Below are 54987 nucleotides of genomic sequence, written 5' to 3' on the forward strand. Positions count from 1 at the left end.
TAAACGGATAGTCCGCCACTTTTGGCTTAGCCGCCGATACGGCGCGGATAAAGGTCGATTTGCCGGCGTTCGGCAGGCCCAGCATGCCGACGTCGGCCAGCAGCATCAGCTCCAGCTGTAAATCGCGCTTCTCGCCCGGCGTACCCATGGTTTTCTGACGCGGCGTACGGTTTACCGAAGACTTAAAGCGGGTGTTGCCCAGCCCGTGCCAGCCGCCTTTGGCGACCATCAGCTTTTGCTCGTGGCGCGTCATATCGCCCAGCGTTTCGCCGGTACCCTGATCGATCACGCGCGTGCCGACCGGCACCTTGACGATGATGTCCTGACCGCGCTTGCCGGTACAGTCCCGGCTCTGGCCGTTCTGACCGCGCTCAGCGCGGAAAGATTTTTCAAAGCGGTAGTCAATCAGGGTATTCAGGTTTTCGTCGGCAACCAGGTAAACGTCACCGCCGTCACCGCCGTCGCCGCCGTCCGGACCGCCTTTAGGAATATATTTCTCACGGCGGAAGCTGACGCAGCCATTGCCGCCATCGCCGGCAACCACCAGGATTGTCGCTTCATCAACAAACTTCATTTTATTTCTCCGTCACACAATCGTCCGCGCTCCTGAGAGAGCAGCGGACGGGTCCGCCAGGGTCTGTCTGCGCTGACCGGCGGCGGATAAATCAGGACTGATTTGCATCAGGCGTACATAAAGTGTACAGCAATACAGAACGACAGGTCGCAGAATGTAAAAAGCCCCGCAATGGCTGCGGGGCTTTTATTCGTGCGTTCAGACAGTCGCTGTCTGCGTCACGACAACCTTACTCAGCAACGATGCTGATGTATTTACGGTTGTTCGGACCTTTCACTTCGAATTTTACTTTGCCGTCTGCGGTAGCGAACAGAGTGTGGTCACGACCACAACCTACGTTGTTACCGGCGTGGAATTTAGTGCCACGCTGACGAACGATGATGCTACCTGCCAGAACAGATTCGCCACCGAAACGTTTTACACCCAGACGTTTTGCATTGGAGTCACGACCGTTACGAGTCGAGCCACCAGCCTTTTTATGTGCCATTTGTCAGATCTCCTCTTAAGCGCTGATGCCAGTAATTTTCACATCAGTGAACCACTGACGGTGGCCAGCCTGCTTACGGTAGTGCTTACGACGACGAAACTTAACGATTTTAACTTTCTCGCCACGACCGTGAGCAACGATTTCAGCCTTGATCACGCCGCCTGAAACCAGTGGCGCGCCGATTTTCACGTCTTCGCCATTTGCGATCATCAGCACCTGGTCAAACTCAATGGTTTCACCGGTTGCGATGTCCAGCTTTTCCAGGCGAACGGTCTGACCTTCGCTTACTCGGTGTTGTTTACCACCACTTTGGAAAACCGCGTACATATAAAACTCCGCTTCTGCGCATGCCTTTCGTTCATCAGGCGGCGCGATAAATATTCACAATAGGGCGCGAATTCTACGCAAAACTCCAGCAGAAGACAAGTGCACTTTGCACTCTCTTGCAGAAAAAAAACACAGGCCGATCGCAAACGTTTCTCATCCGGAAAATTCAAGTACAATCAGTAACAGATTACCTGAACTCAGGCTGGTTAAAGCACGTACCATGAGCCGTTGAAACGAGTCAAAGCTGAACAGACGAATGAACTTAGAACAAATTAATGAATTAACCGCGCAGGATATGGCGGCCGTCAACCAGACCATCCTCGACCAGCTGAATTCCGAGGTCTCGCTGATTAATCAGCTGGGCTATTACATCATCAGCGGCGGCGGTAAGCGCATCCGTCCGATGATCGCCGTGCTCTCAGCACGCGCGCTGGGCTATCAGGGCGAACTGCACGTCACTAACGCGGCGCTGATCGAATTTATCCACACCGCGACGCTGCTGCATGACGACGTGGTGGATGAATCCGATATGCGTCGCGGCAAAGCCACCGCGAACGCGGCGTTCGGCAATGCGGCCAGCGTGCTGGTCGGCGATTTTATCTATACGCGCGCCTTCCAGATGATGACCAGCATGGGTTCGCTGCGTATCCTGGCGCTGATGTCCGAAGCGGTGAACGTGATCGCCGAAGGCGAAGTATTGCAGCTGATGAACGTCAACGACCCTGATATCACCGAAGAGAGCTATATGCGCGTGATTTACAGCAAAACCGCGCGTTTGTTCGAGGCGGCGTCGCAGGCATCCGCCATTCTCGCCGAGGCGACTCCGGCGCAGGAACAAGCGATGCAGGATTACGGACGCTTCCTCGGCACAGCTTTCCAGTTAATCGACGATCTGCTCGACTACAGCGCCGACGGCGCTACGCTGGGTAAAAATACCGGCGACGATCTGAGCGAGGGCAAACCGACGCTGCCGCTGCTGCATGCGATGCATAACGGCACGCCGGAACAGACGAAAATGATCCGCGAGGCGATCGAACAGGGCAACGGCCGTCATCTTCTCGAACCGGTGCTGGCCGCGATGCACCAGTGCGGCTCGCTGGAGTGGACGCGCAAGCGCGCCGAACAGGAAGCGGATAAAGCGATTGAGGCGCTCAGCGCACTGCCGGAATCCCCCTGGCGCAGCGCGCTTGAATCGCTGGCGCATATGTCTGTACAGCGCGATTTCTGATATCCCCCGGAGCTGCCTGCGCAGCTCCGCTCTCTGATTTTCCTCTCCGCTTCGCCTTTTTCAGCAATACCTTCTGTCTGTTGCCGCGCTTTTGCGTGGTGACGCGCACTTCTCGGGACTGGTCCAAAAATTACTGGAAAGAAATGGAACGTTTCTGTTATAAAATTTCTATAAATTTCCAGATAAGAGAAACCGATAACGCCCCTGGCTATACAGGGAACAGACATGCAAGGAACAAGGAGAATGCGATATGCAAAAAAGGAATAAAGACTGGCATCCAGCCGATGTGATAGCCGCGCTGCGCAGACGCGGTACAACGCTGGCGGCATTATCACGCCAGGCAGGATTAAGTTCATCCACGCTGGCGAATGCCCTGTCGCGTCCATGGCCAAAAGGCGAATGGCTGATTGCCGACGCGATTAACGTCCATCCCGCTGAGATCTGGCCAAGCCGCTACTACGATCCGAAGACTCATCTGCTGCTGGATCGTAAAAAGCGTATTCGATCCCCTTCAGGGCATGAGAAGTGCAAGCAGGATCCCACCAGCACCTGAAGATCCTTCAGGCACAAAAAAACCAGCCGCGCGAACGTGGCTGGTTTCAGTAACGATAAAAGTCGCGATTACTCGCCGCTTACGCGCTCAATCTGAGCGCCCATCGCCTTCAGCTTGTCTTCGATGTGCTCATAGCCGCGATCGATATGGTAGATGCGATCCACCAGCGTCGTGCCTTCAGCGATGCAGCCCGCCAGCACCAGACTCGCCGATGCGCGCAGGTCGGTCGCCATTACCTGTGCGCCGGAGAGTTTTTCCACGCCGTGACAGATAGCGGTGTTGCTCTCGATCTCCGCGTGCGCGCCCATACGAATCAGCTCAGGAATATGCATAAAGCGGTTTTCGAAAATCGTTTCGGTGATCACGCCCGTCCCTTCCGCGACCAGGTTAAGCAGGGTGAACTGCGCCTGCATATCCGTCGGGAAGCCAGGGTGCGGCGCGGTACGCACGTTTACCGCTTTAGGGCGTTTGCCGTGCATGTCCAGGCTGATCCAGTCGTCGCCGGTTTCAATGTCGGCGCCCGCGTCGCGCAGTTTCGCCAGCACCGCGTCCAGCGTGTCCGGCTGGGTGTTGCGACACAGCACTTTACCGCCTGAGATCGCCGCCGCTACCAGGAAGGTGCCGGTTTCGATACGATCCGGCAGCACGCGGTAGACGCCGCCGCCCAGACGCTCAACGCCTTCAATGGTGATCTTATCGGTGCCTGCGCCGCTGATCTTCGCGCCCAGCGTAATCAGGAAGTTGGCGGTATCGACAATTTCCGGCTCGCGCGCTGCGTTCTCAATGATGGTGACGCCGGTCGCCAGCGTCGCGGCGCTCATGATGGTGACCGTCGCGCCGACGCTCACCTTATCCATCACGATATGCGCGCCTTTCAGACGGCCATTGACAGAGGCTTTAACGTAGCCCTCTTCCAGCTTGATTTCCGCGCCCAGCTGCTCCAGACCCGTAATATGCAGATCGACCGGACGCGCGCCAATCGCGCAGCCGCCCGGCAGAGAAACCTGTCCCTGGCCAAAGCGCGCCACCAGCGGGCCCAGCGCCCAGATAGATGCGCGCATGGTTTTCACCAGCTCATACGGTGCGCAGTAAATATCGACTTTGCTGGCGTCAACGTGGACGGAACCGTTGCGCTCAACCTTCGCACCCAGCTGGCTCAGCAGCTTCATAGTGGTATCGATATCGCGCAGCTTCGGCACGTTCTGGATCTCGACCGGCTCTTCAGCCAGCAACGCAGCAAACAGAATCGGCAGCGCGGCATTTTTCGCCCCGGAAATGGTCACTTCACCACTCAGACGGGTGGGGCCTTGCACACGAAATTTGTCCATTAACACGGCTCTCAATTAACTAAAGACGGGTAGAGCTCGCCAGCGGCGAGCGCCCATGATGCAGGCTCAGAAACCGTTGAGTTTACGGTCACGCGCCCATTCAGCAGGGGTATAGGTTTTAATGGAGACGGCATGAATGCGGTTGTCGGCAATGTATTCCATCAGCGGCGCGTAAACGGCCTGCTGTTTCTTCACACGGCTCAGTTCGCCAAACATTTCACCTACGGCAATCACCTGAAAGTGGCTACCGTCGTTGCTCATCACATGCACTTCTTCCAGCGGCAGCGCTTTCATCAGCACAGCCTGAATTTCACTGTTTTCCATTGCTCATTACTTAAGTTGAAAATAATAAAGGGTAACATCTTAGAGGAAAGCGGCGGACTCTTAAACATGCAAAAGCCCCTGCGAAAAACAGGGGCTTAACAGAGCAGAAAAGCGATCAGCTGCTTTTTTCCGCAGAAACAATAATCTGCTGAAGATTGTAGAGAGTAATCAGCGACTGCAATTTTTCGCTGATGCCGCTAAAACGCGGCGTAATGCCCTGCGCACGCGCAATTTCCCGCAGATGAACCAGCAAAGCCAGACCGGCTGAATCGACGCGCGCCAGTCCCGAGACGTCAATAATCTCCGCTTTGTCGATCAGCGTGTCGCGCTGCTGCCACAGCGCCAGCAGCGTATCGCGGTTCAGTTCGCCGTACAGCGACAGCGTGCTGGCGTCACGCTGCCAGCGTAATGACTCATGCATCGTTACTGTTTATCCAGCGTAATCGGCTGCGCCGCGTAGGTTTTAAGCTGCGCGGTCAGGCCGTCGATGCCTTTGGTGCGCAGCAGGTCGCTCCACTCGTTCTGTTTGGTGGTGATCATGCTGACCCCTTCCGCCACCATATCGTAGGCCTGCCAGTTTCCGGTCTGGCTGTTCTTACGCCACTGGAAATCCAGACGTACCGGCGGGCGACCGTTGGGATCGAGAATGGTCACGCGAATCGCGATGATATTGGCATTGCCCAGCGGCTGCTCCGGCTGGATCTGATAAGTCTGGCCGTGGTAGAGCGCCAGCGCCTGGCCATAAGCCTGCGCCAGATAATCGCCGAACGCGTTGAAATAGGCTTCACGCTGCGCCGGCGTCGCTTCCCGGTAGTAGCGGCCCAGCACTAACGCGCCGGCATACTTAATCTGAACGTAAGGCAGCAGCTCCTGGCGCACCACGTCGCGCAGGTAGTTTGGGTTCTGCTTGATTTTCGGCTGCTCGTTTTTCAGGCGGGTGAAGGTTTTCGCCGCCGCTTCGTTCATCAGCTTATAGGGGTTGGTTTGATCGGCTGCATTCGCCGCAGCCAGCGGCGCGATGACCAGCATGGCAACCATCAGTAAACGCTTAAACATTAATTTTTACCTCTTAAGGTTGGGCCGGGGCCGCAGGCGCGCTGTCGGCGCTCTGCGGATCCTTGTTATTCGTGCCATTTTTATTGTCGCCGCCGCTCTTATACAGGAACTGACCAATCAGGTCTTCCAGCACGATAGCCGACTTGGTATCGCGGAGCGTATCGCCGTCTTTTAACATCGCCGAGCCCAGTTCGGGATCGTCGAAACCTAAATTCAATGCTAAAAACTGCTCGCCGAGTAAGCCTTGCGTGCGGATCGCCAGCGAGCTGGTGTCAGAGATCTTATTGGCGTACTCGTCGCTGATCGCCATAGTGACGCGCGGCAGCAGGGTTTTAGGTTCCAGGGAGATGTCGGTAACGCGGCCAATCACCACGCCGCCGATTTTGACCGGCGAGCTTACTTTCAGCCCGCCGATATTATCGAAGGTAGCATAGAGCTGCCAGGTCGGCTGCGTGCCGAGCGACTTAAGATCCGCTACGCGCAGGCAGAGAAACAGCATCGCCACCAGCGCCAGAAGCATAAACACGCCAACCCAAATTTCGCTTTTTTTGCTTTGCATTGCATTAGTTCCCAAACATCAGTGCTGTCAGCACAAAATCCAGACCGAGCACCGCCAGTGAGGCGTGCACCACGGTGCGCGTCGTCGCGCGGCTAATCCCTTCAGAGGTCGGAATCGCGTCGTAACCGTTAAACAGCGCGATCCAGGTGACCGTCACGGCAAAAACGGCGCTTTTGATAATGCAGTTGATTACGTCAGTGCGAAAATCGACCGCGTTTTGCATCGCCGACCAGAAAAAGCCGGGATCGATGCCCTTCCAGCTCACGCCTACCAGCGCGCCGCCTGCAATACCGACGGCGGTGAAGATCAGCGTCAGCAGCGGCATACTGATAAAGCCCGCCCAGAAGCGCGGCGAAACGACGCGACGCAGCGGATCCACCGCCATCATCTCCATGCTGGAGAGCTGCTCGGTCGCCTTCATCAGGCCAATCTCCGCCGTCAGCGCCGATCCGGCGCGGCCGGCGAACAGCAGCGCGGTGACCACCGGCCCCAGCTCGCGCAGCAGCGACAGCGCCACCAGCATGCCGAGACTGGTTTCCGCGCTGTAGGTTGTCAGCACCAGATAGCCTTGCAGCCCCAGCACCATGCCGATAAACAGCCCGGAAACCACGATGATCAGCAGCGACAAAACGCCGACGCTATAGAGCTGCCTGATTAGCAGCGGCGCGTGTTTACGAAAGGCAGGTTTGCCCACCAGCGCGTGAAACAGCATTAAGCCTGCCCGGCCAAAGGTGGAACAGGTATTAATTCCCCGACGTCCCAATGACGCCAGCGCCTTTAACAACATTGGCTTACATTCTCCCTGAGCCGATTAAATCGGCAAGATAGTCTCCGGCGGCAAACCGGAACGGGACAGGTCCGTCCGCAATCCCATCCAGAAACTGACGCACGCGCGGATCGGGGTTTTCCCGCAGCTCCGGCGTGCTGCCCTGAGCGATGATTTTCTGCCCGGCCACGATATAGGCCCTGTCGGCGATGCTGAGTACCTCAGGCACGTCGTGCGATACCACAATGCAGGTCAGACCCAGCGAGTGGTTCAGCTCGTCGATCAGCTTTACCAGCACGCCCATGGTAATGGGATCCTGGCCGACGAAAGGTTCGTCGAACATAATCAGCTCCGGCTCAAGCGCGATAGCGCGGGCCAGCGCCGCACGCCGCGCCATACCACCGGAAAGCTCTGCCGGTTTTAGCTGCGCCGCGCCGCGTAATCCCACCGCCTCCAGCTTCATCATCACCGTACTGTGCAGCAGCGGCGCAGGAAGCTGAGTATGCTCGCGCAGCGGCCAGGCCACGTTTTCATAGACGGTCAGATCGGTGAACAGCGCGCCGGACTGGAACAGCATGCTCATCTTTTTACGGGTTTCATAGAGTTTCGCGCGGGACAGCCGAGGAATGTTTTCGCCGCGAAACCAGATCTCGCCCCGATCGGGCTGTAACTGGCCGCCAATCAGGCGCAGCAGCGTAGTTTTACCTATGCCCGACGGTCCCATAATGGCCGTGACTTTTCCCTTTGGCACCGTCAACGAAATATCGTCAAAAATTGGACGATCGCCGCGTGAAAAACTGACGCCACGAACCTCAACCAGGTTCGTTTCCTGTTGGTCCATTATTACCTCTTCTGTGGAGCGGGCGTTATAAAGCGTACGATGGTAGCCTGTAACACGCCAGCACACGATAGCTTTACAGAAACTTACCGCCTTCATTTGGCTAAAGCGGGCATAAAATTTACTTTTGCCGCTCAGACGGTCAAAATCAGCGCCTGTTTATGATGACAGAACCTGAAACCTGCCGCACAAGACGTGCCGGCAACGCATTTCATCCAAGGATTTTCCATGTTCGTAGCCTCTGCCCTGCTGATCATCGGTTTGATTTTACTGGCTTATGGTGCCGATCGCCTGGTGTTTAGCGCCGCGATCCTGTGTCGATCCTTTGGTATCCCGCCGCTGATTATCGGCATGACGGTCGTCAGCATCGGCACGTCGCTGCCGGAGATGATCCTCTCTTTTTCGGCGGCGCAGCATGGTCAGATGGATCTCGCCGTAGGCACCGCGCTGGGTTCCAACATTACCAATATTCTACTGATACTCGGTGCCGCGGCGCTGCTGCACCCCCTGAACATATACTCCAATCTGGTACGACGCGAGCTACCGCTGATGCTGCTGGTCTCGCTACTCAGCGGTCTGATGCTGTTCGATAACTACCTGAGCCGCCTTGACGGTCTCGGCCTGATCGCTATCGCCATCGTCTATTTGCTGGTGGCGATCCGCTTTGCCCGCCGCGCCGAACGCGACAATAGCGACACCCTGACGCGCGAACAGCTTGCAGAACTGCCGCGTGAAGAGAGCGGCAATACGGTAGCCTTTCTCTGGCTGGCGGTCGCGCTGATTATTTTGCCGATGGCGACGCGCATGGTGATCGACAACGCTACCGCCTTTGCCGATTACTTCGGCGTCAGCGAACTGGTGATGGGCGGGACGCTCATTGCGGTAGGCACCAGTCTGCCGGAGCTGGCGACGGTGCTGGCGGGCGCGCTGAAGGGCGAAGATGATATCGCTATCGGCAATTTAATCGGCGCCAATATTTATAATATCGCCATCGTGCTGGGCTTACCGGCGCTGATAAACCCCGGCAGCGTCGATGAACACGCTTTTGCGCGCGATTACTGGGTGATGCTGGGAGTCAGCGTGCTGTTCGCCCTGCTCTGCCTGCAGCGCAGCCGCCGCATCGGCCGCGTTGCGGGTGCGTTCTTACTCTGTGGTTTCATCGTCTGGGGCGCGCTTTTGTGGATTCAGCCCGCTTTCATCGACGGATAACAAAGGACCGATTTGCCATGTCAACTCAGCTTTCAATTGCGAATTTCGACTTTCAGACGGCGGGAAAAGCGGTACTGCGCATTGAGCGTGAAGGTCTGGAGCAGCTGGACCAGTATATTAACGACGACTTCACGCGCGCCTGTGAGATGATCTATCGCTGCCAGGGCAAAGTCGTCGTTATGGGCATGGGCAAATCGGGCCATATCGGCAAAAAGATGGCCGCTACCTTCGCCAGTACCGGCACGCCCGCTTTTTTCGTGCATCCCGGCGAAGCCAGCCACGGCGATCTCGGCATGGTCGGCCACAGTGATATTGTGCTCGCCATCTCCAACAGCGGCGAGTCCAATGAGATTCTGGCGCTGATCCCGGTGCTGAAGCGGCAGCATGTGAAGCTTATCTGCCTTACCAGCCGCCCCGACAGCGCGATGGGCCGCGTCGCGGACGTGCACCTGTGCGTGAAAGTGCCGCAGGAAGCCTGCCCGCTCGGACTCGCGCCTACCAGCAGCACCACTGCGACGCTGGTAATGGGCGACGCGCTGGCGGTCGCGCTGCTGGAAGCGCGCGGCTTTACCGCAGAAGATTTCGCGCTGTCGCATCCGGGCGGCGCGCTGGGACGCAAGCTGCTGCTGCACGTCAGCGACATTATGCACAGCGGCGACGAGATCCCGCACGTCACGCGCGACGCATCGCTGCGCGACGCGCTGCTGGAGATCACGCGTAAAAATTTAGGGCTGACGGTAATTGTCGACGATCTGATGAAGATCGAAGGCATCTTTACCGACGGCGACCTGCGCCGCATCTTCGATATGGGCATCGACTTCCAGAAGGCCACTATTTCGGAAGTGATGACGCGCGGCGGCATTCGGGTTCGTCCCAATATGCTGGCGGTAGAAGCGCTGAACCTGATGCAAAACAAAAACATTACCGCACTGCTGGTGGCCGATGACGATCGTCTGCTCGGTGTGGTACATATGCATGACATGCTGCGCGCCGGCGTAGTCTGAACAGGAAATGAGAATGTCGGTAAATACTTCCCTGGTGGAAACCTGCTACGGCCCGGTCAGCGCGGAGGTGATGGCGCGCGCCAGCCAGATCCGGCTGCTGATTTGCGACGTCGACGGCGTGATGTCGGACGGCGTGATCTATATGGGTAATAATGGCGAAGAGCTGAAGGCCTTTAACGTGCGCGACGGCTACGGCGTCCGCTGTTTGCTAACCTCTGATATAGAGGTGGCGATTATTACCGGGCGCAATGCGCGCCTGATGGAGGATCGCTGCAAAACTTTAGGCATTCGTCATCTTTACCAGGGACAGTCCGATAAGCTTTTGGCCTATCGCGAACTTCTGGATAAACTGTCGCTTTCCGACGAACAGGTCGCCTATATCGGCGATGACCTTATCGACTGGCCGGTGATGGCCCGCGTAGGGCTGAGCGTGGCGGTAGCGGATGCGCATCCGGTATTGCTGCCGCGCGCCCATTACGTCACGCGCATTGCGGGCGGACGCGGCGCAGTGCGCGAACTGTGCGACCTGATTTTAATGGCGCAGAACAAATTTGAGGATGCCAAAGGGCAATCAGTATGAGTAAAAGCAGGCGTTGGATAACGCTGATTCTGGCCTTGATTGCGCTGGTGCTGATCGGCTGGAACCTGACCAGCCAGGATGACAATAGCGCGCCGGTCGCCGCCAACGATCAGGAACCGACCTATACCAGCGCGAATTCGAATACCGTGGTCTACAACCCGCAAGGGGCGCTGGCCTACAAACTGGTGTCGGAAAAAGTAACCTATTTCTCGGCGGATGAGGTGAGCTGGTTCGACAAGCCGGTCATGACCACCTACGACGAAAATAAGGTGCCAACCTGGTCTGTACGCGCCGATAAGGCCAAATTAACGAAAGATCGTATGCTGTATCTGTATGGCCATGTCGAGGTGAACACCCTGACGCAGGATTCGCAGCTTCAGCGCATCAAAACTGACAACGCGCAGGTCAACCTCGTCTCGCAGGATGTGACGTCCGACGATCAGGTGACCTTATTCGGGCGCGGTTTTAACTCTACCGGCATGAAGATGCGCGGAAATTTACGGACGAAAAACGCCGAGTTGATTGAAAAGGTCAAAACTTATTATGAAATCCAAAATGCACAACAACAGCCTTAAGTTTTTCCTGGTCGGCGCGCTGCTGGCGGCCAGTTTGCCCGCGCTGGCGGTGACCGGCGACTCGGACAAACCCGTCAACATCGATTCCGAGAATCAGGCGCTTGACCTGCAAGGCAATGTGGCGACCTTTACCGGCAACGTCATCGTGACCCAGGGAACGATCAAAATCACCGCTGACAAAGTGGTGGTGACGCGTCCCGGCGGCGACAGCAACAAAACCATCGTCGATGCCTACGGCAATCCCGCTACCTTCTATCAGATGCAGGACAGCGGCAAGCCGGTTCAGGGTCACGCCGCCAAACTGCACTATGAGCTGGCGAAAGATTTCGTTGAGCTGACCGGCAACGCCTACATTGAGCAGCAGGACAGCAATATTAAAGGCGACCGCATTACCTATCTGGTCAAAGAGCAGAAAATGCAGGCCTACAGCCAGGGCCAGAGCAAACGCGTCACCACTGTGCTGGTGCCGTCGCAGCTGCAGGACAAGAACGCTAACAGCCCGAAAAAGAGTAACTGATCGCTATGGCCACATTAATCGCAGAAAACCTGGCGAAGGCCTATAAAGGCCGTCGCGTGGTGGAAGATGTCAGCCTGCAGGTGAAATCCGGCGAGATCGTCGGCCTGCTCGGCCCTAACGGCGCGGGTAAGACCACCACCTTCTATATGGTCGTCGGCATCGTGCCGCGCGACGCTGGCCGCATCGTGATCGACCAGGACGATATCAGCATTCTGCCGCTGCACGCACGCGCGCGTCGCGGTATCGGCTATCTACCGCAGGAAGCGTCGATTTTCCGCCGCCTGAGCGTCTATGACAATCTGATGGCGGTGCTGCAAATCCGCGACGATCTTACCGAAGAGCAGCGCCAGGATCGCGCCAACGAGCTGATGGATGAGTTTCATATCGCCCATCTGCGCGACAGCATGGGTCAGGCGCTGTCGGGCGGCGAACGCCGCCGCGTAGAAATCGCCCGCGCGCTGGCCGCTAATCCTAAATTTATCCTGCTTGATGAGCCTTTTGCCGGCGTCGATCCCATTTCGGTTATCGACATCAAAAAGATTATTGAGCACCTGCGCGACAGCGGCCTCGGCGTACTGATTACCGACCATAACGTGCGTGAAACCCTGGCGGTTTGCGAACGCGCTTATATCGTCAGCCAGGGGCGTCTTATCGCCCACGGCACGCCCAATGAAATTCTTGCAGATGAGCAGGTTAAACGGGTTTATTTGGGCGAAGAGTTCAGACTCTGATAAGGTGTCGTTAATACGATGTTTGCTTAGGAAATTTCGTCCTGAATATGAAGCAAGGTTTGCAACTCAGGTTCAGCCAACAGCTGGCAATGACTCCGCAGTTGCAGCAGGCAATCCGGCTGCTGCAGCTCTCTACGCTTGAGCTGCAGCAAGAGCTGCAGCTGGCGCTGGAGAGCAATCCGTTGCTGGAACAGGCTGAAGTGCATGAAGAGATCGACAGCCGCGACTATCAGGAAGATGAGGTGCTGGACACGCGCGAGGCGCTTGAACAGAAAGAGATGCCGGACGATCTGCCGCTCGACGCCACCTGGGACGAAATGTACACCGCAGGCACGCCTTCCGGCACCGGCACTGACTATCAGGATGACGAACTGCCGATCTATCAGGGCGAGACAACCCAGTCGCTACAGGATTACCTGATGTGGCAGGTGGATCTCACCCCTTTCACCGATACCGATCGCGCTATTGCCACCTCGATCGTCGATGCTATCGACGATACCGGATACCTTACCGTTTCGCTTGACGAGATCCTCGACAGCATGGGCAATGACGAGCTGGCGCTGGATGAGGTCGAGGCGGTGCTGAAGCGTATCCAGCGCTTCGATCCGGTGGGCGTCGGCGCGCGCGATCTGCGCGACTGCCTGCTGGTGCAGCTTTCTCAGTTCGCGCCGACCACGCCGATGCTGGCCGAAGCACGCCTGATTGTCAGCAACCACCTCGATCTGCTGGCTAATCACGATTTCCGCAGCCTGATGCGCGTAACCCGTTTCAAAGAAGATGTGCTGAAAGAGGCGATGCTGCTGATCCAGTCGCTGGATCCACGCCCTGGCCAGTCGGTACAGACCGGCGAGCCGGAATATGTCATTCCCGACGTGCTGGTCCGCAAGATCGGCACGCGCTGGACGGTAGAACTGAATGCCGACAGCGTGCCGCGTCTGAAGATCAATCAACACTATGCCGCTATGGGCGGCGCCGCGCGTAACGACAGCGACAGCCAGTTTATCCGCAGCAATCTGCAAGAGGCGCGATGGCTGATTAAAAGCCTGGAAAGCCGCAACGATACGCTGCTGAAAGTGACGCGCTGCATCGTTGAGCAGCAGCAGGCTTTTTTCGAGCAGGGCGAAGAGTTTATGCGTCCGATGGTGCTGGCGGATATCGCGCAGGCCGTGGATATGCATGAATCCACTATTTCGCGCGTGACCACGCAGAAATATCTGCACAGCCCGCGCGGCATCTTTGAACTTAAATATTTTTTCTCCAGCCACGTCAATACCGAAGGCGGTGGCGAAGCCTCCTCTACGGCTATTCGCGCGCTGGTGAAAAAATTAATCTCGGCGGAGAATCCCGCTAAACCCTTGAGTGACAGTAAGCTTACCTCCATGTTATCTGAACAAGGCATCATGGTGGCGCGCCGAACCGTCGCTAAATATCGCGAGTCTTTATCTATCCCGCCCTCCAACCAGCGTAAACAGCTGGTTTGACAGAAATGAGAAGGAAGACCTATGCAGCTAAACCTCACTGGGCAAAATGTTGAAATCACCGAAGCGCTGCGTGAATTCATCAGCAGTAAATTTGCCAAACTGGAACACTATTTCGATCGTATCAATCAGGTTTATATTGTTCTGAAAGTGGAAAAGGTCACTCAGGTTGCGGAAGCGACCTTGCATGTCAACGGCGGCGAGCTGCACGCCACGGCGGAAGCGGAAGATATGTATGCGGCGCTTGACGGGCTGGTCGATAAACTCGCCCGTCAGCTAACCCGGCATAAAGACAAACTGAAAAAACACTAACCTTCACGCTTGCAGAGCGCGCGCCGCGCGCTCAGGGCGGTCTGGATGGGGCGGATTTACCGCCCCGTTTTGCCATCTGTGCAAGCGCCACGGGATACCGCGCGGCTGTTAAGCGCGGCAGGCTCGCGGCTCTGTGAACTCGCAAGTGAAACGACAATGAACAACGATCTGACACTGGAACTGAGCACCGTGCTGACGCCGGACTGTACGCGCAACGGCGTACACTGCCAGAGTAAAAAGCGCGCGCTGGAAATTATCAGCGAACTGGCAGCGAAGCAGCTTAATCTGCCGCATCAAACGCTGTTTGAAGCGATCCTGACCCGTGAACGCATGGGCAGTACCGGCATCGGCAACGGTATCGCTATTCCGCACGGCAAGCTGGAAGAGGATACGCTGCGCGCCGTAGGCGTCTTTATCAGCCTTGACCAGCCTATCGCATTCGACGCGGTGGACAACCAGCCGGTCGATCTGCTGTTTGCGCTGCTGGTACCCGCGGACCAGTGCAAAACCCACCTGCACACCCTGTCTCTGGTCGCGAAACGTCTGGCTGACAAGACCGTGTGTCGCCGCCTGCGCGCGGCGCAAAGCGATGAAGAACTCTACGCCATTATTACAGAAGCTCCAGAGGAGCAGTAACGCGCGCTGCGCTTTTACCGGCGTGCGCGCCGGTTTAAAACGGGAGAGAAGGTCATGGTGCTGATGATCGTTAGCGGTCGGTCAGGCTCAGGAAAATCGGTGGCGCTACGCGCGCTTGAAGATATGGGTTTCTACTGCGTCGATAACCTGCCCGTGGTGCTGTTGCCCGAGCTGGCGAACTCGCTGGTAGAGCGTAATATTTCGGCTGCCGTCAGCATCGACGTGCGCAACATGCCGGAGTCGCCGGAAATTTTTGAAACTGCGCTGAATAATCTGCCGGACGCCTTTTCACCGCAGCTGCTGTTTCTGGACGCCGATCGCAATACGCTGATCCGCCGCTACAGCGACACGCGCCGCCTGCATCCGCTCTCCAGTAAGAACCTGTCGCTGGAAAGCGCTATCGACGAAGAGAACGATCTGCTGGAGCCGCTGCGCTCACGGGCCGATTTAATTATCGATACATCTGAAATGTCGGTTCACGAGCTGGCGGAGATGCTGCGCACGCGGCTGCTGGGCAAGCGCGAACGCGAGCTGACGATGGTATTTGAGTCGTTTGGCTTCAAGCATGGCATCCCTATCGATGCCGACTACGTTTTCGACGTGCGCTTTCTGCCTAACCCGCACTGGGATCCCAAGCTGCGTCCGATGACCGGCCTCGATCGCCCCGTCGCGGCGTTTCTCGATCGCCATACCGAAGTGCACAATTTTATCTACCAGACGCGTAGCTACCTTGAGCTGTGGCTGCCGATGCTGGAAACCAACAACCGCAGCTATCTTACCGTCGCTATCGGCTGTACGGGCGGTAAACACCGTTCGGTTTATATCGCCGAGCAGCTGGCGGACTACTTCCGCTCACGCGGCAAAAATGTACAGTCGCGCCATCGCACGCTGGAAAAACGCAAATCATGACCGTCAAACAAACTGTAGAAATTAAAAACAGGCTGGGCATGCATGCGCGTCCGGCCATGAAGCTGTTTGAACTGGTGCAGAGCTTTGACGCTGAGGTTCTGCTGCGTAACGAGTCCGGGACCGAGGCGGAGGCCAGCAGCGTTATCGCACTGCTGATGCTCGACTCGGCAAAGGGCGGGCATATTGAAATTGAAGCCAGCGGCCCGGAAGAACAGCAGGCGCTGGCTGCCGTTATCGAACTTTTCGAGGCTGGCTTCGACGAAGATTAATCGCTAGCTAAGGTGGTTACGCAGCAGGAAGCCTTCACCGCCCAGCTGGCGCATCTGACGCATAATCCACTGCTGACGCTGGCGTATGTAGCCTGAAGGCGCATCGGCGCGAAAGCGGATGGGGTTAGGCAGCACAGCCGCCAGCAGCGCGGCTTCGGCTATCGTCAGGCGGCTGGCCGGTTTATGAAAATAACGCTGCGCCGCCGCTTCTACGCCAAAGGTTCCCTGCCCAAACTCGGCGATATTCAGATAAACCGTCAGAATGCGCCGTTTCGTCCAGACGGTTTCAATGCCCACTGTTAATCCCGCTTCCAGCCCTTTTCTCACCCAGCTGCGTCCATCCCAGAGAAAGAGATTCTTCGCCGTTTGCTGCGACAGCGTTGAAGCACCGCGCATGCGTTCGCTTTCGCTGCCCAGCGCCGTTTCAATTGCACCGACGTCAAAGCCCCAGTGCTCTGGGAATTTCTGGTCTTCTGAGGCGATGACCGCCAGCGCCATCCAGGGGGAGATCTCGTCGTGCCCCACCCAGTCGGAATGCGCGACGTAATGAAAATCGCCGCGCAGCCAGGCGCCAACCTGCCGTTCCGCCATCACCGCAGAAAAGGGTACGGGCAAAAAGGCAAACAGGGCAATCCCAGCCGCCCAGATACCGAGGATAACGACGACAGCGCCGATGCCGGCTCGTTTAATACGGCGCCAGCGGCTCCCTTTATTCTTGCTCATGCAATGTTCTCTTACCTGTTCCCTGCATTAATCAATTACCGACGTGATAAAAGTCCCGTCTTGGTCAAAATCGCTGAAGGAGCGCAATAAAATGCGTTTTTTTTATCCTTAACAGCGACATTTTACTACCAGAATCTCAAAACAGATCGAATGACATCAAGCACTTCCGTTAAAAAGGAATCGGTTCCATACGCCCTAATCGCTTATCGGTTTTCACGCTCTATACTTAATCATTTGTGATAAGGATGATTTCGAATCATTCACCTTTCTAAACTATGTTCTTTAGCGCACTGTTCTGCATTTCACCATTTGACTATGATGGTTACACAATATACAGCTTCGGACTGCTAATTTGATCTTTCTGGTGGGGTCAATGGCGTTCACTTTCCCGGCTTAACCCCTCTAAATCAGTACGACTTAAATCAAATCTGGAACTTTACAGGCGTGCTTTCCAAAACGTTTTGGATAAAGCGAGGTAAATACCCTGTTATCCCATAAATTTCATTGCCTTACATTGATAAAAAGTGTCCGTTGCCGGTCAGACGCTTTTTCTCTTGCCTGAGGCCGTGCTCCGTTCGTTCTGGCAAACAAAAACCGCACAAAAAATAGTACAATTGATCAAAATAAGCGCAATGCAACGCAGAAACTAATTCCTTACTTGACTGTGTTGCCAAATTAATGTTTTCTGTATTTAAACGCTGCTCAACATCACACATTTTAATGAATCTTTCCCTGGTCATTGATGAATTTGCTAAGGTGATGACAGACGTTAACCAATACCACGCTGCTGCACTTTAACTCCTCTAAGTATAGCAACAGCGCCTTTTTCCCTGGTGTTGGCGCAGTATTCGCGCACCCCGGTCTTCGACTGGGGTCATTTTTTTTTAAGACCCTGACTTTTCTCTTTCCGCTACCCAGTCGCGCAGCACCTGAACGTCATGACGCCACTCCTGTTTTAGCTCTTCGATCCATTCGCCTACGTTGTCCCACCATGCCGGCAGTTCCGGGCTCTGAATCTGCCTGGCCACCTGCTGTAGATGCTGTAACCCAACCGATCCCGCCGCGCCTTTGATTTTGTGTCCCTCTTCCGCAATGCCTTTCTGATCGCGCGCCATCAGATTTGAATCCAGCACCTCCAGATAGCCAGGCATCATCTGTTCAAACATCGTCAGGCTCTGCGTAATCAGGCCAGGGCCTACCAGCTCGATATATTGCTCCAGCATCGGCACATCAAGCAGCGTGCGCGTCTTGCTGTCGCTTTCGGGGCGTTCAGCCTCACTCTCTTCGCTCTGATGATCCCAGAACTTTTTAATCATGGCGGTCAGCGCCGGTACGGAGAGCGGCTTGCTGAGCACGTCATCCATACCGGCGTCCAGATACTCTTTCTTATCCTTGAGCACGTTGGCGGTCAGTGCCACCAGCGGCGGCAGGCTGGCACCAGGGTAGCGCTGATGGATAGCGCGCGAGACGTCGAGACCGGTCATATCCGGCAGCTGGATATCCAGCAGGGCGAGATCGAACTCCAGCGGGTCGAACATCTCCAGCGCGGCCTGGCCTGTCATAGCGACTTCAACGCTACAGCCCAGCTTCTCCAGCACCGAGCGCGCCACGATCACGTTCAGCTCGATATCTTCTACCAGCAAGACGTGCAGCGCCGGCAGCGGCATGCTGTCGTCTCTGTCATCATCCTCCACCTCTTCCGCCACGCGCGGCGCTTTAATCAGTACGGTAAAGCAGGAGCCCTGCCCCGGCGCGCTGCGCACGCTGATATCGCCGCCCATTGCCTGCGCCAGCCGACGCGATACCGCCAGTCCAATGCCGGTGCCGGTCGCCGGTTTGCCGCCGTGTTGATCTTTCACCTGATAGTACATGGCGAAGATCTTGTCCTGCTCCTCCTGCGGAATTCCCTGCCCGGAGTCCTCAACCTCAAAGCGCAGCGTTTCGTTCTGTTCATAGGCGACGCGCACTACGATCTCCCCATGCTGGGTGAACTTCACTGCGTTGCCGATAAGGTTCCACAGGATCTGACGCAGGCGCGTGCCGTCGGCGCAAATCTTATGCGGCAGCGGCAGGTTCGGCGCCATAACGAACTTCAGCCCCTTCGGCTGCGCCAGCAGCCCGGAGAGGTTCTCCAGATCCGCGAGGAAGCCGGTGAAGTCGAGCGGCTGGTTATCCAGCTGCACCTTGCGGCGCTCAATCTTGTCCACCTCAATGACGTCGTTGAAGATATTGCCGAGCGTAATAGCGGAAACGTGGATGGTTTTAAGGTACTTCAACTGCTCCTGATTGAGATCGGTATCAAGCAGAATACGGCTCAGACCGACAATGCCGTTAAGCGGCGTACGCAGCTCGTGGCTGATAGTTGAGATAAAGGTGGTTTTCTCCCGGCTGGCGTTCTCCAGCGCGTCCTGATAGCGCTTACGCTCGGTTATATCGCGGCCAAAGCCCATCAGCCCGCTGCGTTTGCCAACGCGATCGTAGTAAGGCACTTTGCGGATTTCAAAACAGGCTTTGCGCCCGTCAGGGTATTGCAGCCACTGTTCGTAGGTAAGCGAGACGTTATGACGGAAAACCTTCTCATCCGTCTCCAGCACCTTACTGGCGGCGTCCTCATCGTAAATATCGCGCGGCGTCAGCCCAATCAGCTGCTTTTCGCTTTTTCCGGTCAGCAGCTCCATAGCGCGGTTACAGCCGGAAAACTGCTTGTCGATGTTGCGGTAGAACACCAGATCGGGGGAAGCGTCGAGGAAAGAGCGCAGAAACGAGGATTGCTGTTCCAGCTCGATCTGCGCCTGTTCGCGGCGGGCCATCTCTTCGCGCAGCTTATCCATCACCTGCTCGCGCGCCTGCTCTGCTTTAATACGATCGTTAATTTCCTGGTTGAGCTGCGTGATGGTCTCTTTCATCTGCTGGTTCAGCTCTAAATCGCGGGTGCGCATCTCCTCCAGCTTATCCACCAGCCTCGACAGACGCTGGCGCGACTCTTCCAGCTGATCGACCACCACGGAGAGAAAGTAGACCGCCCAGGGCGTAATCAGCAGCCCGAAGAAAACCGAGCGCACGACGTCGATGCTCTCGACATGCCCGCGCAGCACCATGGTCACCGCCATCTGCACCACCATCGCCAGCACCACCAGCGCCGACGCCAGCAACAGCGAAAAACGCACCAGTCCCAGCTTAACCATTAAATCAACGTAATACTGCGCCAGCAGGCGAATCTGTTTCATACGAACTCCCTGGAAAAGAACAGGCTCATCATAGCGTAATTACCCTGCGGTTGGCGCGACGATGCGCAGGAAAGCGCGCGTTATGCCCCGTTATGGTGCATCTGACGCCACGATCGGCGACGATGCCTGCGCAGACGCTAAATCACTTGACTAATTGTGCCAACCGAATAATCTGGAGGGCCGCCTGTTTACCGGCGATTGTGATCTAAGTCTTTCATTTCTCTTTGCCGACAGCGTTCTGTTGTCCCGGCACCTCTTTATTTTTTTGAATAGAAATTCATTTTAACTGCGTGGATAATCGAACCTGCTTTGATTAATTTTACTTATGGCGACCCCGCATTTGATTCAAATATGCCGTTATAAGAAAAACAGATACATGATGTGCGGGTAATCTGCTATGTAGCAGATTCTGCTGTAAAACCCCTTCAAGCCAGCACGCTAAAGGGATATGACCGCTTCATGACAGTGAGACAGTTCACATTTCCGCCGGTCATGCCAAATGGCCAACCGACAGTTTTTTAGGGTTAAATTTCATTAAATTCAAGAAATTAACTCAATTAACCTTGATAAAAACACGACCAGGAACGCTATTTGACGTAATTCCGCTTTCCCGATAAGTTGGAAATCCGCTGGAAGCTTTCTGGACGGGTGCTCAACTCGTCATATTTATGCAGTAACAGAGATTCCCCCTGTAACAAGACCACGACGCTTGTGACAACGACGCCAACGGCCAGACAGATGGGGCGACAAAGGAGTGCAGCGCACGATGCGCGCCAGCCTGTCGCTTAGCTCTTTCTGCGCCCGTAGCCCGACCAAAGGGAATCCACAGAGCCTGGGGAGGTTCACTGAAATGTTGTATGACAAATCCCTTGAAAAGGATAACTGTGGTTTCGGCCTCATCGCCCATATAGAAGGCGAACCTAGCCACAAGGTAGTGCGTACCGCCATTCATGCGCTGGCCCGTATGCAACACCGCGGCGCGATCCTTGCCGACGGCAAGACCGGCGACGGCTGTGGTCTGTTATTACAAAAACCTGACCGCTTTTTCCGCGTAGTGGCGGAAGAGAAAGGCTGGCGCCTGGCGAAAAATTACGCCGTGGGCATGCTTTTCCTTAGCCACGATGAGGAAGAGGCTCAGGCGAGCCGCCGCATCGTGGAAGAGGAAGTGGTCCGTGAAACCCTCTCTGTGGTCGGCTGGCGCGACGTGCCCGTCAATCAGGATGTGCTGGGAGAGATTGCTCTCTCTTCTATGCCGCGCATTCAGCAACTTTTTATCAATGCGCCGGCTGGCTGGCGTCCGCGCGATATGGAGCGTCGTCTCTATATGGCTCGCCGCCGCGCGGAAAAGCGCATTGAGCAGAGCGACGATAAAGCGTTCTACATCTGTAGCTTCTCAAACCAGGTCAATATCTATAAAGGCCTGTGTATGCCGGCCGACCTGCCGCGCTTTTATCTCGATCTGGCGGATCTGCGTCTGGAGTCAGCGATTTGCCTGTTCCATCAGCGCTTCTCCACCAACACAGTGCCGCGCTGGCCGCTGGCGCAGCCATTCCGCTATATGGCGCACAACGGCGAAATCAACACCATCGCTGGCAACCGGCAGTGGGCGCGTGCGCGCGCCTACAAATTCAATACGCCGCTGATCCCCGATTTGCAGAACGCCGGGCCGTTTGTTAACGAAACCGGCTCTGACTCCAGCTCAATGGATAACATGCTGGAGCTGTTCCTGAACGGCGGCATGGATTTAGTGCGCGCTATGCGCCTGCTGGTGCCGCCCGCCTGGCAGAACAACCCGGATATGGATCCAGAGCTGCGCGCCTTCTTCGACTTTAACTCGATGCATATGGAGCCGTGGGACGGCCCGGCAGGCATCGTGATGTCCGACGGTCGCTATGCCGCCTGTAACCTTGACCGTAACGGCCTGCGCCCGGCTCGCTACGTGATCACCAAAGACAAGCTGATCACCTGCGCCTCCGAAGTCGGCATCTGGGACTACCAGCCAGACGAAGTGGTGGAGAAAGGCCGCGTCGGGCCTGGCGAACTGATGGTGATCGACACCCGTATCGGGCGCATTCTGCATTCGGCGGAAACCGATAACGATCTCAAGAGCCGCCATCCCTATAAAGAGTGGATGGAGAAAAACGTTAAGCGTCTGGTGCCGTTCGAAGATTTGCCTGACAACCAGGTCGGCAGCCGCGAGCTTAACGACCCGCTGCTGGCGACATACCAGAAGCAGTTCGGCTACAGCAGCGAAGAGCTCGACACCATTATCCGCGTGCTGGGCGAGAACGGCCAGGAAGCGGTCGGCTCAATGGGCGATGATACGCCGTTCGCCGTACTCTCCAGCCGTCCGCGCATCATTTATGACTATTTCCGCCAGCAGTTCGCGCAGGTGACTAACCCGCCGATCGATCCGCTGCGTGAAAACCATGTGATGTCGCTGGCCACCAGCATCGGCCGCGAGATGAACGTGTTCTGCGAGGCGGAAGGCCAGGCGCACCGCGTCAGCTTTAAGTCCCCTATCCTGCTGTGGTCCGATTTCAATCAGCTGACCACGATGGAAGGCGAATATTATCGGGCCGATACGCTGGATTGCACCTTCGACCCGGCGACGCAGACGCTGGAGCAGGCGATGCACGCCCTGTGCGACGAGGCAGAGCGTATGGTGCGCAACGGCACCGTACTGCTGGTGCTCTCCGATCGCGCTATCAGCGAAAACCGTCTGCCGGTTCCGGCGCCGATGATCGTCGGCGCGGTGCAGACGCGCCTGGTTGAGAAGAACCTGCGCTGCGACGCCAACATCATCGTTGAGACCGCCAGCGCGCGCGATCCGCACCACTTCGCTGTACTGCTCGGTTTCGGCGCGACCGCTATCTATCCTTACCTCGCCTATGAATCGCTGGCGAAGATGGTCGACAGCAACGTCATCGAGAAAGATTATCGCGCGGTGATGCTGAACTACCGTAACGGCATCAACAAAGGTCTCTACAAGATCATGTCCAAAATGGGCATCTCGACTATCGCCTCCTATCGCTGCTCGAAACTGTTCGAAGCGGTGGGCCTGCATGCCGATGTGTCGAGCCTCTGCTTCCAGGGCGTCGTCAGCCGCATCAGCGGCGCGAACTTCGCTGATTTCCAGCAGGACCTGATCAATCTGGCGAAGCGCGCCTGGCTACAGCGTAAACCGCTGGACCAGGGCGGCCTGCTGAAGTACGTCCACGGCGGCGAATACCATGCCTACAACCCAGATGTAGTCGCTACGCTGCAGCGCGCCGTACAGAGCGGCGAATACAGCGACTATCAGGAGTACGCGAAGCTGGTGAACGAACGTCCGGTAGCGACGCTGCGCGATCTGCTGGAGCTGCAGCCGGGCACCGAATCGATTCATATCGACGACGTCGAGCCGGCCAGCGAGCTGTTTAAACGCTTTGATACCGCAGCGATGTCAATCGGCGCGCTCAGCCCGGAGGCGCATGAGGCGCTGGCCGAAGCGATGAACTCGCTCGGCGGCTACTCTAACTCCGGCGAAGGCGGCGAAGATCCGGCGCGCTACGGCACCAATAAAGTGTCGCGCATCAAACAGGTCGCATCGGGCCGTTTCGGCGTTACGCCAGCCTATCTGGCCAATGCCGACGTGATTCAGATTAAAGTGGCGCAGGGCGCCAAGCCTGGCGAGGGCGGTCAGCTGCCGGGCGATAAAGTAACGCCTTACATCGCGAAGCTGCGCTACTCCGTACCGGGCGTTACGCTGATTTCGCCGCCGCCGCATCACGACATCTACTCGATTGAGGATCTGGCGCAGCTGATTTTCGACCTGAAGCAGGTGAACCCGAAGGCGATGATTTCAGTGAAGCTGGTCTCCGAACCAGGCGTCGGCACCATCGCTACCGGCGTGGCGAAAGCCTATGCCGACCTGATCACTATCGCAGGCTATGACGGCGGCACCGGCGCCAGCCCGTTAAGTTCGGTCAAATATGCGGGCTGTCCGTGGGAGCTTGGCCTGGTGGAAACGCAGCAGGCGCTGGTCTCCAACGGTCTGCGCCACAAGATCCGTCTGCAGGTAGACGGCGGCCTGAAGACCGGCCGCGACATTATCAAGGCGGCGATCCTCGGCGCGGAAAGCTTTGGCTTTGGCACCGGCCCGATGGTGGCGCTGGGCTGTAAATATCTGCGTATCTGTCACCTTAACAACTGTGCGACCGGTGTAGCGACCCAGGATGACAAGCTGCGTAAGAACCACTATCACGGCCTGCCCTTCAAGGTAACTAACTACTTTGAGTTCATTGCGCGTGAAACCCGCGAGCTGATGGCCAGCCTGGGCGTAAAACGCCTGACCGACCTGATTGGCCGCACCGATCTGCTGAAAGAGCTGGATGGCTTCACCGCCAAGCAGCAGAACCTGGATCTCTCGTCGCTGCTGAAAACGGCGACGCCGATGCCGGGCAAAGCGCTGCACTGCACCGAAGGCAGCAACCCGCCGTTCGACAAAGGCGAGCTGAATAAGGCGTTGCATGACCAGGCGATGCCGTTTGTGGAAGCAAGACAGAGTAAGACCTTCTTCTTCGACATCCGCAACACCGACCGCTCCGTAGGCGCGACGCTTTCTGGCGCTATCGCGGCGATCCACGGCGATCAGGGACTGGCGGCGGATCCGATCCGCGCGCACTTCTCCGGCACCGCCGGTCAGAGCTTCGGCGTGTGGAACGCAGGCGGCGTCGAACTGACGCTGACCGGCGACGCCAACGACTACGTCGGCAAAGGGATGGCTGGCGGTATGCTGGCGATTCGTCCGCCGGTCGGCTCCGCGTTCCGCAGCCACGAAGCGACCATTGCGGGCAATACCTGCCTCTATGGCGCGACGGGCGGTAAGCTGTTCGCCGCAGGCCGCGCAGGCGAGCGTTTCGCAGTGCGTAACTCTGGCGCGATTACGGTCGTTGAAGGGATTGGCGACAACGGTTGTGAATATATGACCGGGGGCATTGTCTGCGTACTGGGCCGCACCGGCGTGAACTTCGGCGCTGGCATGACGGGCGGCTTCGCCTACGTGCTGGATGAAGACGGCGAGTTCCGCAAGCGCGTCAACCCGGAGCTGGTGGAAGTGCTTAACGTCGACGAGCTGGCGATCCACGAGGAGCACCTGCGCGGCTTAATCACCGAGCATGTGCAGCACACCGGTTCCAGCCGCGGCGAGGAGATCCTTGCCAACTGGCCGCTCTGGTCGTCGCGCTTCGCCCTGGTTAAACCCAAGTCCAGTGATGTTAAAGCGTTGCTGGGTCACCGCAGTCGTTCCGCAGCCGAGCTGCGTGTGCAGGCACAGTAATAGTTCGCCCCGTCTGGCGCGTCGCGCCGGACGGGATAGCCGTAAGAGGTTACGATGAGTCAAAACGTCTATCAATTTATCGACTTGCAGCGCGTTGACCCGCCAAAGAAGCCGCTGAAAATTCGTAAAATTGAGTTTGTGGAAATCTATGAGCCCTTTTCCGAGAGCCAGGCGAAGGCGCAGGCCGATCGCTGTCTCTCCTGCGGTAACCCTTACTGCGAGTGGAAGTGTCCGGTTCACAACTACATTCCTAACTGGCTGAAGCTGGCGAACGAAGGCCGCATTATGGAAGCGGCGGATCTGTCGCATCAGACCAACAGCCTGCCGGAAGTGTGCGGACGCGTTTGTCCACAGGATCGTCTGTGCGAAGGCTCCTGCACCCTGAACGACGAGTTCGGCGCGGTCACTATCGGCAATATCGAGCGCTACATCAACGATAAAGCGATGGAGATGGGCTGGAAGCCGGATATGTCGCACGTTAAACCGACCGGCAAGCGGGTGGCGATCATCGGCGCTGGCCCGGCGGGCCTCGCCTGCGCCGACGTGCTGACGCGTAACGGCGTGAAAGCGGTGGTTTACGATCGCCATCCGGAAATCGGCGGCCTGCTGACCTTCGGCATTCCGTCGTTCAAGCTGGAAAAAGAGGTGATGATCAAACGCCGTAAGCTCTTTACCGAAATGGGCATCGAGTTCCAGCTGAATACTGAAGTGGGCCGCGACATACAGATGAGCGACCTGGTGAACGCCTATGATGCGGTTTTCCTTGGCGTCGGCACCTATCAGTCGATGCGCGGCGGACTGGAGAATGAGGATGCGCCAGGCGTCTATGATGCGCTGCCGTTCCTGATCGCCAACACCAAACATACCATGGGCTTTGCGCAGCAGGACGACCAGCCTTACGTCAATATGGAAGGCAAGCGCGTTGTGGTGCTGGGCGGCGGCGATACCGCGATGGACTGCGTACGTACCTCAATCCGTCAGGGCGCAACGCACGTGACCTGCGCCTATCGTCGTGATGAAGCGAATATGCCAGGCTCGAAACGCGAGGTGAAAAACGCGCGTGAAGAGGGTGTGGAGTTTCAGTTCAACGTGCAGCCGCTGGGCATCGAAATCAACGCCAGCGGTCGCGTCAGCGGCGTAAAAGTGGCGCGTACCGAGATGGGCCAGCCCGATGCGGCAGGACGTCGTCGCGCTGAGATCGTGGCCGGCTCGGAGCATGTGCTGCCCGCAGACGCAGTGGTAATGGCGTTCGGTTTCCGTCCGCACAAAATGGAATGGCTTGCCGATTTTAGCGTAGAGCTGGATGGCCAGGGACGCATTATCGCGCCGGAACACGCGGAGAGCGCCTTTCAAACCAGCAACCCTAAAATCTTCGCCGGCGGCGATGCGGTGCGCGGTTCAGACCTGGTGGTGACAGCAATTGCCGAAGGCCGTAAAGCCGCAGAAGGCATTATGGACTATCTGGAAGTGTAAGCTTCTACAGCGACAAAAAAGCCGGCTATCGCAGCCGGCTTTTTTTTATCTTTTATTTCACCACGCGCAGCGACGGGCGATTGCCGCGCGGCGGCGGATCGTCATCCGGCGAGTTGTCTTCTTCGGTGGCATCGTCCGGACGATCGCCATCAATTACTGACATCACAGGATCGGCCGGCGTCTCTTCCGCGTCCTGTGCGCCCAGCTCATAGGCCGGTTCCGGCTCGAACATAGTACCCGCGCCATTTTCACGCGCGTAGATTGCCAGAATAGCGGCCATCGGCACAGAAACCTGACGCGGCACGCCGCCGAAACGCGCATTGAAACGCACTTCGTCGTTGCCGAGTTCCAGATTGCCGACCGCGCGCGGCGCAATGTTCAGCACAATCTGGCCATCGCGCGCGTACTCAAGCGGCACCTGAACGCCTTGCAGATTGATGTCGACCACCAGATGCGGCGTCAGCTGGTTGTCGAGCAGCCAGTCGTAAAACGCGCGCAACAGGTAAGGACGACGGGCTGAGAGTTGCGACATTTCCATAGATTAGCCCCGGGCTTGCAGGCGCATTTCACGTTCCGCTTCCGTCAGTGAAGCGAGGAAAGAGTCACGCTCAAATACGCGATTCATATAGCCTTTCAGTTCTTTCGAACCGGCGCCAGCAAGATCGATGCCCATAGACGGCAGACGCCACAGCAGCGGTGCCAGATAGCAATCCACCAGGCTAAACTCCTCGCTCATAAAGAACGGGGTGCGGGCGAACAGCGGCGCAATCGCCAGCAGCTCTTCACGCAGCTGCTTTCGCGCGGCTTCCGCTTCCTGACCGCTGCTTTTTTCAATGGTGTGCATCAGGCTGTACCAGTCCTGCTCGACGCGGTGCATCATCAGACGGCTTTCGCCACGCGCAACCGGATAAACCGGCATCAGCGGCGGATGCGGGAAGCGCTCGTCCAGGTATTCCATAATGATGCGGGATTCATACAGCGTCAGTTCGCGATCTACCAGCGTCGGCACAGTGCGATACGGGTTGAGGTCAATCAGATCCTGCGGCAGGTTATCCATTTCGACCTGCTCGATCTCTACACTAACGCCTTTTTCAGCCAGTACGATGCGTACCTGATGGCTGAAAATGTCAGTAGGACCGGAAAACAGCGTCATTACCGAACGTTTGTTGGCAGCGACAGCCATGAAAACCTCCAAGTTTGTTCACAAAAAGTTACTGCGAATAGCCAACCACACGGCGACTCACCTGCTCAATCGTTCGCTCACAGCCTGCGCTAGTCTTGTCTCTCCGACATCCCGACGGTTGACCGACATAACACGCCGACTTATGGGCGCAAAGTGACACAGAGTTTACCAGATTTTGGGCAGCTTGTGGGCGGGGATTCGAGATTTGCGGGGAATTTGCGAGCAGCGCAGGGATTTTAGCGCTATTCAGACGCGCCGAAGGGGAAAATAAAAAACCCGCCGAAGCGGGTTTTTTGTGCCAATCGTAGCAGCCGGAGCCGCAAACAATTAACGCTTGGAGAACTGCGGACGACGGCGTGCTTTACGCAGACCGACTTTCTTACGTTCAACCTGACGTGCGTCACGGGTAACGAAGCCCGCTTTACGCAGTTCAGCACGCAGAGATTCGTCGTACTCCATCAGAGCGCGGGTGATGCCGTGACGGATCGCACCTGCCTGACCAGAAATACCACCACCTTTAACGGTGACGTACAGATCAAATTTACCAACCAGGTCCAGCAGCTCAAGCGGCTGACGAACTACCATGCGGGCAGTTTCGCGACCGAAATACTGTTCCAGAGAACGTTGGTTGATAACGATGTTGCCACTGCCCGGCTTAATGAATACGCGAGCGGTGGAGCTTTTGCGGCGACCAGTGCCGTAGTTTTGAGTTTCAGCCATTGCCTGTAATCCCGATTAAATGTCAAGAACTTGCGGTTGCTGTGCCGCATGGGTGTGCTCGTTGCCCGCGTAAACTTTCAGCTTACGGAACATTGCACGGCCCAGCGGGCCCTTCGGCAGCATGCCTTTAACCGCGATTTCAATCACACGCTCAGGACGGCGAGCAATCATCTCTTCAAAGGTCGCCTGTTTGATACCACCGATGTGGCCGGTGTGGTGATAGTAAATCTTGTCAGTACGCTTGTTGCCGGTAACGGCGACTTTGTCAGCGTTCAGAACGATGATGTAATCACCAGTATCAACGTGCGGAGTGTACTCCGCTTTATGCTTACCACGCAGACGGCGCGCCAGTTCAGTCGCCAGGCGACCCAAGGTTTTGCCAGTTGCGTCAACAACATACCAGTCACGCTGTACGGTTTCTGGTTTAGCTGTAAAAGTTTTCATCGAAAAGCTTACCCAAATTAAGTTACACGTTGGTGAAAACCCAAACGCTTAAGTAAACGGTTGAGGCTCACACGACCATTTTGACCAGCAAGCCCACCCCTTCGGATAGAGTTACCGGAGCACAACGGATTCGGGAAATAAATCCAGTTGCTGTAACGTGGGGTCGCAAGATTATAGAGAAGTCGATTACAAAAATCGAACTCTATTTGATCTTTTTATTGGGCGCGATCAGGGCAGATGCGGCAGCCGCAGATACTCTTCGCTCTGCATCTCCTGCAGGCGCGACAGGCAGCGCTGATACTCAAATTTCAGCCGCGTGCCCTGATAGATTTCAAACAGCGAGGTTTCCGCCGCGACCACCAGTTTGACGTGGCGCTCGTAGAACTCATCTACCAGCGCAAGGAAGCGTCGCGCCTGATCTTCGGTTTTATAAATCATCACCGGCACGTCATAGAGCAGCACGCTGTGAAAGCGGCGCGACAGCTCGATATAGTCATGCTGGCTGCGCCCTTCCCCGCACAGCGTCAGGAAGTCGATCGCCAGCACACCTTCACTGACGCCCAGCGTCGGCATCTGACGATGGTTAATCTCCAACACCGGCGCGTCGTCGCGCGCGCTGCCCGCCAGCGCCTTAAACATGCGTTCCATTTCGGCGTGCGTCGCCTCGTTCAGCGGCGAATTCCACAGATGCGCTGAGGTCAGGGTGCGTAGCCGGTAGTCGATGCCGGCGTCGACGTTCATCACGTCGCAGTGCTGTTTGATCTGCTCAATCGCTGGCAGAAAGCGCGCGCGCTGCAGGCCGTTGCGGTAGAGATCGTCCGGTGGAATATTCGACGTCGCCACCAGCGTGATGCCGCGCGCGAAGAGCGCCTCCATCAGCGTGCCGAGCAGCATAGCGTCGGTAATATCGGAGACGAAGAATTCATCGAAGCAGAGAATATCCGTTTCGGCTTTAAAACGGTCGGCGATCGTCAGTAAAGGATCGCTCTGTCCCTGCAGCTGGGTCAGCTCTTCATGCACGCGCAGCATAAAGCGATGGAAATGCAGGCGCAGCTTGCGGTTGCCAGGAATAGACTGAAAAAACAAATCCATGACCCAGGTTTTGCCGCGCCCTACACCACCCCACATATAGAGGCCGCGCACCGGCGCCTGCGTTTCGCTTTTCTCTTTGCCCATCAGTCGGGACAGGCGGCCAAATAATCCTTTGCCGCTCGCAGGTTGCTCAGGCTGACGCGCGATCAGCGCCCGCTGAACGGCGTCCAGTCGGGTGATCGCTTCGCGTTGTACATCATCGGGTTTAAAGTCGCCCTGCGACAGCGCCTGCTCATAGCGCGCAAGCGGAGATGAGGTTTGCATGGTTCTCTCAGAATCCCTGATAAGGTCTTATTCACAGTTCGGTTGATGAAAAAAAGGCCGCTCTACACTAAGGCATGCCGCCTCAGAGTTCCACATCCATAAGATTAACGGGTATAGTGGCTATTATTGAAATGGTGGATGCCCTACAAGCAACGGAAATTACATGGGAGTCATTATGACCTGGGAATACGGGCTAATTGGTTTAGTAATTGGCATTATTATCGGCGCGGTTGCCATGCGTTTTGGTAACAAAAAGCTGCGTGAACAGCGCAGCATGCAGTACGAACTGGAGAAGTCCAAAGCGGAGCTGGCGGATTACCGCGAAGAGCTCACTAACCACTTCGCGCAGAGCGCAGAGCTGCTGGATAATATGGCGCGCGACTATCGCCAGCTTTATCAGCATATGGCGAAAGGATCGAACGATCTGCTGCCGAACCTGCCGGGCGAAAAAAATCCTTTTGCCTATCAGCTGACTGAAGCGGAAGCGGATAACGATCAGGCGCCGGTTCAGATCCCGCGCGACTATTCTGAAGGCGCTTCCGGCCTGCTGCGTGGCGAACGCGCCGCGCGCGACTAATCTTATTGGGGCGCAATCACGTTGCGCCCCGCATTTTTGCGAACCCGACCCTGAATCAGCTGTCACATACGTTTACTCCCCCACTTTTCGCAGCGAGAGCGTTGTAGCAATGAAAAAACAAGCACGACTGTTAAGCGCATTAGCCTTGAGTATTGGGATGAGCCTTGCCGCAGCGCCTGCTGCAATGGCGACATTACCCGCGCAGATTCAGGGCCAGCCATTACCCAGCCTGGCGCCAATGCTGGAAAAAGTGTTGCCGGCGGTAGTCAGCGTCCATGTTGAAGGTACGGAAGCAGCCAGCCAGGCGCAGGATATTCCTGAGCCGTTAAAACGCTTCTTCGGTCAGGGACCGGGCGGCGATCAGGCGCAGCCTTTTGAAGGGTTGGGCTCCGGCGTGATTATCGACGCCGCTAAGGGCTATATCCTTACCAATAACCACGTGGTTAACGGCGCGGACAAAATCAGCGTGCAGCTTGGCGACGGCAGCGAATATGACGCGAAGCTGATTGGACATGACGAACAGACCGATATCGCCTTGATTCAGGTTGAAGGCGCGAAGAACCTGACTCAGGTGAAAATCGCCGACTCCGATCAGCTGAAAGTCGGCGACTTCGCCGTGGCGATCGGCAACCCGTTTGGTCTGGGTCAGACCGCCACCTCCGGCATTATCTCTGCGCTGGGCCGCAGCGGGCTTAATCTGGAAGGCCTGGAAAACTTTATCCAGACCGACGCCGCTATTAACCGCGGCAACTCCGGCGGCGCGCTGGTCAATCTTAATGGCGAGCTGATCGGCATCAACACGGCGATCCTGGCCTCAAGCGGCGGCAATATCGGCATCGGCTTCGCTATCCCCAGCGACATGGCGATGAATCTGGCGCAGCAGCTGATTAAATATGGCGAAGTGAAACGCGGCCAGCTCGGTATCAAAGGTACCGAAATGACGGCGGATATCGCCAAGGCGTTTAACGTCGATGCGCAGCGCGGCGCGTTCGTCTCCGAGGTGCTGCCACAGTCCGCCGCCCAGAAAGCGGGGATTAAGTCAGGCGATATTATCACCTCGATTAACGACAAGCCGATCACCAGCTTTGCTGAACTGCGCGTGAAGGTGGGCACCACCGCGCCGGGCGAAAAAGTGAAGCTCGGCCTGCTGCGCGACGGCAAGCCGCTCTCGGTCGAGGTAACGCTGGAGCAAAGCGCGCAGAGCACTGCGAGCGCCCAGTTAATGTCGCCTGCGCTGCAGGGCGCAATGCTGAGCGACGGCGCGACGAAAACTGGCGATAAAGGCGTGAAGATCGACAGCATTGAAAAAGGCACGCCTGCTGAGCAGGTCGGTCTGCAAAAAGATGATGTGATCGTCGGCGTTAACCGCACGCGCGTTAACAGCCTCGCTGAGATGCGCAAGGTGCTGGAAGGTAAACCGCCGGTGCTGGCGCTGAACGTGGTGCGCGGCGACGAATCTATCTACCTGCTGCTGCGTTAATCTTCTCTACAGGCGAACAACACGATCGCGTGTTTGTTCGCCTTTCTCGTGCTATTCTGCCCTGCGATCTCCCCCTGGCGTAAGTTAACACCATGTTTCCTAAACTTTTGCGTTCAGTGGTGTTGGGCCTGATAGTCGCGGGCATTTTGCTTGCGGCGCTGCCCGCACTGCGTATGGGCGGCACCAGCGCCCTTCTCGACCATGACGACAGCAACGATAAGACGCCATTCAGCTTTAATGCCGGCGTCCGCCGCGCTGTGCCCGCAGTAGTCAACGTCTACAACCGCAGCGCCCACGGCAATAACAACCGCGGCATTACCACGCTGGGTTCCGGCGTGATCATGAACGCTAAAGGCTACATCCTTACCAACAAGCACGTTATCAACAACGCCGATCAGATTATCGTCGCGCTGCAGGATGGCCGTTTCTTTGAAGCCAACCTGGTAGGTTCGGACGCAATGACCGATCTGGCGGTGCTGAAAATTACCGCCTCCAGCCTGCCGGTTATCCCGATTAACCCACACCGCGTGCCGCATATCGGCGATGTGGTGATGGCGATCGGCAACCCCTATAACCTGGGGCAAACCGTTACGCAGGGTATTATCAGCGCCACTGGCCGCGTCGGGTTGAGCTCATCGGGGCGCCAGAACTTCCTGCAAACTGACGCCTCCATCAATCAGGGCAACTCCGGCGGCGCGCTGATTAACTCGCTGGGCGAGCTAATGGGCATCAACACCCTGACCTTTGATAAAAGCAACGACGGCGAGACGCCGGAAGGCATTGGTTTCGCCATTCCTACCGCGCTGGCGAGCAAGATTATGGATAAGCTGATCCGCGACGGCCGCGTTATTCGGGGCTATATCGGCATTACCGGGCGCGAGCTGCCTGCGCTGCATAATCAGGGCAGCGGTATCGATCACGTTCAGGGCATTATCGTTAGCGTGGTGACGCCTGGCGGCCCGGCGGAGAAAGCAGGCATTCAGGTGAATGACGTGCTGCTGAGCGTCAACGGCAAACCGGCCGTTTCCGCTCAGGAGACGATGGATCAGGTCGCGGAGATCCGCCCAGGGTCGGTGATTAAAGTTGACGTATTACGCAACGATCAGAAGCTGACGCTGCCGGTCACTATTCAGGAGTTTCCTGACAGCGAGAACTGATTCTGAGCTGCCAGGAGGGTGCCGTCGCGGGTGGTATGGCCCGATCGCAAAGACGCAAAAGACGGCATCCCTGCCAGCTCGGCCCGCGCCATCCGTGGCGCGGGACGCTTTGCTCTTCGGTCCATACCACCCACTCCTTAGCTTTGGCTGCCGTTTGCCAATAGCAAAAAGCCGCTTCTAACTGCGATCCACCGGGAAAGCGATAACCTCGCTCAGCGAATCCGCCTTCAGCGCCAGCATAATCAGACGATCCACGCCGAGCGCCACGCCGGAACAGGCAGGCATGCCATGCGCCAGCGCATCCAGCAGAAAATTATCGACCGGATGCTGCGGCAGCCCACGCGCTGCGCGCCGACGGTTATCCTGCTCAAAACGCTGACGCTGCTCGCGACTATCGGTCAGTTCACGGAAACCGTTCGCCAGTTCCACGCCTTTGTAATAGACCTCAAAACGCTCCGCAACGCGGTGATCTTCAGTGCTGATCTCAGCCAGCGCCGCCTGGCTGGCTGGAAAATGGTAAACGAAGGTCGGCTTATCAATGCCAATCTTCGGCTCAACACCCAGCATAAACAGCAGCATCAGCAGGGTATCGCGATCCTCTTCGCGGTTTGCCAGCTCGCCTTCACCCAGCTTCTCCGCCGCTTCGCGCAGCTGCGCTTTATCGGCTGACAAGGGGTCGAGATTGAGATGGCGAATAAACGCCTGCTGGTAAGAGAGCGACTCAGCGCTGTCGCACTCCAGCACCTGCTGCAGCAGATCGTCAACCTCATTCATCAGGCGATACATATCGTAGTGCGGACGATACCACTCCAGCATGGTGAATTCAGGATTGTGGTGACGACCCGCCTCCTCGTTACGAAAGCAGCGCCCCATCTGATAAATGGGCCCGCTGCCCGCGGCCAGCAGACGCTTCATATGGTATTCCGGGCTGGTCATCAGCCAGAGATCGCGTCCCTGCGTCGCGCCGGGGCCAACAAAGCGCGTCTGAAAGGGCACCAGATGGATATCGGTGACGGTCGCCTGGCTCATCGCCGGCGTATCGACCTCAAGCACGCCGCGATCGGCAAAGAAACGTCGAATTTCCGCGAGGATAGCCGCACGTTTCAACAAATTGGCAATGGGTGCGCTCGGCTGCCAGCTTGCCGTTTCGCTCATGGTGATGACTCCGTATACAAATAAGGGGTGGAAGTCTACCTGCAATGCTCTCGGCAGACAATGAGCCGCCCAAACCCAGGGAAAAATCGCAGCGGCATCTATACTTAATCTGTTCAGCTAAAAAGGAATCGTGTATGTCCCCATGGAAAACCTTTATTGCAGGCCTGAGTTCAGTGCTTTCAGTAGCCTGCTCTACCACGCCGCCGAAAAACGTTACCGTTGTCGAAGGGTTCGACAGCCAGCGTTACCTCGGCACCTGGTATGAAATAGCGCGTCTCGATCACCGCTTCGAGCGCGGTCTGGAACAGGTGACCGCAACCTATAGCCCGCGCGATGACGGCGGTATCAAGGTGGTTAACCGCGGCTACAAGCCGCAGAAGCAGAAATGGCAGGAGAGCGAAGGCAAGGCGTACTTTACCGGCGATCCGCAGCGCGCCTCCCTGAAAGTCTCGTTCTTTGGACCTTTCTACGCCGGATACAACGTTATCGCACTGGATAAGGATTACCGCTATGCGCTGGTGTGCGGCCCCAACCGTCACTATCTCTGGATATTATCGCGCACGCCGCAGCTGGAAGAGGGCGTGAAGCAGAAGCTGGTGGATCAGGCGCGGCAGGCCGGTTTCCCGGTGGATGAGCTTATCTGGGTCAAACAGAAATAACCGGTACGAAGAGATCGTACCGGCTTGAAGAATTTACTGCGCAGTACGCTGAATAGCCTGGCCGCCCGCTTCTACGTCCTCGCCAACACCACGGGTGGTGTTACAGGCGGACAGCAGAGAAGAGAGCACCAGCACTGAGAAAATCGCAACAATACTTTTCTTTAACATGGCAATGTCCTTTTTGTGGTTGCAGTCAAGTACAGCGCTTTAAGCATAGACTGCTTATGGCCAAACGGACTGAAACACGCAGAAAAAAGGTTATCTACCGGGTCTATTTTGCCGCGCGCGAGATGGCGCCGCCAAGGTGGGAAACATCTTCGCCGAAGCCATGAAAAGTATTACAGGCGCTGAGCGCGGAACAGGCCAGCAGCACAAGAGTGAAAAGCGTTAGCTGTTTTTTCATTCTTCTTTACTCACCAAAGAAAAAGGCGCATCCCAGGATGCGCCTTCGCACTTATTTTACGCGTGACACGTATTCGCCGGAGCGGGTATCGACTTTAACCACTTCGCCGATCTGTACGAACAGCGGCACTTTTACCACTGCGCCGGTCGCCAGTTTGGCAGGCTTGCCGCCTGTACCAGCGGTGTCGCCTTTCAGGCCCGGATCGGTTTCAATGACTTCTGCTTCGATAAAGTTCGGCGGCTGAACGGCGATGGCTTTGTTGTTCCACAGCGTGACGATACACTCTGAGTTGTCCTGCAGCCACTTCTGCACGTCTTCCAGGATCTTCGCTTCGACCTGGTACTGTTCGAAAGTTTCCGGGTGCATAAAGTAGAAGAAGTCGCCGTCGTTGTAAGAATACTGCAGCGTCATATCAATAACATCCGCACCTTCAGCTGAGTCAGTAGACTTGAAGGTTTTCTCAACGCGCGTACCGGTCAGCAGACGACGCATTTTAACGCGTGCGAATGCCTGGCCTTTACCTGGCTTAACGAATTCACTGGATTCGATGGCATAAGGTTCGCCTTCGAACATGATTTTAAGACCGGAACGAAAATCGTTGCTAAGATAAGTCGCCATAAAGGCCCTCTGTAAATATTGAACTGGTAATAGCCAAAAAAATGGCACACATTGTAACCCTAAAAACCCCTTCCAGAGAAGATTGGTTGCAGCAACTTGCTGATGTTGTCACCGAACCTGATGAATTACTGCAACTTTTAGGCCTCGAACAGCATGCCGAACTGGCAGCTGGTCATGATGCCCGCCGGCTTTTCGCGCTGCGCGTGCCGCGCGCCTTTATCGCCCGCATGAAACCAGGCGATGCGCAGGATCCCTTGCTGCTGCAGGTGCTCACCCAGCGCCAGGAGTTTATCCAGGCGCCAGGCTACAGCGCCGATCCGCTCGACGAACAGAGCAGCGTGGTGCCGGGCTTATTGCATAAGTATAGAAACCGCGCGCTGCTGCTGGTTAAAGGCGGCTGCGCGGTTAACTGTCGCTACTGCTTCCGCCGTCACTTTCCCTATCAGGATAACCAGGGCAACAAACGCAACTGGCAGACGGCTATCGACTATATCGCGGCCCATCCCGAGCTGGACGAAATCATCTTCTCCGGCGGCGATCCGCTGATGGCGAAGGATCATGAGCTGGCGTGGCTGATCGACGCGCTGGCGCAGATCCCGCACCTGAAACGCCTGCGTATCCACAGTCGTCTGCCGGTCGTGATCCCGGCGCGTATTACCGACGGGTTGTGCCAAATCCTCGCCGAAACGCGTTTACAGGTATTGATGGTGACGCATATCAACCATGCGCAGGAGATTGACGAACCGCTGGCGGCTGCCATGCAGCAGCTTAAGCGCGCCGGGGTCACCTTGCTGAACCAGAGCGTGCTGCTGCGCGGCGTCAATGACAACGCGCAGACGCTCGCTAACCTCAGCAACGCCCTGTTCGACGCGGGCATCCTGCCCTACTACCTGCACGTTCTGGATAAGGTGCAGGGAGCGGCGCACTTTTTTGTCTCCGACGAAGAGGCGCGTGCGCTGGTACGCGAGCTGCTGACGCAGGTGTCTGGATATATGGTGCCGAAGCTGGCGCGCGAGATTGGCGGCGAGCCGAGCAAAACGCCGCTCGATTTGCAGCTGCGTCAGGAGTAGAGAGGTCAGGCTGCCCTTGCCTTTGCGGGTCATAAGCGGCGACGCCAGAGCAAAGCCGCTATCTCAAGCCGGGCTTTGCGCCTGCTAAAAATTTACGGCCGGTAAAGACCGGCCGTTATCAGTAAGCTTGCGAACGCGATCAGCCTTTCGCCGGGCACTTATAGACCTGCCCGTTCATTTTGCTGTCCAGCGGCGCGAAAGCGGACCACAGATTTTGCGTCGGGCTGGTGGCGCCGTAAATCACATTGCCGCCCATTTCCGCCGCGCGGTTGCGCAGATCGTTGGCTGCGCCGCGCAGAGAGCTGCCTTCGCCGCCGGAGCCGCTCAGCCAGTTACTTTGTGAACCGGTGACATTTCCCAGAAGCTGACATTCGCTGCCCGGTTGTTGGTCGGTGAAGGTGACACGTTCGCCGCCAGCGCTCAACTGGTGAGAGCTGCTGCATCCAGCCAGCAATAAGGTGCCGACCGCCAGTCCGAGCAAGAGGTTAATCCGCATTGTAATCCCCATTTATTATCATCAGTATCGGGCGGCAGCGTAGCAGAAAAATGTCTCTTTTTTCTGAACATTCATTGCCCTGAACCCGCAAAGCCGAAGTATTGCGCCCTTACTTATACCCTTTCATCTGCAAAAGAAAAACCCCCGACCGTTTCCGATCGGGGGTTTTTCAGATGACGAAAGCGTCAGGGCAATTACATCATGCCGCCCATACCGCCCATGCCACCCATGCCGCCAGCGCCAGCACCTAAATCAGGCGCGTCGCCTTTCGGCAGGTCGGTCACCATGCACTCGGTGGTGATCATCAGACCGGCAACAGAGGCCGCGTACTGCAGAGCAGAACGGGTCACTTTGGTCGGATCCAGAATACCGAAGTCGATCATGTTGCCGTACTCTTCGGTCTGCGCGTTGTAACCGTAGTTGCCGTCGCCGTTTTTCACGTTGTTAGCAACAACAGACGGCTCTTCGCCTGCGTTGGAAACGATCTGACGCAGCGGCGCTTCCATCGCGCGCAGCGCGACTTTGATACCGACGTTCTGATCTTCGTTCTGGCCAGTCAGGTCAGCAAGCTGTGCCGCTACGCGCACCAGCGCTACGCCGCCGCCAGCTACCACGCCTTCTTCTACCGCAGCACGGGTTGCGTGCAGGGCATCTTCAACGCGCGCTTTCTTCTCTTTCATTTCAACTTCAGTTGCTGCGCCCACTTTCAGAACGGCAACGCCGCCTGCCAGTTTCGCTACGCGCTCCTGCAGTTTTTCTTTGTCGTAGTCAGAGGTCGCTTCTTCGATCTGCTGACGAATCTGCGTCACACGGCCGGAAATAGCAGACTCTTCGCCCACGCCATCGATGATGGTGGTGGTGTCTTTGTTGATCACGACACGCTTCGCCTGGCCCAGATCTTCCAGCGCCGCTTTTTCCAGCTCCATACCGATCTCTTCAGAGATAACGGTACCGCCGGTCAGAATAGCGATATCCTGCAGCATAGCTTTACGACGGTCGCCGAAGCCCGGCGCTTTCACTGCAGCAACTTTCACGATGCCGCGCATGGTGTTGACCACCAGCGTTGCCAGCGCTTCGCCTTCTACGTCTTCAGCGACGATCAGCAGCGGTTTGCCTGCTTTAGCAACGGCTTCCAGCACCGGCAGCATTTCGCGGATGTTGGAGATTTTTTTGTCAGCCAGCAGGATGAACGGTGATTCCAGCTCTACTGCGCCAGTTTCCGGCTTGTTGATGAAGTACGGAGAGAGGTAGCCGCGATCGAACTGCATACCTTCAACCACGTCCAGCTCGTCCTGCAGACCGGTGCCTTCTTCAACGGTGATTACGCCTTCTTTACCCACTTTTTCCATCGCCTGCGCGATCAGGGTACCGACGCTTTCATCGGAGTTAGCGGAAATGGTGCCGACCTGAGCGATAGCTTTAGAGTCAGAGCAAGGTACAGACAGCGCTTTCAGCTGCTCAACGGCGGCGATAACGGCTTTGTCGATACCGCGCTTCAGATCCATCGGGTTCATGCCTGCAGCTACAGCTTTCAGACCTTCGTTAACGATAGACTGCGCCAGTACGGTCGCGGTGGTGGTGCCGTCGCCCGCTGCGTCGTTAGCTTTAGACGCGACTTCTTTCACCATCTGCGCGCCCATGTTTTCGAACTTGTCTTCCAGCTCGATTTCACGCGCTACGGACACGCCATCTTTAGTGATGGTCGGTGCACCAAAAGATTTATCCAGAACCACGTTACGGCCTTTCGGGCCCAGGGTAACTTTTACTGCATCTGCCAGTACGTTCACGCCGCGCAGCATTTTTACGCGAGCGTCATTACCGAATTTTACGTCTTTAGCTGCCATTTCAATTGTCCCTTAAATTCGTTTCGTTCAGTGAATTTCGCGTAATTACGCTTCAACAATCGCCAGAATGTCGCTTTCAGAGATGATCAGCACTTCTTCGTTGTCGATCTTTTCGGTTTTTGCGCCGTAACCTTCGCTAAAGATCACCAGGTCGCCCACTTTGACGTCCAGCGGCTTCACATCGCCATTTTCCAGGATGCGACCATTGCCCACGGCCAGAACTTCACCACGGGTTGATTTGCCTGCTGCAGAGCCGGTCAGAACGATGCCGCCAGCAGATTTAGCTTCAACTTCTTTACGCTTGACGATAACGCGATCGTGCAACGGACGAATTTTCATTAGATAGCTCTCCTTTGAGAAGTCCAATCATTCATTTTTGGGTTGAACGCCGGGCTGCAGGGCTTCCGGCCTCGTGGTGCAAGAGATAGGGTCGGTCAAAATCGCTTTCAAGGGGCGGCAGGACAATTTTTTTTACCTGGTAATGACAACTGCCTGTTTTTTGCGCAGCAACGACCCTTTTAGCACCGCGCATAAAAAAAGCGTGGCCCGCAGGTCACGCTTTTCTTTTGGAAGCCCTTAGCGATCGTGACGATCGTCATGGCCGATACGATCGCTGTCCTTGCGCTCATATTCGCCATCAACGGTAAATCCGCTGTCAGGGCCAGCGCCCGGCCCGCGCCAGACGCGCAGGTGCGGCATCAGTTTGAGCGTCAGATGTTTCTGCACCGGCGGCAACAGCAGCAGCAGGCCGAGAAAATCGGTAAAGAAACCGGGCAGCAGCAGCAGGAAACCGGCGATAATCAGCGACACGCTTTTGATCATCTCTTCAGCCGGGCTCTCGTTGCGCGCCAGCTTCTCCTGCATCAGCATAAAGTTTTTCATGCCCTGATTTTTCACCAGCGACACGCCAATCGCCGAGGTGAAAATCACCAGCAGCATGGTCAGCAACACGCCCAGCGCGTGAGCCACCTGAATAAACAGCGTGATCTCAATCCAGGCGAGCGCAAAAATAATGATTAACGGTAACCAGCGCACCGTATTCTCCTTTTAGTCGGGCTGCTCTGCGTCAGGCAGACAGCGAAAAATGCCCTGTTAAACGGCATAGCCATGAGATGGGCCTGTGACGCGGCTAATTCAACCGCTGTTTTCAAATATTTACAGTAGGGTTAAATTTGTGCGCGATATCACATATCGTGGTTATTGCGACGATAATTGATGCATGGATACGTATCCACGCTCGCGCTTTAGCCCGGCAGCAGCATATGATCGTGCGCGCCGGTGGCGAGGCGGATACACTGTCCGCTCCGGCTTTCCACGACAAATCAATACATCACCTGTGATGGATGGCGCCAGCGCAAGCGGCCAATAACAAGAAGGTTATCATGGCGAACAACATTCGTATCGAAGAAGACCTGCTAGGCATGCGTGAAGTCCCCGCCGATGCCTACTACGGCGTTCATACTCTGCGTGCGATTGAAAATTTCCGTATCAGCAACAGTAAAATCAGCGACATTCCCGAATTCGTGCGTGGCATGGTGATGGTGAAAAAGGCCGCCGCGCTCGCCAATAAAGAGCTGCAGACCATCCCGCGCAATATCGCCAATACCATCATTCAGGCCTGTGATGAGGTGCTGAACAACGGCAAGTGCATGGATCAGTTTCCGGTCGACGTTTATCAGGGCGGCGCGGGCACTTCGGTCAATATGAACACCAACGAAGTGCTGGCTAATATCGGGCTGGAGCTGATGGGCCATCAGAAAGGCGAATACCAGTTCCTCAACCCGAACGATCACGTTAATAAGTGCCAGTCCACTAACGACGCCTACCCCACCGGTTTCCGCATCGCGGTCTACAGCTCGATCCTGAAGCTGCTGGACGCCATTAAAGAGCTGGGCGAAGGCTTTGAGCGTAAAGCGGCAGAGTTCGAGACCATTCTCAAAATGGGCCGTACGCAGCTGCAGGACGCGGTGCCGATGACGCTGGGCCAGGAGTTTCACGCTTTTCACGTCCTGCTGAACGAAGAGACGCGCAACATTCTGCGCACCGCTGAACTGCTGCTGGAGGTGAACCTCGGCGCTACGGCGATCGGTACGCGTCTGAACACGCCGGACGGCTATCAGCAGCTGGCGGTCCAGCGTCTCGCCGAAGTCAGCAACCTGCCGGTGGTGCCGGCAGAAGATCTGATCGAAGCGACCTCCGACTGCGGCGCCTACGTAATGGTGCACTCCTCGCTGAAGCGCCTGGCGGTGAAGCTGTCGAAGATCTGTAACGACCTGCGCCTGCTCTCTTCTGGTCCGCGCGCGGGCCTTAACGAGATCAACCTGCCAGAGCTGCAGGCTGGCTCTTCGATCATGCCCGCGAAGGTCAACCCGGTCGTGCCGGAGGTGGTTAACCAGGTTTGCTTCAAGGTGATCGGCAACGACACCACGTTGACCATGGCGGCGGAAGCGGGTCAGCTACAGCTCAACGTAATGGAGCCGGTGATCGGCCAGGCGCTGTTTGAGTCAATCAGCATTCTGACCAACGCCTGCTACAACCTGCTGGAAAAATGCGTTAACGGCATTACCGCCAACAAAGCGGTGTGCGAAGCCTATGTCTTCAACTCTATCGGCATCGTGACCTACCTCAACCCGTATATTGGTCATCACAACGGCGATATCGTCGGCAAGATCTGCGCGGAGACAGGTAAAAGCGTGCGCGAAGTCGTGCTGGAGCGCGGTCTGTTGACCGAAAGCGAGCTGGACGACATTTTCTCGGTGCAGAACCTGATGTACCCGGTTTATAAAGCCCGTCGCTACACTGACGAAAACGAACAGTAACTCTTTCACGTAATTAAGAAGAAAGGCGCGCCGCGATCAACACGGCGCGCCTTTTTATTTGGTACATAACCGGCTCTTTTCACTCTGATGAGGTGACGAATGATCGTCGTTGAATTAGCGATCGTCCTGCTGGCGATCTGGTTGGGCGCGCGTCTGGGCGGGATCGGTATCGGCTTCGCGGGCGGTCTGGGCGTGCTGGCGCTGACGCTGGTCTGTGGGCTGAAGCCGGGCGCAATCCCTTTTGATGTCATTGAAATTATTATGGCGGTGATTGCTGCTATCGCCGCGATGCAGGTAGCGGGCGGCATGGACTATCTGGTTAGCCTGGCGGAACGGCTGCTGCGCCGCCATCCGCGCTACGTCACCCTGCTGGCACCGCTGGTAACCTATATGATGACGCTGCTGGCCGGCACCGGCCATACCGCCTTCTCGACGCTGCCGGTTATTGCCGAAGTCGCGAAAGAGCAAGGCGTTCGCCCGTCGCGTCCGCTCTCTATCGCCGTGGTCGCCTCGCAGATTGCCATTACCGCTTCGCCGCTCTCCGCCGCGGTGGTCTTCTTCGCCTCCCTGCTGGAGCCACGCGGCGTCGGCTATATCTCCCTGCTGGCGGTCGCGATCCCCTCGACGATGATCGGCCTGTTTCTCGCGGCGCTGGTGACCAACTTCCTCGGCAAAGAGCTGCATGAAGATGAGGTTTACCAGGCGCGCCTTGCCAAAGGCGAAGTGCGCCTGCGCGGGGCCAGCCGCTATGAGGAGAAGCCGGGCGCAAAACGATCGGTGCTGCTATTTCTGGTCGGTATCGCCGCCGTGGTGCTCTACGCCACCGCCATCAGCGACGGGGTGGGATTAATAGCCAATCCGCCGCTGCCGCGCAACGAAGCGATAGTGGTGTTTATGCTGACCATCGCAACGCTGATCTCGCTGAGCTGCAAAATTGACACCAGCGCCATCCTCAGCGCCAGCACCTTTAAGTCAGGCATGAGCGCCTGCGTCTGCGTGATGGGCGTCGCCTGGCTCGGCGACACCTTCGTCAAAGCGCATATCGGCGAGATCCAGCAACTGGCGGGTGGTCTGTTGCAGCAGGCGCCCTGGCTGCTGGCGGTAGCGCTCTTTTTCGCCTCGATGCTGCTCTATTCGCAGGCGGCGACCGCCAAAGCGCTGATGCCCGCCGCTCTGCTGCTGGGCGTTTCGCCGCATACCGCCATCGCTTCCTTCGCCGCCGTTTCCGCGCTGTTCGTGCTGCCGACCTATCCGACGCTGCTCGCCGCCGTGGAGATGGACGATACCGGATCGACGCGGATCGGCAACTATGTTTTCAATCACGCCTTTATCGTGCCCGGCGTGCTGGCGATTGCGCTTTCGGTGCTGTTTGGCTTTTTGATTGGCGGTCTGGTGCTGTAGCGCCGTTACAACCTGTAAAGCCTGAAGCGCCGCGGGCGTGCTATCATCCTCGCTTTCCGCAACAGGAGCGACGCAATGAACGCCGTTGTGATTCTTTGTACCGCGCCGGATGAAGCCTGCGCGCGTCGGCTCGCCGCCCAGGCGCTGGAAGCGAAGCTTGCCGCCTGCGTTACGCTGCTGCCCGGCGCAACTTCGCTTTACGTCTGGCAAGGCAAACTTGAGCAGGCTAGCGAAGTTCAGCTGCTGTTAAAAAGCGATACGACGCACCAGCAGGCGCTGATGGATCTGCTTAAGCGCGAACATCCTTACGATGTGCCTGAACTGCTGGCGCTACCGGTTCAATATGGAGACAGTGAATACTTGTCATGGCTGCACGCATCTCTTGCCTGATCGCCTTTGTGCTGGCGCTGTTTATCGCGCTGCCGACGCAGGCGTCGATTTTCACCTCTAACGGCAATAGCCGCTTTGTTCCTGTGGATCAGGCGTTTGCCTTCGACTTTAGCCAGCAGGGCCATCAGCTGACCCTCAACTGGAAGGTCAAAGAGGGTTACTACCTTTACCGACAGCAGATTCATTTCAGCGCGCGCCAGGCGCAGATGGCGCCAGTGGCGCTGCCGCCAGGCCAGCCGCATGAGGATGAGTTCTACGGCAAAAGCGAAATCTATCCGCAGGATCTCCGCGTGCCGGTACAGCTACAGCAGGCCGCCAGCGGCGCCAGCCTTGTTGTGACCTATCAGGGCTGCGCGGCGGCAGGCTTCTGCTATCCGCCTGAAACGCGCACCATTCCGCTAACGCCAGTGGCCGCCGACGCGGCGACGCCAGCGGTCAGCGCCTCGCCCGCTCCCGCAACGCCGCTGCCCTTCTCACCGCTCTGGGCGCTGTTGATCGGCATCGGCGTCGCCTTTACCCCCTGCGTACTGCCGATGTATCCCCTGATCGCCGGGATTATCCTCGGCGGCCAGCGCAGCGGCTCTCTGCTGCGGCTGTTTAGCCTGGCGTTAGTCTATGTCCTGGGCATGGCGCTCACCTATACGCTGCTGGGCGTGGTGGTTGCGGCGGCGGGCCTGCGCTTTCAGGCGGCGCTGCAGCACCCCTATGTCCTGATCGGTCTGTCGCTGATTTTCACCCTGCTGGCGCTTTCGATGTTTGGTCTGTTCCAGCTGCAGCTTCCCGCCAGCGTCCAGACGCGCCTGACGCTCTGGAGCAATCGCCAGCAGGGCGGTTCGCTGCCCGGCGTCTTCCTGATGGGCGCGCTGGCGGGGCTGATCTGCTCGCCCTGCACCACTGCGCCGCTCAGCGCCATCCTGCTCTATATCGCCCAGAGCGGTAATCTCTGGGCCGGTGCGGGCACGCTGTGGCTCTACGCAATGGGCATGGGCCTGCCGCTGATTGCGGTGACGGTGTTTGGCAACCGCCTGCTGCCGAAAAGCGGCCCCTGGATGCAGACGGTCAAGCAGGGCTTCGGCTTCGTTATTCTTGCGCTGCCGGTCTTTTTACTGGAGCGCGTACTGGGCGATCTCTGGGGAGCGCGGCTCTGGAGCGCGCTGGGCGTCGCTGGCTTCGCCTGGGCGTTTTGCAGCAGCCTGCGCGGCCACGGCGGCAAATGGCGTATCCTGCAGATGGTGATGCTGGCTGCGGCGTTAATCAGCGCCCGCCCGTTACAGGAGTGGGTCTGGAACGCGCCTGCTGCCTCGCAGACGGCAGCGCAGCTACCCTTTCAGCGTATCGCCTCTGCGCCGCAGCTGGACGAGGCGCTGCGGCAGGCTAACGGCCGCGTTACCATGGTCGATCTCTATGCCGACTGGTGCGTGGCATGCAAGGAGTTTGAAAAATACACCTTTAGCGATCCGGGCGTGCGCGAAGCGCTGAGCCGTTTTCAGCTGTTGCAGGCTAACGTAACCGCGAATAACGCCACGGATAACGCCCTGTTGCAGCATCTTCAGGTGCTCGGCCTGCCGACCATTCTGTTTTTTGATGCGCAGGGCCGTGAGATCCCGGATTCTCGCGTGACGGGCTTCCTCAACGCTGAGGATTTCCGCGCGCATTTGCAGAATCGGACGCGCTAAACGACACTGGAGTAACTCCGCCACAGGCGGACTCGTACAGAGAGGAGACGTCACTTGCAGCGTGAACAGATACTCGAGCATACGTTGAACGTGCTCGAAAAAAATGGACTGGCGGCGACGACGTCATTACTACCGCAGCTGTCTGCCAACAGCGAACTGTCGCTGGCGCAGCTAGAGAAATTCTGGCCCGATAGCGATGCCCTGCTCTACGATGCGCTGCGCTATCACGGCCAGCAGATCGACAGCTGGCGGCGCCAGGTTTTGCTCAGCGATAAGTTCGACGGCGAGCAGAAGTTGCTGGCGCGCTATCAGGTGCTGAGCGAACAGGTGCAAAAGGGGCGCTATCCTGGCTGCCTGTTTATTGCGGCCTGCAGCTTTTATCCGCAGCCGGACCAGCCGGTGCATCAGATTGCCGAACAGCAGAAACAGGCCTCCTGGCACTTCACCCATAGCATTCTGGTGGAGCTGGGGCTGGATAATCCGACAATGGTGGCGGATCAGCTGGAGCTTATCCTGGAAGGCTGTCTCAGCAAGCTGCTGGTGAAGCGTAATGTACAGGATGTCGCGACAGCCAAACGGCTGGCGGAAGATGTGCTGCGCATCGCGCTGTGCCGCGCCAACGGCGCGCTGGCTTAGGGTTTTGCCGCTTCTGCCTGAAAATCAGGCAATCAGTCACGTTTTCCCGCTTTTTTACCGGAAAGGCGTTGACGCGAAGCGGCCATTACGGTTTAATGCGCCCCGTTGCCCGAATAGCTCAGTCGGTAGAGCAGGGGATTGAAAATCCCCGTGTCCCTGGTTCGATTCCGGGTTCGGGCACCACGAATTAAAGAACCCAGCCTTATGGCTGGGTTTTTGCTTTTGTGCGGAACCCGTCATCGAAATATCCTCGCCGCATCGTGCGTCAAAATAACGGCGCGCGCCAGAGAGCCGCTAGCACTCAACCCAGACCGCGCCCGCATCCGCTGACTTAACGCACTGCTCGACCCAGCGCACGCCCGCTAAACCTGCATGAACATCCGGATACCAGAAGGTTTGCAGAAAAGCGGCGTCACCGCGATCGCTGGCGGCGAACGCCTGGGCAAAACGGCGATAGAGATTCGACCAGGCCTCAAAAAGGCCTTCAGGATGGCCACCGCCAATGCGGTCCTCTTCCAGCGCACGCGGCGTCAGGTACGGCATGCCGCGCTCAAGAATACGCACCGGTTCGCCCTGCACTTCGTAGCGCAGCTGATTAGGCTGTTCGTCCCACCACTCCAGACTCGCCTTCGCGCCGACAATACGGATCTTCTGGCCATGCATCGAGCCGCAGTTCACCGCCGACGCCCAGAGTGTGCCGACCGCGCCGTTCTCGTACTCCATCATTACAAAGGCGTTATCCTCCAGCGGCGCGCGCGAGGCGATAAAGCTCTGCCGCGAGCAGAGTAGCCGTTTGACTTTCAGCTGCGGCGCCATGGTTTCAGCGAGAAACAGCGGATGGGTTGCCAGATCGCCCAGTACATAGCTAGGCCCGACAAATCTGGGATCGACGCGCCAGCGCGTGCTGGGATTTTGCAACTCCACGGCTTCATGATGAAAGCCGTGGGCGAACTGCATATTGACGATGCGGATCTCTCCCAGCATCCCCTGCGCGATCATCTCCCGCGCCTGTTGGATCAGCTGGTGTCCCGCGTAGCCATAGGTCACGCCGATCAGCTTGTTTTTCTCTTTGCATAGCCGTTCCAGCTCGTCCGCCTCCTGCGTGGTAAAGCAGAGCGGCTTTTCGCAGACGACGTGCAGTCCGGCATTGAGCGCGGCACGGCAGATAGCGAAGTGGGTGTTATTGGGCGTGGCGACAGAGACCGCTTCAATGCCATCCTCGCGTGCCGCTTCCGCAGCAAACAGCGTCTCATAGTCGGGATAGCAGCGCTCGGCCGCAACGCCCAGCGAGGTGCCGAAAGCGCGGCCCCGCTCGGCATCGATATCGAACGCGCCCGCCAGCAGCCTGAAGTTGCCGTCGCGCAGCGCTGCGGAGCGATGAATATAGCCAATCTGGCTGGTGCCGCCGCCGCCAACCATGCCCCAGCGCAGGGCGCGATCCACTGCTTTTGTGCCGTTAATCATCCTCTGCTCCTTAAAAACCCACGGATTTGAGATAGCTCAGGCTGGCGCTGACGTCGCGCAGGCTGGTGTCGGACTGGCGCGGATCGCGTTCCTGCTCCAGGGTAATCCAGCCCTGATAGCCCTGCTCGGCCAGAAAAGCGCGCACTGCCGGATAGTCGATGGCACCCTGCCCGATGGGGCACATCACCCCTTCAGCACAGGCGCTGAAAAAGTCGAGACCGCGCGCCAGCACATCGCGCCACACCTCATGGTTGACGTCTTTAAAATGGAGATAGTCGATGCGATGCCAGTAGCGCCGCAGCGTAGCGATGGGGTCCATGCCCGCATAATAGAGGTGGCCGGTATCGAGGCAGAGCCCGGCTACCTGATGTGGAATGTCCTGCTCCAGCTGCGCCAGCTCGTCGGCGAACTCAATGCAGCCGCCAGCGTGCGGATGGATCACCGGCCGCACGCCATAGTCGCGCCAGGCGATCTCGCTGATTTCCGTAATATGGCACATCAGGCGCTGCCACTCCGCTGCGCCGAGCCGCGGGGCACGCTCAAACTGTCCGGCCAGCCTGGCGCGTTCAGGATTGCCGAAGTCGATTATCACCAGATAGGGCGCGGGCGCGTTGTCGCCGTGTATCTTCTCTGCAGTCGGGATCTGGGACAGGGTTCGGCACAGCTTATGCGTCAGGTCGACCATCGCGGGGAAATTCGCCTCGCTGACCAGATCGTCAAACAGCGTAGCGGCGACGATCGACAAGCCGTGATGGTTCAGGGCGCGGCTGAGTTGCTCAGGATCGCTGGGCAGATAGCGCCAGGGACCTAGTTCAATGCTGCGGTAGCCCGCCTGCGCCGCTTCGCGTAGTACGGTCTGCCACGGCGGCAGAAAGGGATTATCAGGGTTATCGACGCCCCAGCTACAGGGCGCATTGGCGATATGAATGGTCACGATCACTCTCCTGGCAGGTAGCTTTGCCGGGAGTATCGAATATTTTTTCCGCAACTAACAACTGTGGAAATTTTATTCTTTGATAGCGGTCATAGTTATTTTTAACATCATCATCACATAAAATTTCCCATTTAAATCATTAACTAACTGATTTATCTCTTTTCTCGATGCCAGCATGCAGGCCGCTGTCGCCACGCCCGCTCCTGCATCGCGCCTTCGCATGCATGACAATTTTTCATCGCTGGCACCCCGTTCTGACAGCGATCTCCCCCGCCCGGCTGACTCTGAAATTTCGCTGTTGCTGTCCTCTCTACGCGGCGGCCGCTGCCTCTTCTTTAATAAAAAAGCGCTTATAAATTTGATCCTCTTCGCATAATGAAATATTTATTTCTAAACGTGTTTCATTTGGAAAATACATTTGTTAAAAATTTCCCCGTTCTGCCAGCAGAAGGGTTGATGGGATTCCATCATCAAAGGGTTAGAGAGGGCAGCAGCAGGCTTTCTATAGTGAAAGCCTGGCGGACGAAGCGGTTAGCCGCCGCGCTCCATTAACGTGCTAATAAATCTGGAGATATTATGTTTCCCTCTACCTTACCTGCTCCGCGACTGCCCGATGCGCAACAGATCCCTGCGCTGCGCTGGGGCATTGTCGGCCCCGGCTGGATTGCCGATCACTTTGCCAACGCGCTGTGCCGCCATACCGGCCAGCAGCTCGTTGCTGTTTCATCGCGTAGCCGCGAGAAAGCGCAGGCTTTCGCCGATAAATGGTCCATCCCTCACGCGTGCGGCGGCATTGATGCGCTGCTGGCGCGCGATGATATCGACGCGGTCTATATCGCCACGCCGCATAACCACCATTTTCCTGATGGCCTGCGCGTGTTGCAGGCAGGGAAACATGTACTGATTGAAAAACCGCTGGCGCTCAACGCGCGTCAGGGCGAAGAGCTGCAGCAGGCGGCGCGACGGGCGCAGCGGCTCTGCATGGAAGCGATGTGGTGCGACTTTGCGCCGAAATATGACGTTATCCGGCAGCTGCTGGCGGACGGCGCGCTGGGCGAGGTTCACAGCCTCATTGCAGACCACGGCGAATTTTTTACTCCGGATCATCGTATTTTCAATGCCGATCTCGCCGGCGGGCCAATGCTCGATCTCGGCAGCTATCTTGTCGCCTTTAGTATTCTGGTCGGTGGCGCGCCCGAGCGCATTATTGCGCAGGGCGAACCCGCGCCGGGTGGCGTCAACGGCCAGACCGCGATGATCTTTACCCATGCGCAGGGCATGCAGTCGGTGCTGCACACCACGCTGTTCAGCAACACGCCGGGTACGGCGGTGATCGCTGGACGCGACGCCACGCTCTACCTCGACGGCCAGTTCTATGCCCCTGGCAACTTCCGTCTGGTTTCCAGCGACAGGCGTCATACGCTGCACTGGGAAGAACCCGCTAACCGCTACCAGCAGCTCTGCCATGAAATCAACCATTTTGCCTGGTGCGTAGGCCAGGGCCTCACTGATTCGCCGGTTCGCTCGCTGGCGACGTCGCTGTTGACGCTGCGCGCGATGGATGAGGCGCGTCGGCAGATCGGTGTGGTATTTAACGAAGAACGCTAACTTAAGCCTGGAGTAGTTAAGATGAAAATCGCTTTTGATGTGGATGTAATCAGGGATATGGGCATCACCCGCATGGTGCACCAGGTGGCGGAGTGGGGATATAAATATATCGAGCAATCGCCTCATCCGCAGATCAACCCGTTCTATAAGCACCCGAAGGCCAGCCGCGAAATCATGCGCGAATATAAAAACGCGCTGAACGCCACCGGGGTAGAGATCTCCTCGTTTATCGTGGTTTATCGCTGGTCCGGCCCGGATGAGCTGCGTCGTCAGGCGGCGGTGAAAAACTGGAAGCGCATGATCGAAATCGCAGTCGAAATGGGCGTGCAGGTGATCAACACCGAACTCTCCGGCAATCCGAACGAGCCGGAGATTTGCGAAGAGATGTTCTACCGCTCGATGGAAGAGCTGCTGCCGATTTTTGAGCGCGAGAATATTCGCGTTGAAATCCAGTCGCATCCGTGGGATTTCTGCGAGAACAGCAACGAAACCGCCGATATGGTGAAATCGTTCCGCAGCGACAACGTGAAATATGTCTACAGCGTGCCGCACACCTTTTTCTACGACAACGGTAAAGGCGACGTCAGGCCGATGCTGGAGTATGCCGGTGACGATCTTTCCCACGTCCTGATCGCCGATACCATGAACCATACCAAGCACTGCCGCTATATCGTTAACCCGCCGGGCGTGGATGCCACGATCCACCAGCACGTTGGCGTCGGCGAAGGCGAAGTTGACTTTGATACCCTGTTCCAGACGCTGCGCGAGATGGATTTCGCCAACCGCACCTATAAAGTGGGCGGCGAATCCATTATCGCTTCCGCGCTGTTCGGCTATCCGGAGAAGATGAAAGTCCAGGCGGTAGAGACGCGTGAGCTGATTGAACGCGAGCTGCTGAGCCGGTAATCGCTTTACACCAGCCGCTCCACCTGAACGAAACGCCCGCTGGCCAGCGATTCGCAGGCCGCTTCGGCAATCGCCTGCGCCTGAAGACCATCCATCAGGCCAGGCAGATCCGCCACCGTTTCGCCGCCGAGATGGCGCAGAAACGCATCCAGCTGGGCGTAGTAAGTATCGCGCACGCGGCTAAACCAGTCCGGAAACAGGCCGGGCTGAGTGATGCCGCTCTCCTGATAAAGCGTCGCGCCGCGCATCGCCTGCGGCTCAGATGCCAGCATCCCTTTCGATCCCACCACGCTGATGCGCTCATCATAGCCGTAAGCGGTGCGCCGCGTGTTGTCGAGCTGCGCCAGCGCGCCACGTTCAAGCCGCATAATCAGCACCGAGGTATCCACATCGCCCAGTTCGCGCAGCGCAGGCTGCGCCAGCGTCGCGCCCAGTGCGCCAACAACCTCTACCTCATCCCCGGTGAGAAAACGCAGCAGATCGAAAAAGTGTATCGCCTGGTCGCGCATCTGACCGCCCGACGCGCGCAGGTACTCTAGCGACGGCATTTCCGACGCGCGGCACGCCATCTGGATCAGCTCCGGCATGCCAATCGCGCCCTGCTGAATCTGCTGCTTAAGCTGCTGGTGGCTGCGGTCGAAGCGGCGGTTGAAGCCGACGGTAACCGGCACCTTCAGCGGCGTAATGCTTTCCACTACCGCGCGCGCCTTCGCCAGCGACAGGTCGATGGGCTTTTCGCAATAGACCGCCTTGCCCGCATTCACCGCCTGCGCCAGAAAGTCGGCGTGGGTCGGCGTCGAGCTGGCGATCAGCACCGCGTCGATATCATCGCGGCTGAGCGCCTCGCTGACGTGACCAGCACGCGCGCCATACCGCTGCGCCAGCGCGTCGGCGCGCGTCGCGTCAAGGTCGCACACCAGCGCCAGATGCGCGCCAGGATGCGCCGCCAGATTCGCAGCGTGAACCTGGCCGATAAAGCCGCTGCCGATCAGGGCAACGCGTTGAGTTACTGGCGACATTTTCGGTTTCCTCTTCACAGTTCGGGATGGTTTGCCTTGTCAAAATAGCCCGTTCTGTCAGGCTGGCTGAACGCAGAAATTGATGGAATTCACTCAGCATGAAGCGAATGACGCTCAGCAACCTGGCGCGCGCCGCAGGCGTTGGCGTGGCGACCGTGGACAGGGTGCTCAACGAACGCGGCGGCGTGTCGCCAGCGATGACGAAAAAGGTACTGGACGCGGCGCGCGCGGCGGGCCTTAACCGCATCCTGCCGGAAGAGCACCGCCACCCGTGGCAAATCGAAGTGATCCTCAGCGGCAACGACTCCTTTTTCTTTCAGCAGCTGGCGCAGGATTTTCAGCAGTTAGCCGACGCGCTCGGCTATCGCCGCCTGCGCCTGCAGCGCACCTTTATCGCCGAGAACGCGCCGGAGAAGCTGGCGGCGCATATTCTCGCCAGCAGCCGCAGGATGGATGGGCTGATGGTCTTCGCTCATGAACATCCTGCGATTTACCAGGCGCTGCGCGACTGCAAAGCGCGCGATGTGCCGGTGATTACGCTGGTTTCCGATCTGCCCGATGCCGAGCGGCTGCTGCATGTAGGCATCAATCAGCTTAAAGCCGGACGCACCGCCGGGCTGATGATGGGCAGCATGCTGGCCCGCGCGGGCGAGGTGCTGATGATCAGCGGTCGCGTCGACTATCGCGCGCATCGCCAGCGCATTGAAGGCTTTCGCGACGTTTTGCAGCAGCGCTTTCCGCATCTGGCGCTGCGCGAAGTGCTGGCCGGACAGGAGGAGCGCGAGCGCATCAGCAAGCTGCTGGAGAAGGCGCTGGTGGAGTCGCCCGCGATTGTCGGCATCTATAATACCGGCCTCGGCAACAGCGAGATTTCGCAGGCGCTGGCGCGCCACCGCCGCGAACGCGACGTGGTTTACATTACGCATGAGCTTTACGCCACCACGCGCCGCCTGTTGCAGCAGCGCATCCTCACCTTAACGCTCGATCAGAACACCCAGCGTCACGCCCAGCTGGCGCTTAACCTGCTTTTGCAGCAGCTGGAAAAAGGCGGAGACTTTTCTACTTATGAGGAGGGCCGCGTCGACTTTATGCTCTATACCCAGGAGAACGTCGATTAGCGAACGCCAGCAGAGTTAAACCGCAATTATCCGCCCTGCTACACTCAGAGACGTCTGACAAACTCTCATCAACAAGGCGAACCCACACTATGTCGGAAAACAGTTATCAGCCCGCAACAGTCTGGAAATGGGATCCGGAAGCCAAAGGCAACGGCGCGAAAACCAACCGTCCCATCGCAGGCGCAACCCATGAAAAAGCGCTGCCGGTCGGCAAACATCCGCTGCAGCTCTACTCGCTCGGCACGCCGAACGGACAGAAAGTAACCATCCTGCTGGAAGAGTTGCTGGCGGTCGGCGTCAGGGAGGCTGAGTATGACGCCTGGCTGATCCGCATCGGCGAAGGCGATCAGTTCGGCAGCGGCTTTGTTGATATCAACCCGAACTCAAAAATTCCGGCGCTCAGCGACCATTCGGTGAACCCGCCGCTGCGCGTGTTCGAGTCCGGCAATATCCTGCTTTACCTGGCGGATAAGTTCGGCCATTTCCTGCCTGAAGACCTGGCAGGCCGTACCGAAGCGCTGAACTGGCTCTTCTGGCTACAGGGCGCAGCGCCCTTCGTCGGCGGCGGTTTCGGCCACTTCTATCACTACGCGCCGGAGAAAATCGAATACGCCATTAACCGCTATACGCTGGAAACCAAGCGCCTGCTCGACGTGCTGGATCGCCGTCTGGCGGAGAGCCGCTTCCTTGGCGGCGACGCCTATACCATTGCCGATATCGCGACCTGGCCGTGGTTCGGCGGGCTGGTGCTGAACAACCAGTATGGCGCGACCGAGTTCCTCGACGCGAAATCTTATAAAAACGTGGTGCGCTGGGCGCAGGAGATTGCGGAACGTCCGGCGGTGATCCGC

General features: G+C 57.3%; 58 protein-coding genes and 1 tRNA gene (2 of these 59 only partly in view). 30 read left to right on the forward strand and 29 right to left on the reverse strand.

What is annotated here, in order from left to right; translation table 11 throughout:
- From cgtA to rplU, 3 genes are all read right to left on the reverse strand, one after another.
- Positions 1–574 carry the 5' end (the start) of an Obg family GTPase CgtA gene (gene cgtA, locus MHZ89_RS12420; protein ID WP_120455378.1) on the reverse strand. The gene continues 599 nt to the left of window position 1, outside the view, so only the first 574 of its 1173 coding nucleotides appear in the window; the start codon lies at positions 572–574; its stop codon lies beyond the left edge, outside the window.
- Positions 575–803: 229 nt separating this feature from the next.
- Entirely contained in the window at positions 804–1061 is a 258-nt protein-coding gene (gene rpmA / locus MHZ89_RS12425) for a 50S ribosomal protein L27 (RefSeq protein ID WP_006121751.1), read from the reverse strand.
- Between the two features lie 15 nt (positions 1062–1076).
- On the reverse strand, positions 1077–1388 hold the full coding sequence (gene rplU / locus MHZ89_RS12430) for a 50S ribosomal protein L21 (protein ID WP_033749281.1): 312 nt from the start codon (positions 1386–1388) through the stop codon (positions 1077–1079).
- A gap of 256 nt (positions 1389–1644) precedes the next feature.
- Here rplU and ispB point away from each other — a divergent pair, with 256 nt between their 5' ends.
- Entirely contained in the window at positions 1645–2616 is a 972-nt protein-coding gene (gene ispB, locus MHZ89_RS12435; protein WP_311783236.1) for an octaprenyl diphosphate synthase, read from the forward strand.
- A gap of 250 nt (positions 2617–2866) precedes the next feature.
- Complete coding sequence (locus tag MHZ89_RS12440) at positions 2867–3169, forward strand: helix-turn-helix transcriptional regulator (RefSeq protein WP_120455374.1); 303 nt, start codon at positions 2867–2869, stop codon at positions 3167–3169.
- 68 nt (positions 3170–3237) lie between these two features.
- Here MHZ89_RS12440 and murA read toward each other — a convergent pair whose 3' ends face one another.
- From murA to mlaF, 7 genes are all read right to left on the reverse strand, one after another.
- Entirely contained in the window at positions 3238–4497 is a 1260-nt protein-coding gene (gene murA / locus MHZ89_RS12445) for a UDP-N-acetylglucosamine 1-carboxyvinyltransferase (RefSeq protein WP_120455372.1), read from the reverse strand.
- Between the two features lie 66 nt (positions 4498–4563).
- The gene (gene ibaG / locus MHZ89_RS12450; protein ID WP_120455370.1) at positions 4564–4821 is read right to left on the reverse strand and encodes a BolA family iron metabolism protein IbaG; all 258 of its coding nucleotides are present in this window, start codon (positions 4819–4821) and stop codon (positions 4564–4566) included.
- Positions 4822–4936: 115 nt separating this feature from the next.
- Positions 4937–5242 carry a lipid asymmetry maintenance protein MlaB gene (gene mlaB, locus MHZ89_RS12455; RefSeq protein ID WP_311783237.1) on the reverse strand — a complete coding sequence of 102 codons (306 nt, stop codon included), beginning with the start codon at positions 5240–5242 and terminating at the stop codon, positions 4937–4939.
- A 2-nt stretch (positions 5243–5244) separates the two neighbouring features.
- On the reverse strand, positions 5245–5877 hold the full coding sequence (mlaC, locus tag MHZ89_RS12460) for a phospholipid-binding protein MlaC (RefSeq protein ID WP_311783238.1): 633 nt from the start codon (positions 5875–5877) through the stop codon (positions 5245–5247).
- 13 nt (positions 5878–5890) lie between these two features.
- Positions 5891–6436, reverse strand: a complete 546-nt coding sequence (mlaD, locus tag MHZ89_RS12465; RefSeq protein WP_120455364.1) for an outer membrane lipid asymmetry maintenance protein MlaD — start codon at positions 6434–6436, stop codon at positions 5891–5893.
- Positions 6437–6440: 4 nt separating this feature from the next.
- Positions 6441–7223: a lipid asymmetry maintenance ABC transporter permease subunit MlaE gene (mlaE, locus tag MHZ89_RS12470; protein ID WP_311783239.1), complete on the reverse strand. Its 783-nt coding sequence runs from the start codon at positions 7221–7223 to the stop codon at positions 6441–6443.
- Positions 7224–7227: 4 nt separating this feature from the next.
- A complete protein-coding gene (gene mlaF / locus MHZ89_RS12475; protein ID WP_311783240.1) occupies positions 7228–8043 on the reverse strand; it encodes a phospholipid ABC transporter ATP-binding protein MlaF in 816 nt (271 codons plus the stop codon).
- Positions 8044–8268: 225 nt separating this feature from the next.
- On the opposite strand from mlaF, the gene MHZ89_RS12480 reads away from it, so the two are divergent.
- The 11 genes from MHZ89_RS12480 to npr all read left to right on the forward strand — a co-directional run bounded on the left by MHZ89_RS12480 (position 8269) and on the right by npr (position 16260).
- Positions 8269–9249 (forward strand): calcium/sodium antiporter, encoded by a 981-nt coding sequence (locus MHZ89_RS12480; RefSeq protein WP_311783241.1) that lies wholly within the window; start codon positions 8269–8271, stop codon positions 9247–9249.
- 17 nt (positions 9250–9266) lie between these two features.
- The gene (kdsD, locus tag MHZ89_RS12485) at positions 9267–10253 is read left to right on the forward strand and encodes an arabinose-5-phosphate isomerase KdsD (RefSeq protein WP_311783242.1); all 987 of its coding nucleotides are present in this window, start codon (positions 9267–9269) and stop codon (positions 10251–10253) included.
- Positions 10254–10266: 13 nt separating this feature from the next.
- A complete protein-coding gene (gene kdsC / locus MHZ89_RS12490; protein ID WP_311783243.1) occupies positions 10267–10833 on the forward strand; it encodes a 3-deoxy-manno-octulosonate-8-phosphatase KdsC in 567 nt (188 codons plus the stop codon).
- Positions 10830–11408, forward strand: a complete 579-nt coding sequence (gene lptC, locus MHZ89_RS12495) for an LPS export ABC transporter periplasmic protein LptC (RefSeq protein WP_120455353.1) — start codon at positions 10830–10832, stop codon at positions 11406–11408. The genes kdsC and lptC overlap by 4 nt, the downstream gene beginning before the upstream one ends.
- Positions 11377–11925: a lipopolysaccharide ABC transporter substrate-binding protein LptA gene (gene lptA, locus MHZ89_RS12500; RefSeq protein ID WP_120455351.1), complete on the forward strand. Its 549-nt coding sequence runs from the start codon at positions 11377–11379 to the stop codon at positions 11923–11925. The genes lptC and lptA overlap by 32 nt, the downstream gene beginning before the upstream one ends.
- 5 nt (positions 11926–11930) lie before the next feature.
- Entirely contained in the window at positions 11931–12656 is a 726-nt protein-coding gene (gene lptB / locus MHZ89_RS12505; protein ID WP_311783244.1) for an LPS export ABC transporter ATP-binding protein, read from the forward strand.
- 47 nt (positions 12657–12703) lie between these two features.
- Complete coding sequence (rpoN, locus tag MHZ89_RS12510; RefSeq protein ID WP_311783245.1) at positions 12704–14137, forward strand: RNA polymerase factor sigma-54; 1434 nt, start codon at positions 12704–12706, stop codon at positions 14135–14137.
- A gap of 21 nt (positions 14138–14158) precedes the next feature.
- The gene (gene hpf, locus MHZ89_RS12515) at positions 14159–14446 is read left to right on the forward strand and encodes a ribosome hibernation promoting factor (RefSeq protein WP_311783246.1); all 288 of its coding nucleotides are present in this window, start codon (positions 14159–14161) and stop codon (positions 14444–14446) included.
- A gap of 156 nt (positions 14447–14602) precedes the next feature.
- The gene (ptsN, locus tag MHZ89_RS12520; RefSeq protein WP_120455344.1) at positions 14603–15082 is read left to right on the forward strand and encodes a PTS IIA-like nitrogen regulatory protein PtsN; all 480 of its coding nucleotides are present in this window, start codon (positions 14603–14605) and stop codon (positions 15080–15082) included.
- A gap of 54 nt (positions 15083–15136) precedes the next feature.
- The gene (gene rapZ / locus MHZ89_RS12525) at positions 15137–15991 is read left to right on the forward strand and encodes an RNase adapter RapZ (RefSeq protein WP_311783247.1); all 855 of its coding nucleotides are present in this window, start codon (positions 15137–15139) and stop codon (positions 15989–15991) included.
- Complete coding sequence (gene npr / locus MHZ89_RS12530) at positions 15988–16260, forward strand: PTS phosphocarrier protein NPr (RefSeq protein WP_311783248.1); 273 nt, start codon at positions 15988–15990, stop codon at positions 16258–16260. Before rapZ ends, npr begins: the two co-directional genes overlap by 4 nt.
- Before the next feature lie 3 nt (positions 16261–16263).
- Here the strand turns inward: npr and mtgA are convergent, their stop codons facing one another.
- Both mtgA and arcB read right to left on the reverse strand, forming a co-directional pair.
- Positions 16264–16983: a monofunctional biosynthetic peptidoglycan transglycosylase gene (mtgA, locus tag MHZ89_RS12535; RefSeq protein ID WP_311783249.1), complete on the reverse strand. Its 720-nt coding sequence runs from the start codon at positions 16981–16983 to the stop codon at positions 16264–16266.
- Positions 16984–17867: 884 nt separating this feature from the next.
- Positions 17868–20210: an aerobic respiration two-component sensor histidine kinase ArcB gene (arcB, locus tag MHZ89_RS12540; protein ID WP_311783250.1), complete on the reverse strand. Its 2343-nt coding sequence runs from the start codon at positions 20208–20210 to the stop codon at positions 17868–17870.
- A gap of 850 nt (positions 20211–21060) precedes the next feature.
- Here arcB and gltB point away from each other — a divergent pair.
- Both gltB and MHZ89_RS12550 read left to right on the forward strand, forming a co-directional pair.
- Positions 21061–25530, forward strand: a complete 4470-nt coding sequence (gene gltB / locus MHZ89_RS12545) for a glutamate synthase large subunit (RefSeq protein ID WP_311783251.1) — start codon at positions 21061–21063, stop codon at positions 25528–25530.
- 54 nt (positions 25531–25584) lie between these two features.
- Positions 25585–27003, forward strand: a complete 1419-nt coding sequence (locus tag MHZ89_RS12550) for a glutamate synthase small subunit (protein WP_311783252.1) — start codon at positions 25585–25587, stop codon at positions 27001–27003.
- 52 nt (positions 27004–27055) lie between these two features.
- On the opposite strand, the gene sspB is transcribed toward MHZ89_RS12550, so the two are convergent.
- From sspB to zapE, 5 genes are all read right to left on the reverse strand, one after another.
- Entirely contained in the window at positions 27056–27541 is a 486-nt protein-coding gene (sspB, locus tag MHZ89_RS12555; protein ID WP_311783253.1) for a ClpXP protease specificity-enhancing factor, read from the reverse strand.
- 3 nt (positions 27542–27544) lie between these two features.
- Complete coding sequence (gene sspA / locus MHZ89_RS12560; RefSeq protein ID WP_033749254.1) at positions 27545–28186, reverse strand: stringent starvation protein SspA; 642 nt, start codon at positions 28184–28186, stop codon at positions 27545–27547.
- Positions 28187–28513: 327 nt separating this feature from the next.
- Positions 28514–28906, reverse strand: coding sequence for a 30S ribosomal protein S9 (gene rpsI, locus MHZ89_RS12565; RefSeq protein WP_031375459.1), 393 nt, complete (start codon positions 28904–28906; stop codon positions 28514–28516).
- 15 nt (positions 28907–28921) lie between these two features.
- Positions 28922–29350, reverse strand: coding sequence for a 50S ribosomal protein L13 (gene rplM, locus MHZ89_RS12570; protein WP_033793286.1), 429 nt, complete (start codon positions 29348–29350; stop codon positions 28922–28924).
- 228 nt (positions 29351–29578) lie between these two features.
- The gene (gene zapE, locus MHZ89_RS12575) at positions 29579–30706 is read right to left on the reverse strand and encodes a cell division protein ZapE (protein ID WP_311783254.1); all 1128 of its coding nucleotides are present in this window, start codon (positions 30704–30706) and stop codon (positions 29579–29581) included.
- Between the two features lie 175 nt (positions 30707–30881).
- Between zapE and zapG the strand changes: the two genes are divergently transcribed.
- The 3 genes from zapG to degS all read left to right on the forward strand — a co-directional run bounded on the left by zapG (position 30882) and on the right by degS (position 33920).
- Positions 30882–31283, forward strand: a complete 402-nt coding sequence (gene zapG / locus MHZ89_RS12580; RefSeq protein ID WP_120455884.1) for a Z-ring associated protein ZapG — start codon at positions 30882–30884, stop codon at positions 31281–31283.
- Positions 31284–31392: 109 nt separating this feature from the next.
- Entirely contained in the window at positions 31393–32763 is a 1371-nt protein-coding gene (degQ, locus tag MHZ89_RS12585) for a serine endoprotease DegQ (RefSeq protein WP_311783255.1), read from the forward strand.
- A gap of 92 nt (positions 32764–32855) precedes the next feature.
- The gene (gene degS, locus MHZ89_RS12590) at positions 32856–33920 is read left to right on the forward strand and encodes an outer membrane-stress sensor serine endopeptidase DegS (RefSeq protein ID WP_311783256.1); all 1065 of its coding nucleotides are present in this window, start codon (positions 32856–32858) and stop codon (positions 33918–33920) included.
- A 177-nt stretch (positions 33921–34097) separates the two neighbouring features.
- Here the strand turns inward: degS and epmA are convergent, their stop codons facing one another.
- Complete coding sequence (gene epmA / locus MHZ89_RS12595) at positions 34098–35075, reverse strand: elongation factor P--(R)-beta-lysine ligase (protein ID WP_311783257.1); 978 nt, start codon at positions 35073–35075, stop codon at positions 34098–34100.
- 134 nt (positions 35076–35209) lie between these two features.
- Between epmA and MHZ89_RS12600 the strand changes: the two genes are divergently transcribed.
- A complete protein-coding gene (locus tag MHZ89_RS12600) occupies positions 35210–35734 on the forward strand; it encodes a lipocalin family protein (protein WP_311783258.1) in 525 nt (174 codons plus the stop codon).
- A 33-nt stretch (positions 35735–35767) separates the two neighbouring features.
- On the opposite strand, the gene MHZ89_RS12605 is transcribed toward MHZ89_RS12600, so the two are convergent.
- From MHZ89_RS12605 to efp, 3 genes are all read right to left on the reverse strand, one after another.
- Positions 35768–35902, reverse strand: a complete 135-nt coding sequence (locus MHZ89_RS12605) for an entericidin A/B family lipoprotein (protein WP_033749247.1) — start codon at positions 35900–35902, stop codon at positions 35768–35770.
- A 103-nt stretch (positions 35903–36005) separates the two neighbouring features.
- A complete protein-coding gene (locus MHZ89_RS12610) occupies positions 36006–36137 on the reverse strand; it encodes an entericidin A/B family lipoprotein (protein WP_120455318.1) in 132 nt (43 codons plus the stop codon).
- A 51-nt stretch (positions 36138–36188) separates the two neighbouring features.
- Positions 36189–36755, reverse strand: a complete 567-nt coding sequence (gene efp / locus MHZ89_RS12615) for an elongation factor P (RefSeq protein WP_311783259.1) — start codon at positions 36753–36755, stop codon at positions 36189–36191.
- A 41-nt stretch (positions 36756–36796) separates the two neighbouring features.
- On the opposite strand from efp, the gene epmB reads away from it, so the two are divergent.
- Entirely contained in the window at positions 36797–37825 is a 1029-nt protein-coding gene (gene epmB / locus MHZ89_RS12620; RefSeq protein WP_311783260.1) for an EF-P beta-lysylation protein EpmB, read from the forward strand.
- A gap of 139 nt (positions 37826–37964) precedes the next feature.
- Here epmB and MHZ89_RS12625 read toward each other — a convergent pair whose 3' ends face one another.
- The 4 genes from MHZ89_RS12625 to MHZ89_RS12640 all read right to left on the reverse strand — a co-directional run bounded on the left by MHZ89_RS12625 (position 37965) and on the right by MHZ89_RS12640 (position 41200).
- On the reverse strand, positions 37965–38321 hold the full coding sequence (locus MHZ89_RS12625; RefSeq protein ID WP_120455312.1) for a DUF4156 domain-containing protein: 357 nt from the start codon (positions 38319–38321) through the stop codon (positions 37965–37967).
- 194 nt (positions 38322–38515) lie between these two features.
- Positions 38516–40165, reverse strand: a complete 1650-nt coding sequence (gene groL, locus MHZ89_RS12630) for a chaperonin GroEL (RefSeq protein WP_120455310.1) — start codon at positions 40163–40165, stop codon at positions 38516–38518.
- A 45-nt stretch (positions 40166–40210) separates the two neighbouring features.
- The gene (locus MHZ89_RS12635) at positions 40211–40504 is read right to left on the reverse strand and encodes a co-chaperone GroES (RefSeq protein ID WP_021507766.1); all 294 of its coding nucleotides are present in this window, start codon (positions 40502–40504) and stop codon (positions 40211–40213) included.
- A gap of 237 nt (positions 40505–40741) precedes the next feature.
- Positions 40742–41200 carry an FxsA family protein gene (locus MHZ89_RS12640; protein WP_033749241.1) on the reverse strand — a complete coding sequence of 153 codons (459 nt, stop codon included), beginning with the start codon at positions 41198–41200 and terminating at the stop codon, positions 40742–40744.
- Between the two features lie 347 nt (positions 41201–41547).
- On the opposite strand from MHZ89_RS12640, the gene aspA reads away from it, so the two are divergent.
- The 6 genes from aspA to MHZ89_RS12670 all read left to right on the forward strand — a co-directional run bounded on the left by aspA (position 41548) and on the right by MHZ89_RS12670 (position 47270).
- Positions 41548–42984 carry an aspartate ammonia-lyase gene (gene aspA, locus MHZ89_RS12645; protein ID WP_311783261.1) on the forward strand — a complete coding sequence of 479 codons (1437 nt, stop codon included), beginning with the start codon at positions 41548–41550 and terminating at the stop codon, positions 42982–42984.
- Between the two features lie 99 nt (positions 42985–43083).
- On the forward strand, positions 43084–44385 hold the full coding sequence (locus MHZ89_RS12650; RefSeq protein ID WP_311783262.1) for an anaerobic C4-dicarboxylate transporter: 1302 nt from the start codon (positions 43084–43086) through the stop codon (positions 44383–44385).
- A 75-nt stretch (positions 44386–44460) separates the two neighbouring features.
- Complete coding sequence (gene cutA, locus MHZ89_RS12655) at positions 44461–44775, forward strand: divalent cation tolerance protein CutA (protein ID WP_311783263.1); 315 nt, start codon at positions 44461–44463, stop codon at positions 44773–44775.
- Complete coding sequence (locus MHZ89_RS12660) at positions 44751–46451, forward strand: protein-disulfide reductase DsbD (RefSeq protein ID WP_311783264.1); 1701 nt, start codon at positions 44751–44753, stop codon at positions 46449–46451. The genes cutA and MHZ89_RS12660 overlap by 25 nt, the downstream gene beginning before the upstream one ends.
- A 54-nt stretch (positions 46452–46505) precedes the next feature.
- Positions 46506–47087: a division control transcriptional repressor DicD gene (gene dicD / locus MHZ89_RS12665; protein ID WP_311783265.1), complete on the forward strand. Its 582-nt coding sequence runs from the start codon at positions 46506–46508 to the stop codon at positions 47085–47087.
- Between the two features lie 107 nt (positions 47088–47194).
- Positions 47195–47270: transfer RNA gene (locus MHZ89_RS12670), tRNA-Phe, on the forward strand.
- Positions 47271–47381: 111 nt separating this feature from the next.
- Here MHZ89_RS12670 and MHZ89_RS12675 read toward each other — a convergent pair.
- The 3 genes from MHZ89_RS12675 to MHZ89_RS12685 all read right to left on the reverse strand — a co-directional run bounded on the left by MHZ89_RS12675 (position 47382) and on the right by MHZ89_RS12685 (position 49680).
- Positions 47382–48551: a Gfo/Idh/MocA family oxidoreductase gene (locus MHZ89_RS12675; RefSeq protein WP_311783266.1), complete on the reverse strand. Its 1170-nt coding sequence runs from the start codon at positions 48549–48551 to the stop codon at positions 47382–47384.
- 10 nt (positions 48552–48561) lie between these two features.
- A complete protein-coding gene (locus MHZ89_RS12680) occupies positions 48562–49485 on the reverse strand; it encodes a TIM barrel protein (protein ID WP_311783267.1) in 924 nt (307 codons plus the stop codon).
- Positions 49486–49557: 72 nt separating this feature from the next.
- The gene (locus MHZ89_RS12685) at positions 49558–49680 is read right to left on the reverse strand and encodes a hypothetical protein (protein WP_311783268.1); all 123 of its coding nucleotides are present in this window, start codon (positions 49678–49680) and stop codon (positions 49558–49560) included.
- A 381-nt stretch (positions 49681–50061) separates the two neighbouring features.
- On the opposite strand from MHZ89_RS12685, the gene MHZ89_RS12690 reads away from it, so the two are divergent.
- Positions 50062–51093: a Gfo/Idh/MocA family oxidoreductase gene (locus MHZ89_RS12690; RefSeq protein WP_311783269.1), complete on the forward strand. Its 1032-nt coding sequence runs from the start codon at positions 50062–50064 to the stop codon at positions 51091–51093.
- 21 nt (positions 51094–51114) lie between these two features.
- On the forward strand, positions 51115–51999 hold the full coding sequence (locus MHZ89_RS12695; protein ID WP_120455289.1) for a sugar phosphate isomerase/epimerase family protein: 885 nt from the start codon (positions 51115–51117) through the stop codon (positions 51997–51999).
- 5 nt (positions 52000–52004) lie between these two features.
- Here the strand turns inward: MHZ89_RS12695 and MHZ89_RS12700 are convergent, their stop codons facing one another.
- Complete coding sequence (locus MHZ89_RS12700) at positions 52005–53018, reverse strand: Gfo/Idh/MocA family oxidoreductase (RefSeq protein ID WP_311783270.1); 1014 nt, start codon at positions 53016–53018, stop codon at positions 52005–52007.
- 98 nt (positions 53019–53116) lie between these two features.
- On the opposite strand from MHZ89_RS12700, the gene MHZ89_RS12705 reads away from it, so the two are divergent.
- Positions 53117–54136, forward strand: a complete 1020-nt coding sequence (locus tag MHZ89_RS12705; protein WP_311783271.1) for a LacI family DNA-binding transcriptional regulator — start codon at positions 53117–53119, stop codon at positions 54134–54136.
- 89 nt (positions 54137–54225) lie between these two features.
- Positions 54226–54987: the 5' portion of a glutathione-dependent disulfide-bond oxidoreductase gene (gene yghU / locus MHZ89_RS12710; protein ID WP_311783272.1), read on the forward strand. The gene runs 105 nt beyond the window's last position; only the first 762 of its 867 coding nucleotides appear in the window; it begins with the start codon at positions 54226–54228; the stop codon falls past the right edge of the window.

It is taken from the genome of Pantoea sp. ACRSB, assembly GCF_022346905.1.
GTDB classification, from domain to species: Bacteria; Pseudomonadota; Gammaproteobacteria; order Enterobacterales; family Enterobacteriaceae; genus Pantoea; species Pantoea piersonii.

What these genes read in the sequence shown, in the direction of transcription:
- rpmA (WP_006121751.1), bottom strand. Translation starts at nt 1,061, where the DNA reads ATGGCACATAAAAAGGCTGGTGGCTCGACTCGTAACGGTCGTGACTCC.
- rplU (WP_033749281.1), bottom strand. Translation starts at nt 1,388, where the DNA reads ATGTACGCGGTTTTCCAAAGTGGTGGTAAACAACACCGAGTAAGCGAA.
- ispB (WP_311783236.1), top strand. Translation starts at nt 1,645, where the DNA reads ATGAACTTAGAACAAATTAATGAATTAACCGCGCAGGATATGGCGGCC.
- MHZ89_RS12440 (WP_120455374.1), top strand. Translation starts at nt 2,867, where the DNA reads ATGCAAAAAAGGAATAAAGACTGGCATCCAGCCGATGTGATAGCCGCG.
- murA (WP_120455372.1), bottom strand. Translation starts at nt 4,497, where the DNA reads ATGGACAAATTTCGTGTGCAAGGCCCCACCCGTCTGAGTGGTGAAGTG.
- ibaG (WP_120455370.1), bottom strand. Translation starts at nt 4,821, where the DNA reads ATGGAAAACAGTGAAATTCAGGCTGTGCTGATGAAAGCGCTGCCGCTG.
- mlaB (WP_311783237.1), bottom strand. Translation starts at nt 5,242, where the DNA reads ATGCATGAGTCATTACGCTGGCAGCGTGACGCCAGCACGCTGTCGCTG.
- mlaC (WP_311783238.1), bottom strand. Translation starts at nt 5,877, where the DNA reads ATGTTTAAGCGTTTACTGATGGTTGCCATGCTGGTCATCGCGCCGCTG.
- mlaD (WP_120455364.1), bottom strand. Translation starts at nt 6,436, where the DNA reads ATGCAAAGCAAAAAAAGCGAAATTTGGGTTGGCGTGTTTATGCTTCTG.
- mlaE (WP_311783239.1), bottom strand. Translation starts at nt 7,223, where the DNA reads ATGTTGTTAAAGGCGCTGGCGTCATTGGGACGTCGGGGAATTAATACC.
- mlaF (WP_311783240.1), bottom strand. Translation starts at nt 8,043, where the DNA reads ATGGACCAACAGGAAACGAACCTGGTTGAGGTTCGTGGCGTCAGTTTT.
- MHZ89_RS12480 (WP_311783241.1), top strand. Translation starts at nt 8,269, where the DNA reads ATGTTCGTAGCCTCTGCCCTGCTGATCATCGGTTTGATTTTACTGGCT.
- kdsD (WP_311783242.1), top strand. Translation starts at nt 9,267, where the DNA reads ATGTCAACTCAGCTTTCAATTGCGAATTTCGACTTTCAGACGGCGGGA.
- kdsC (WP_311783243.1), top strand. Translation starts at nt 10,267, where the DNA reads ATGTCGGTAAATACTTCCCTGGTGGAAACCTGCTACGGCCCGGTCAGC.
- lptC (WP_120455353.1), top strand. Translation starts at nt 10,830, where the DNA reads ATGAGTAAAAGCAGGCGTTGGATAACGCTGATTCTGGCCTTGATTGCG.
- lptA (WP_120455351.1), top strand. Translation starts at nt 11,377, where the DNA reads ATGAAATCCAAAATGCACAACAACAGCCTTAAGTTTTTCCTGGTCGGC.
- lptB (WP_311783244.1), top strand. Translation starts at nt 11,931, where the DNA reads ATGGCCACATTAATCGCAGAAAACCTGGCGAAGGCCTATAAAGGCCGT.
- rpoN (WP_311783245.1), top strand. Translation starts at nt 12,704, where the DNA reads ATGAAGCAAGGTTTGCAACTCAGGTTCAGCCAACAGCTGGCAATGACT.
- hpf (WP_311783246.1), top strand. Translation starts at nt 14,159, where the DNA reads ATGCAGCTAAACCTCACTGGGCAAAATGTTGAAATCACCGAAGCGCTG.
- ptsN (WP_120455344.1), top strand. Translation starts at nt 14,603, where the DNA reads ATGAACAACGATCTGACACTGGAACTGAGCACCGTGCTGACGCCGGAC.
- rapZ (WP_311783247.1), top strand. Translation starts at nt 15,137, where the DNA reads ATGGTGCTGATGATCGTTAGCGGTCGGTCAGGCTCAGGAAAATCGGTG.
- npr (WP_311783248.1), top strand. Translation starts at nt 15,988, where the DNA reads ATGACCGTCAAACAAACTGTAGAAATTAAAAACAGGCTGGGCATGCAT.
- mtgA (WP_311783249.1), bottom strand. Translation starts at nt 16,983, where the DNA reads ATGAGCAAGAATAAAGGGAGCCGCTGGCGCCGTATTAAACGAGCCGGC.
- arcB (WP_311783250.1), bottom strand. Translation starts at nt 20,210, where the DNA reads ATGAAACAGATTCGCCTGCTGGCGCAGTATTACGTTGATTTAATGGTT.
- gltB (WP_311783251.1), top strand. Translation starts at nt 21,061, where the DNA reads ATGTTGTATGACAAATCCCTTGAAAAGGATAACTGTGGTTTCGGCCTC.
- MHZ89_RS12550 (WP_311783252.1), top strand. Translation starts at nt 25,585, where the DNA reads ATGAGTCAAAACGTCTATCAATTTATCGACTTGCAGCGCGTTGACCCG.
- sspB (WP_311783253.1), bottom strand. Translation starts at nt 27,541, where the DNA reads ATGGAAATGTCGCAACTCTCAGCCCGTCGTCCTTACCTGTTGCGCGCG.
- sspA (WP_033749254.1), bottom strand. Translation starts at nt 28,186, where the DNA reads ATGGCTGTCGCTGCCAACAAACGTTCGGTAATGACGCTGTTTTCCGGT.
- rpsI (WP_031375459.1), bottom strand. Translation starts at nt 28,906, where the DNA reads ATGGCTGAAACTCAAAACTACGGCACTGGTCGCCGCAAAAGCTCCACC.
- rplM (WP_033793286.1), bottom strand. Translation starts at nt 29,350, where the DNA reads ATGAAAACTTTTACAGCTAAACCAGAAACCGTACAGCGTGACTGGTAT.
- zapE (WP_311783254.1), bottom strand. Translation starts at nt 30,706, where the DNA reads ATGCAAACCTCATCTCCGCTTGCGCGCTATGAGCAGGCGCTGTCGCAG.
- zapG (WP_120455884.1), top strand. Translation starts at nt 30,882, where the DNA reads ATGACCTGGGAATACGGGCTAATTGGTTTAGTAATTGGCATTATTATC.
- degQ (WP_311783255.1), top strand. Translation starts at nt 31,393, where the DNA reads ATGAAAAAACAAGCACGACTGTTAAGCGCATTAGCCTTGAGTATTGGG.
- degS (WP_311783256.1), top strand. Translation starts at nt 32,856, where the DNA reads ATGTTTCCTAAACTTTTGCGTTCAGTGGTGTTGGGCCTGATAGTCGCG.
- epmA (WP_311783257.1), bottom strand. Translation starts at nt 35,075, where the DNA reads ATGAGCGAAACGGCAAGCTGGCAGCCGAGCGCACCCATTGCCAATTTG.
- MHZ89_RS12600 (WP_311783258.1), top strand. Translation starts at nt 35,210, where the DNA reads ATGTCCCCATGGAAAACCTTTATTGCAGGCCTGAGTTCAGTGCTTTCA.
- MHZ89_RS12605 (WP_033749247.1), bottom strand. Translation starts at nt 35,902, where the DNA reads ATGTTAAAGAAAAGTATTGTTGCGATTTTCTCAGTGCTGGTGCTCTCT.
- MHZ89_RS12610 (WP_120455318.1), bottom strand. Translation starts at nt 36,137, where the DNA reads ATGAAAAAACAGCTAACGCTTTTCACTCTTGTGCTGCTGGCCTGTTCC.
- efp (WP_311783259.1), bottom strand. Translation starts at nt 36,755, where the DNA reads ATGGCGACTTATCTTAGCAACGATTTTCGTTCCGGTCTTAAAATCATG.
- epmB (WP_311783260.1), top strand. Translation starts at nt 36,797, where the DNA reads ATGGCACACATTGTAACCCTAAAAACCCCTTCCAGAGAAGATTGGTTG.
- MHZ89_RS12625 (WP_120455312.1), bottom strand. Translation starts at nt 38,321, where the DNA reads ATGCGGATTAACCTCTTGCTCGGACTGGCGGTCGGCACCTTATTGCTG.
- groL (WP_120455310.1), bottom strand. Translation starts at nt 40,165, where the DNA reads ATGGCAGCTAAAGACGTAAAATTCGGTAATGACGCTCGCGTAAAAATG.
- MHZ89_RS12635 (WP_021507766.1), bottom strand. Translation starts at nt 40,504, where the DNA reads ATGAAAATTCGTCCGTTGCACGATCGCGTTATCGTCAAGCGTAAAGAA.
- aspA (WP_311783261.1), top strand. Translation starts at nt 41,548, where the DNA reads ATGGCGAACAACATTCGTATCGAAGAAGACCTGCTAGGCATGCGTGAA.
- MHZ89_RS12650 (WP_311783262.1), top strand. Translation starts at nt 43,084, where the DNA reads ATGATCGTCGTTGAATTAGCGATCGTCCTGCTGGCGATCTGGTTGGGC.
- cutA (WP_311783263.1), top strand. Translation starts at nt 44,461, where the DNA reads ATGAACGCCGTTGTGATTCTTTGTACCGCGCCGGATGAAGCCTGCGCG.
- MHZ89_RS12660 (WP_311783264.1), top strand. Translation starts at nt 44,751, where the DNA reads ATGGCTGCACGCATCTCTTGCCTGATCGCCTTTGTGCTGGCGCTGTTT.
- MHZ89_RS12675 (WP_311783266.1), bottom strand. Translation starts at nt 48,551, where the DNA reads ATGATTAACGGCACAAAAGCAGTGGATCGCGCCCTGCGCTGGGGCATG.
- MHZ89_RS12690 (WP_311783269.1), top strand. Translation starts at nt 50,062, where the DNA reads ATGTTTCCCTCTACCTTACCTGCTCCGCGACTGCCCGATGCGCAACAG.
- MHZ89_RS12695 (WP_120455289.1), top strand. Translation starts at nt 51,115, where the DNA reads ATGAAAATCGCTTTTGATGTGGATGTAATCAGGGATATGGGCATCACC.
- MHZ89_RS12700 (WP_311783270.1), bottom strand. Translation starts at nt 53,018, where the DNA reads ATGTCGCCAGTAACTCAACGCGTTGCCCTGATCGGCAGCGGCTTTATC.
- MHZ89_RS12705 (WP_311783271.1), top strand. Translation starts at nt 53,117, where the DNA reads ATGAAGCGAATGACGCTCAGCAACCTGGCGCGCGCCGCAGGCGTTGGC.